The organism is Photorhabdus bodei, from assembly GCF_003287735.1.
Lineage (GTDB): Bacteria > Pseudomonadota > Gammaproteobacteria > Enterobacterales > Enterobacteriaceae > Photorhabdus > Photorhabdus kayaii.
In genome coordinates this window covers 1-57,671 of sequence record NZ_NSCM01000021.1, presented here as the reverse complement: position 1 = coordinate 57,671, position 57,671 = coordinate 1, and the positions used below count along the sequence as shown (strand labels likewise).

Below are 57,671 nucleotides of genomic sequence, written 5' to 3'. Positions count from 1 at the left end.
GTGTTACCAGTGGCAGTAATAAATTCTTTAATGCATGTTGATAAACCGGATAGTTCGCACTGTTCAGTTGAGGACCTCGATACAGCCCCATACCATAAGCAAGTGGAAGGGAGTCCGAATCAATTTGATGGTTTGTGGTCAATGACTGTAGTTGCGTCAGATATTGGAGCAAGTGTGGCAGATCACGAGTTGGTGATTGGCTGAGCGCTTGGCTCTGCTGTTGCAGTCGGGTTGTAATTTGTGCCAGATAGTTGTGGTTATTGTGGTAACTGGTTAATAGTAGTACGCAGATCCCCGCCATGAAAGAGAGTAATAAGCTACATCCTATCAACAGGAAAAAGCGTCGGCGCAGTTCATACAGTCGATTGATCCCCGCCAGTCCGCTTTCTGCCAAGATAACTTTTTGAAATAACTGTCTTAGGAAGTAGCTATGGGCAGTTGTTCTGTTATCGCTGCTGTTTGCTGAGGGGAACGAACGGTAATCAAACAGATTATGCTGTGTCGCCTCTCTGTGCCATGATTCCGCTGGTTTTTGATTGGCGCTGGTGAAATAGAGACCGTGTGGTAACCACGGGCGATCAAAGCCAGAAGAGGTGAAAATAATATTGAGATAACGTATCAGTACCGGACGAAGGTTCGCAAATGCCTGCGGGAAGGCGAAGCTCTGTTCCCGCTGCACGATATCTTGTTGGGCCAGTAAGGTATCTGTCAGTGCAGCATCCAGACGCTGTTGCAGGTGATTATATTGTTCATCCAGCATCTGTTGTAAATCCGTATGGGAGTGCCGTTCTTGTTGCCAAGGGAATGTAAAGCCCCAGACCTGATCCAATTCTTCGCCATTAAAGCGACTGAAATAACTACTGAATCCCGGTAGTAGATCGGTTTTGGTAATCATCACGTAGACAGGAAAGTCAATTTTCAACCGTAAACGCAAATCCATCAATCGTTTACGTAGCAGTAAAGCCTGATGATATTGGGCATCATTATCCTGTTGTAGTAGATCTTGGATGCTGATCGCCAAAATAACCGCGTTGATGGGTTGGCGTGGACGATAACGTTTTAGTAGTTTCAGTAAGGTCTGCCACAGAGGATTACCCTCTTTTAGGTATTCTCCGGCAGGGCTAAGGATGACGCCCTGAAAAGTGAAATACCATGAGCAGTATGATTCGGCACTGGTTTCAGGGAGAGCAAATTGGCTTGGATAAGTTGTATGGTAGAAATCTAGCCCTGAGTTCAGCAAAGCTTTGTCTTTGCCGCATCCTTGGGTACCTAAAACCAGATACCAAGGCAGATGATAGAGGTAGAACTTGCCTAGGCGTATGGTAAGAGGGGCACCGTTTAAACGCAGACCGTGTTTAATCAAGGATGACGCCTGTTTAAAGTTATCCGCGAGGGATTGAGCAGAACTTCGGGGTGTTGGTGTGACATTGCTGACATGGTGTAAGCGGCGGCGTAAACGGCCATTAGCCCAAAGCTGGTAGAAGAAAGGTAACAGCCGTAGTAACAACCACAGCGAAATTAGTACAGTAATTGCTATTTGGCGTTGAGTTTCAGTGACTAATGGATGTAGATCACCGATGGCGATAAATGGCCCCATGATCCAAATGAGCAGGCACAACCCGGCAACAATGAGTGCCCCCCAAAACAGGCGACTGGTGATGATGGCGATAAATGCTTTCAACATTTTCTTTCTCTCTTGCCTACTGATCTGAATTATCTGGCGTGGTGTTGAAAATAATTTCAATACGACGGTTCAATGCTCGGTTCTTGGCGTTGGTATTGGGGACTAAAGGGGCTTGTGCACCGGCGCTTTCAACCTGTAGCCGTTGTGGTTGCCGCAGACCAGTGCGGAGCTGTTGTGCCACGGTTTCTGCTCGTGCCAGTGACAGGGCATAGTTAGAAGAGTAGGTATGTGTATGAATTGGCAGGTTATCACTGTGCCCGCGGACGATAATTTTTCCGGTAGTCAGATTCAGTTGTTTGGCAAGATCCTGGAGAGGTGCCAGATAACGCGGGTTCAGCGTTGCTGATGCAGAAGCAAACAGGTTGCCTCCCTGTAGGGTAACAGTGACATTATTTGCGTTCTGGCTGACGGTTATCGCCTGTTGTTCTAGCATGGGGTGCAGCATCTGTTGTAGATGAGCAACGGAAAAACGTTCAACCGGTAGTGTGGCTTCGGGTAGGGGCAGATTATATATGGCTGTCAACACCGGTTCTGTCTGTTGATTAAGCCGGGTATCCAGCCCAATGTAGAGTAGACCCGTCAACAGGATTCCAGACAGTGAGCAAAACAGCAGAAAGTGGGATAGCCGTGATGGTTGATGTGTGTTAACTGGGAGGGAAGGCGGTGTGCTTAAGGTAGCGGAATATTCCCCTTTCACCTGACGCAGGCGTATTGCCAGGCGCTGAATTAAGGTTTCCAGTTGAGCGAGACCGTTTTCCACCAGACGATAGCGTCCACCAAATCCTAGCAGTAAACAGAAGTAGAATAGTTCGAGCAGATCGATATGTTTACTCGGTTGTTGCAGCAACATATCCAGTAACTTGAAAAATTTTTCACCACCGCTGCTCTCTTTGTGGAATGTGACTAACAGGCCATTACCTGACCAGATGCTATTGTCTCCCCAGGGAGTCAATGCTATCGCTTCATCCAGAGAAGTACACAGGCAGTAACGGGCACCGAGAATGGTTTCATAGCTGAATCCCGCTTGTTGGCACTGTTTTTCAAAGTGATAGATTTCTCCGATCAGTTGTTGACGTAACTGACCTGAATCTTCCGGTTTAGCGGTGTGACGGATGTGTGGCATGGCATTTAACAGTGGATAAGCAGCCTGCACTAATGGGTTATAGTCGTTGCGATTCATCGGTTCATCTCCTCATCATCAGACAGGCGTTTAAGTGCCCAAAATGCCATTTTTAGATCAGGAAACTCGCCAGCAACATAGAAGGCGAACACACCGGATTTTCTTAACGACTGCTCAACCTCTCCATTGAGCGCCAATTTGAAGTAGCAGTACCCATTCTGATAGGGAAGTTGTCTGGGGATTTGTACTAGGTGGTGCAGAGCGATACCGGGCAATTGCAAACGAACGAGATCGCGTATGCGGTCAGCGGGCGCGATTTTGATTTGGGCCGGAAAGTGAGCCATAAAAGCGTTATGTTCCATCTCTGACTTCACGATCAGGATGAAGTGATAATCACTTAGATTCATCTGTTCCGGTAGTGATGCTACGCTCAATCCTGGCAGACGTTTAGTTAAGGGCAGTGACACAACATGCTCTTCCAGCACGATGGATAGGTTGCGTTGCAGTAACGTCAGGAGATGAGTGAAGCAACCACCAATATCCCGATGGTTGTAGCGGGGTAACTCGCCTTCCAGCGTATAGGGTACCTGAAATGAGCTCATCTCCAGCGCGTAGCTGATCCAAATGAGAAAAAGCGTTTCTGGTGCTTGTTGAGGCAAATGCATGATGTGTTGAAGTTGAGCTCTGAAACGGTTTAACAGTGCTTGCCGTAACAAATCGCGGGCACTGGAGCCGTTGCATTGCAGATGACGGCTAAGTTGTTGGCAGCGTTGCAGCAACAGGCCATAAAGATCATTTGCCATGCGTTGTAATAACGAGTTTGCCCAACAGTTAAGCAATGGCGGGATGTATCCGGTATCCAGAATGACGACGCCATCCTGATTTTTTTCTAAAACCCGCAGCACGCCCATAGCAATCCATTCACCATTGAGTTCATTTTCTGGCAGCAGACGCAGGCGTAATCTGCCGCAATGTAAGGTAGTACTGCCGAGAGCCAAGGCGTTGACGTCGTTGACCTCTTTTTCGAAAGCTTGATAACGTGCCAGAGAGTCGGGAGCATCATCGAAGCTAACGGATTCGCGTCCGGTCAGATATGCCGGTATAGCTAGGGTGATAATTTGCGAACGCAATGAAGGGCTGATTGCTAACGTGGGTGGTGCTTCATCAGTTTCAGTAAATTCAAAGGTGGTACCGTCAGGCATAATACCACTGGCTGCTAGCAGTGAGATTTTTCCCAACGCAAGTTGGCTCTCATCGAATTTTAGTGATGAAAACCCCCAATTGTAGGCTCGTTGCAGAGCGCCCCATTGACGCAGGCGTGCATCCACATATTCATCTGCTTGCTGAAAGTGGTGAGGTCGTAAAAACATACCTTCCATCCAGAGAACTTTGTGTGCATTTTTCATGGGCGATCTCCCGAGCATGTGTGATTCATTTATCGGATGGAATCTGTAATCCGTGTGAAGTAACGGTAATCAACTGATAAGGCTCAGAGGATGAAAAAGGATTCAAAACCGATAAATAAGAAGCCGTTGGAAACGATGATAAGGGAATAATCAGCCGCCATTGTTTGTCGGTAATATTTTGATATTCTGCCCAGATAGCAATATATTTTTCTGTTGATGATGCATTAACTGTAATACTGATATCATTTTCTTCTTTTCGTGGCAGCAAGAAGATTGATCTTTGATAAATTACCGAGTTAGCCAAGACTGAACGGGTATTGGTTTGTAAAGAGCCGATATCTGCCTGATTAAATTTATCTGGATCATTTAATAACAATATATTTAATTTTAGTGGCGCACTATTGTTAATATCGCCTTGCGTCTGAAATTTAATGGTGTACAGAATACTTTTTTCCACTTTATTTGTAGAGCAACTCACCGTCAGCAATATGCTCAACAGGGTAAAAAAGGAAAAAGAGTGACGTTTATGGCGAGGTAAAAATAGCATAGAAATTCCTCCATTACAGGCCCAACAGCAGAACCTTAAGCTGGCTAGGAATTAAACGCATGCCGATCATATTGGTGCTATTTTGTAAACTCAGGCTGGTAACGCGGGTAGCAGGGAATCCTTTAATTAAAGTGGTAAAGGAGCCGATTAAATGGCGTGAAGGTCCCATGACGGTACCGGAAATAATACCGAGATTGACGCCAAGGTTATCGCCAAAGCTAGTATTTGTCACTGTTGCCATATTATGTGCCGGCATTCCCATAAACAGTACTTTATAAGTGTGAGGCGTCGCCATCAGACCTAGAGTCATATTAGGGTATGGAACAGGTACGGGTATAGGCAAAGGTGTCATACAGACATCTGGAAATGCCAAATCCATACCAAAAAGTTGACAGTTTGCAAACATATCATTACCTACCAAATTAATGTGTTGCTATTTATGTTAAATAGATTAGCAAATAAGAAAATAGAACCAATAGGGTGTTAACCTTATTTTTGGCAATAGGTTATGGAATAAATATATTAATGTTGTTGTTTTCTTTAATTCGGAAAAAATAAGGGTTTTGGCTGATTTTAATGAGAATTGTATTTCGGAAGAATCTTCGCTGTAGTAGGAGATAAAGTGATTAATTAATGTGAAGAATGGCATTGCCTTTTTTATTTGGTGGCATGGCAGTGTTTGAATCTATTTTTAATATAATGATATTTAAATAAAAGCGCTCATGAAGAAAAGAATAGGGTATATGTCGGCCATTACCGTGGCATTGCTATTAGCAAGTTGCTATAAGCCCAATAAGAGAAAAGAGTCAGTGGTGGATGAAACTCAAAAGGAGAGTCTTAATGCTATTGGCAGCGAACAGAAACGAAAAAAGAGGTGGTTACAGCATCAAACTGATGATGATGTAACTCAGGGTGGTGGTATTCCGAAATTGGCTATGGCAGATATGGGTTTTGCCGCGTTACAGCCGGAGGCAGAAAAAGTTTCTGCTGGGGAAGTACGCGCTAATTTACCTTTATCTGATGGAAAGTTAACTAGCGGTTCAATCGATTTTTTTTATCCATTATATGACAGAGATGATCGTCTGTTTTTTGGTCAGGTAGGTGTTCGCCGTTCCGATGGGCGCAATATAGTTAATTTGGGTATTGGTCAACGTTATTTTCAGGGAGATTGGGCTTTAGGTTACAACACCTTTTACGATACCCAAATATCTGGCAATGCCCACCAGCGGCTGGGATTCGGACTGGAATACTGGCGCGATTATCTGTATCTGTCTGCTAATGGATATTTTGGTTTGACGGACTGGTACTCGTCTTCGGCATTGGATGGTGATGCGGAACGTGTAGCGAATGGCTATGATATCCGCGCTCAGGGCTGGCTGGCTGCTTATCCGCAACTGAGTGGTAAATTGAAATTTGAGCAATATTTCGGTGATGATATTGCGCTGTTTAATCTCCAAAATCATTATAAGGACCCGTATGCGCTGACAGTGGGTCTGGAATATACGCCTATCCAATTGATTTCATTAGGAGTAGATAGAACTTTTAGTCACAGAGGCAAGGATGACACAAAAGTTAATCTGTCTTTCAACTACCAGCTTGGAGTGCCTTTATCCCAACAGATTGATCCGACGATAGCACCGGTAAGACGCACTTTGGCTGACAATCGTTACCATCTGGTTGAACGTAATAATAATATTGTGTTGAAGCATCGAGAAAGAGCGCAACTGAGCCTGCATTTACCAACGGGGCTTAGTGGCTTTGGTGGAGAAAGGAAACTGATTAATTTCTCTTTCAACGGGAAATATCGTTTAAAACATATCCAGTGGGATGATGGCGCATTACGTGCACGTGGAGGCCAGATCGTTGCGTTATCAAATAATAGCTATGCTGTGCAGTTCCCTAATTATAGTAGTCAGCAAAGTAACCATCTTACGATCTCAGCTGTAGCGCATGATGAACAGGGAAATGTTTCAAATAGCAGTGAGATGGGCGTACTGATTAATGTACCGGTTACGTTATCTGCCCCTGTAATAGAACCGGTAGAAGAGGATGAAGCTGAATTAGTGCTGCTTACCGAGGAAGGTGATGAAGAGCCTCTTTTTGGGGATGGTAGAGAAGAAGAATTACAGCGTCAGCAGGAAGAAGCGTTACGACATCAGCAGCAAGAAGAATTACGGCGTCAACAGGAAGAAGAGTTGAGGCATCAGCAGGAAGAAGAGTTGAGGCATCAGCAGGACGAAGAGTTGAGGCATCAGCAGGACGAAGAGTTACGGCGTCAGCAGGAAGAAGAGTTGCGACGTCAACAGGGAGAAGAATTACGGTGCCAGCAAGGTGCGGAAGGCCCACCACCACCGCCGCCGCCACCACCACCGCCGTTGCCGGTAGCGGGAGATCCATTACCGGGAGCAAGCGGACCTCCGCCAGCAAGGTCTCAAGGAGGAACAGAAGGACTTCGTATGACAGAGCTCGAAGAAAAATTAAAATCGAGAAAACCGGATATAGGCATAGATGAAGAATTAAAAATAAGAAAAGAGGAACAGCCCCTCGACGAAAGGGGGGCACTCATGGACGCAATCAGAAACGGAGTAAAATTGCGTAAAGTGGAAAAAGAGTCTGATGCGGAAACCCAGCAGCAGCCACCGATTATTCAGGATAATGATGTGGCATCTATCCTAGCAAGAAGGGTTGCTGTTGAGCCTAGTGATACTGAGAGTGAGGACGAGGGTAGTGATTCAAAAGATGAAGATTGGGCCGATGATTAAGGACAGCAAAAAATTTTCATACCAACACCTACCAAGTAGCTTAGCTTGGTAACCTGAGTCAAAAGCACTCACCCTTTCCCACATTAAGTATTGTTTGTGGGAAAGGAAAAACTCAGTTTCTGAATAATGGACCGCCAGTGATAAGAAAAATGTTTCGCGGACAAATATTGATTTTCGTTTGGGTTCTGTTGATGTTAAAGAGGTGTAAAATTGATTTTAGTCACAATTTGATGACGAGATTTTGATAAATTTTATCTGATTGTTATCTGCCATAAAGTATTTATTATCTGCTAGTGTATTTTTCTTGAATATAGAGTACCGGAAAGATATAACCCAATAAGATAATGTTTAAACCTGTGGTTAATTTGACGTTATAAGCACAGAGTAATTTGGGTTTTTCACAAGGAAATGTCTCTGAATAATAAGGAGATTATAAAATGAGAACAGGTTCATCATTAGTGATTAAACTCACTCTGTTTCTATCACTTACGCTGTTTATTATATGGTTGATTTCTGTCGTAGCAACAGCATTTTTTTCTTTCAAACACGCACACCAGCATGTGATGGATGAATTATCACATCTTGCGACCTTACGGGCAGATTTAAGTAATCATCGTTTTGAGGGGGCAGAGAAAGATGCTCAGGAGTTGGCAAGACGTTATGACACTTATTATGAAAAGTATGAAAATAATAAAAATATTACGTCGAATACTGATAGCAAATATCTTCCCATCAATGGCAGTATCTGCCAGCCTGATCACGAAATAAATCAGGATAATTGGTTTATTCAAGCATATGGTGCTGCCGGACAGGCTTATTATCTGGACAGTTTTATCTTTAAGCGATCTCAGGGGATCTCCATTTATCCCCCGGAAAAAATCTCAGATGACTATTTTGTCAAACGATGTTTGGAGTTAGCGAATTTTCCTATGAGCCCCAACCACGATAATATTTACTGGGGACAGCCGGAGCATATTCCTGGCAGTGGCTGGAGTATCTCGGTTGCCGCGAGTGATAAAATGGGCCGGCTGACCGGATATGCGATTAAGTTCAATGATCTATTGTCATACGGGCAAACGGTGACTAATTATGACATTGATCTCTGGTTGGACAGCAATCAACAATTATTGCCGTTTTTCAAAGGGAAATTACCGCAGGATCAAGAACAACATATTTTAGCATTGTTGAAGAAAGTTAAATTATATGATGGCTGGCAATATATTCCCGGTTATCAGGTATTACGCATTCAGCTAAAAGGTCCCGGTTGGCAGCAATTGGTACTTTATCCCACCAGAAGTCTATTTGAGGAAGTCGTTGATCAGGCGATTATTCAGCTTCCATTTGCGTTAATTATTCTATTAATGATAACGCTGACAATATTCTGGATGTTGCATCATTATCTGGCTAAACCGTTGTGGCAATTTGTAGACATTATCGATAAGACTGGACCACACGCGCTAGATGTGCGTTTGCCAGAGAGTCGGCGTGATGAATTGGGGCAGATAGCCAGGGCCTACAATACGTTACTTGATACCCTGAATCAGCAATATTCCACGCTGGAAAATAAGGTCGCGGAACGTACCAAAGCATTAACAGAGGCAAAACAACAGGCAGAATTGGCTAATAAGCGTAAAAGTAGCCATCTGACGACCATTAGTCATGAACTAAGAACGCCACTGAGTGGGACATTAGGTGCATTGGAGTTACTGAAAACCAGTGAGATGAGCAGCGAGCAGCTGCAATTGGCGGAGACAGCCCACCAATGTACGCTATCTTTATTATTTATTATCAATAAATTACTTGATTTTTCGCGCATTGAAGCTGGACAGGTTGAGCTACAGTACGCGACCAGCCAGTTGTTACCATTGCTGGATCAGTCAATGGCGACGATACAGGGAATGGCACACAATAAAAAGTTGACGCTAGAAACCTTTGTTGCTGCTGATGTGCCACAGGTATTAATGCTTGATGCAAGCCGGGTAAGACAGATTTTGGTAAATTTGTTAGGAAATGCCTGCAAATTTACCGATGATGGCGGCATTTCTCTGACTGTCACCCGTTCAGATAATATGTTGATTTTTGATGTTACTGACAGCGGATGTGGTGTCGCTCCAGAAAATATCGCCTCGATATTTAATCCCTTTTATCAGGTGCAGGAACATGCGCAGGGAACGGGCCTTGGGCTGACGATTGCGGTTACGCTGGCCAGAATGATGGGAGGAAATCTGGAATTTAACAGCACCTTTGGTTTAGGCACTAGCGTGGTGTTTCAACTGCCATTGATGGATTTTACTGAACCCGTGTTGTTACAGGGAGAGATAGGCGCGCCGTTTGTCTTACATCGTCAACTGATGGCATGGGGCCTTATTTGTTTGACTGAAGAGCATTCCGGCGAATTATCCGCCAATGATTTGCTTTTTTTGCCCGGTCGTTTGCGGGATATTGTCGAACGTCAGTTATCTGGTGCGTTGCCGCCGGTACAAGATAACGTACCGCTACAACCTTGGCGTATGCAGGTATTGCTGGTTGATGACGCAGTGACCAATCGGGACATCATTGGCATGATGTTGACGCGATTGGGGCAGGGAGTGCGGCATGCTCAGGATGGTACAGAAGCCTTATTGTTGGGACAGCGTTACCGTTTTGATTTGGTACTGATGGATATATTGATGCCGGGGCAGTGTGATGGTCTGGAAACTACCCGGCGTTGGCGTATTGATTCTGACAATCAGGACCCAGAGTGCATGATTGTTGCTCTGACGGCAAATACAGTTGCCGAAGAGAAGGAACGCGCGGCTCAGGCCGGGATGAATGATTACATCTCCAAACCGGTGACGATTAACCAATTGGCCCAAATATTAGAGATGACTGCGGAATATCAGTTGCGGCGTGATATTGATCTAATGGTGCAGCAAGAAACAGATAAACCATTACTGCCCATGAACTTATTGCGTATGCAGGTAAAAGTCCGCAGGGAATTATTAACTTTACTTGATGAAGCTGAACAACATATTACTCAACAGGAGGTATTAGAAAAGCTCTTACATTCCATGAAGGGAGTGAGTGGGCAGGCAGGGCTTAATTCATTGTTATGTGTCATTGTTGAAATGGAAAACCAGATACATAACGGCTCTCTGCCGCAAAAAAATGAGCTGATGAAACTACGCAAATTGATTAATGCAACGCTGTGCTCTGCTGAGGAACACGAGCAGAATGCACCTTTTTCCGCGAGGTCCTAATATGATTTGCTATAAAGTTTTGCTGGTGGATGATCATGAGCTGATTATAGATGGAATCAAGAATCTTCTTGCCGCATACCCGCGTTATCAGGTAATCGCGCAAGTTGATGATGGACTCTCTGTTTATGCTTCCTGTCGGGATCTTGCACCAGATATTGTGATTCTTGATCTTGGTCTTCCGGGGCTGAATGGATTGGATATCATTCCACAACTTTGCCAACGCTGGCCGGATTTGCGCATACTCGCTCTTACGGCTCATGATGATGAGCTGACTGCCAGCCGTGTACTGCGTGCGGGAGCATTAGCTTATGTCTTGAAAACCAGTTCGCAGCAGATATTACTTGCTGCGATTACCAGTGTTGCCGCCAGAAAAAGTTACGTTGATCCTCATCTTAATCAGGAGGCAATCCGCTTGCTGGGAGAAGGAATAAATGATGACAGTACATTACTTACCCGGCGTGAGCGCCAAATATTACAGCTAATTAGCGAAGGTAATGGTAATCGTAATATTGCTGAGATTTTAAGTATTAGTATTAAAACAGTAGAAACTCACCGCCTTAATATGATGCGAAAACTTAAAGTTCATAAGGTGACTGAATTACTTAATTACTCAAGAAAATTGGGATTGATAACTTGATCATGCGGATAGTGTTAATGCTACCGGATGGTAATTGACTATTAGCAATAGCATGCAAAAACAGCTCGATTATGGGGCTGTTTTTGTATTTGTCAGTAATATATAAATGAAGCTTGAGATATTATTTAATATATTAAACTGAATAAATGAATAAATGAATAAATGAATAAATGAATAAATGAATAAATGAATAAATGAATAAATGAATAAATGAATAAAGTGATTTTATTAATCTATATGAGGTGGTTTTTTATCATTTTCAATTAATTAGTGATCGGTATGATATTTAAATTTATATTTAAGAGTACATGTTAATATCTCTAAATTTACCATTTGTGCCATTGTTTAATTATACATACTGGTTTTGTTGAAATATTTTTATTTACTGTAATCAAAAATTAAATTATGAGAAATTATTGCAATAATATCGATAATAATCCGAATTAAATAATTTAAGTTTTTCTTCTACGTTAATAAAGGAAATTCGCTGAAATCTGTTCATTAGATGAGTTTGATAAAAATATCATTGTTGAATAATTGCTGTCTGATTAGGGGGCGTTATGTATTCGATACAATTAAGGTTACCTAATTAACCTGAATTCTGGATAAAAAATTGAGTTAAGCGTCTGTTCCAAGATCATAACTGTCGACCAGAAAAAAATGATCTAAATAAGGAACAGGCATGGACAAATTAGTTGAACTTTTTTGTGATACGACGATTTTTGCCGTATTTTTATTCAACAATGGAAACAATTTTTTCTCGAAAATGGATATCGTCAGCGCAGCCACCAGGGCCGTATGAATATCAGCGAGATAATGGCTATTTTGATATTCTTTCATAGATCCTGTATGAGCTGCTCAGCCAATAAGAGTATCGCGATGATAATCATCACGGTGCCGGATACCCGGCTGACAATGTAAGCTGAGCTTACCTTAAAGTTTTTGGGATAAAAATTATTTTTTCCTGAATCAGGTGTTAACTCACCTAATGTATACTCGTTGGGTTAGTTTTGAATAATTTTCCTGAAATGTTGGACGATCTCTTCGGGGGCACCGTTTAACCCATCTATATCCAGTAAAGTGCCTTTCTCAAATTTAACGATGGCCTTACCACTATTCTCAACGACCCCATTACCATGTTCCAGATTTACATTAAGCTTGAGAGCATAATTATTCGCCGGACTGATATTTTCCCACATGATAACTTGACCATTAGAGTTTGTATAGATAATGATTCCTGAGATAAATCTCATAGTTGCTGTGACCTGATTGGCCGTAATTTTGGAATCCTCAAATGAAATGAGTGGTATGCCTAACACGATATCCTAGAATTTTATTCCATACGTCTCATTTTCAAAACTTATGGGAGGATATTGTTCCCCCGTAGCTCTCTTTTCTATATTTGCTGAAGACATAATTGATTGACCTTTTTTCGATCATATGCCACCACAGCATTCCATCCTAAAGTAACACTTTTACCATTTAACTGGTTAATTATATCATTTTTTGTATACATGTATGTTCCTAATAATTAAAAGGTAAGTGATATAAACACCAGCAACTATATCAATTTAATAGTTTGATCATATTTTATTTATACCTTATGGATTTCAAGATGCATCGCGGCGGCAAGGGAGCGAATCCCCGGGAGCATAGATAACTATGTGACCGGGGTGAGTGAGTGCAGCCAACAAAGAGGCAACTTGAAGGATGACAGGTATAAACTAAAACAATAAACGGATATTGATAATACTTGTAATATATAACATGCTGAAATTTAATGGTAAATGTGTTTATCGTCTGAATGTTATGCAATCGAGCTGTTTTTATTAATGATGTGTTTCGATAAAATTTACTCTCTAGTTTCTTGATAATATATTTAGTGTTGTTTTTAATCTAAATATATCAAAAAATGATATGCTATTGTTATTGTTGATTTATGTTGTGTAAAGCTACTATTTTAATATAGTATCAGTTTTTGATAATACATTAATTTATTATATTTAAAGATGTGAACTATTAGATTATGGTTCAGATTTATTGATAGTGATATAGTAGTTAATAGTTAGGTTATTGGAACAGGTTTTCTATTTTTATAGTATATAAGGTAGTGTCAATGTTAATATTTAATCGTTAATTAAATTTGTCGAAAGTGTTGAGTAGATCATCAATAGAATTAAACTGAGGGGGTTTTTTATCACCTAATATTGCTATTACTGAGTATTCTCCAGATGAACTATTAATTTACTATGAATGACTTATTCATAAAATAATGTTGTATGGAGTAATGACTTAGATTCTCTGTATCTGGGGTTGTCAATTTCTTGATAATTGGTGGCATAGGTAGTCTCTATTTAAATTGACTAGCCACTATTTTTACTATGTCAAAACTATATTTGTTATTTAAATATATGGAGGATGTAATGAGTAACGCAAATGATATAATTAATAGTTTAAGAATGCGCAGTGTTGCGTTGGGTTGGGATGCCGTTGTTGCTTATGATCGAAATAAAGTTAATCAATTATTGCTTCAGCAATATATAGGAAAGAGAGCTACGGGGGAACAATATCCTCCCATAAGTTTTGAAAATGAGACGTATGGAATAAAATTACAGGATATCGTTTTAGGTGTGCCACTTATTTCATTTGAAAATGCCATTATTACAACTAATCAAGCTTTAGTGACCATGAAGTTTATTTCTGGTTCGATTGTCTATACAAACTCTAATGGTCAAGTTATCAAGTGGGAAAATATCAGTCCGGCGAATAATTATGCTCTTAAGCTTAATGTAAATCTGGAACATGGTAATGGGGTCGTTGAGGATGATGGTAGGGTTGTCATCAAATTTGAGAAAGGCACTTTACTGGATATAAAAGGGTTAAATGATGCTCCAGCAGAGATTGTGCAGTATTTTAGGCAATATATTCAGTCTAATCCTAATGAATACATTCTAGGTGTATTAAAGCCTGATAATGGTAAAAATAAACTTTATCCTAAAAAATTTATTGTTCGCACACAACCAGCCCCTGGCGGAACATTACGAGATTCGAAAAACTATGGTGATGGAGCTGTACTGCTTTTTATTGCTACTAATTATAATGCAGATGGGGGTAACCTGCCAGGACCTAACTATCCTTACATTATTCCCGAAGGAAGATCGGCAGCTCTCATTATTGGGAACGCAACCCTATTCGGTAATATATTTGCTGAACATTTTAAAAAATATATTGATGATGCTGATTTGAAATCCATCACTTCAGGGCAGAATAGTCCTACAATTTTGCAGTTTATTGGAGGATATACACCGACAAATGAAATTATAGATGGTTATGTAACTTTATTAGATTCAAAGACTAGCTATAAGAGCTGTGATGAGAAAAGAGAAGTGCGGGTTGCTCATCTGCCATTTAATAAATTTACTATAGCTGTTGATTCTGAAGATAATGAAAGTAAGCATGTTGTTTTACAATTCCCTGAGAACCATACTTATAATCATCCATTCTCAGTATCTTGGGATTATTACGGCCCGGCAGGGTGGATACATCAAGATTATTTAAATTATTACACTTTTAGTTGTGATGGGAAATGCAAGGCTGAAGTTTCTCTGAAGGAAAATAATATTATTTCATTTTCAACGGTTGGCAAGATAACCGTTAAATGTATTAAGTCAGAACATAGTGGATTAATTCTTATTGAAAGTGATGGAACAGAGAAGATGGCAAACCAGCTCACAGATAAAATTAATGAGACTGGTTTTTTCGAATTACCTGATATCAATACATTTTATATTCAGCATATTCTGTTTCCGAACTCGGAAGTTTTGGAGTTTGATCAGATTGCTATTCCTGGAGATTTGGTCTTATTCGGTGATATTAGCCCTACCTTGACAGGTCTGAAAGTTGAACCCGCAGAGACACTTCTGTCTGCCAATAAAACCCAACAATTTACTGCGACCCCAGCTCAGAATGTTAAATGGTCAATCAGCCCTGTAGATCTAGGTAGTATCAGTACCTCAGGACTTTATACAGCCCCTTCAGTGGCCTCTATTGGTGAGTCTAAACCGTGAAAGTGACAGCATCAAACAGCGATGGCTCAATCTCTTCAGCACTCAACAAATTGCAGTAAAATTAACAAATCCACCAGCAAGGTATAAGGAATATTCTACAGGTATTAATAGTACGCCCGGTATGGAAAGTTGTTGTTAGTGTACTGGGACCTATTGACTATTCATCAATTATTCAAACTAGTTAGCTACAAGTTTATTTTACCTCAGGTACGAGGTGAAGCTTTAGGATGGAAATCTGTCAGCGATAGTTTGAATGTAAAGGTGACTGATATATAGGGGAACAGTGGGATTATTAAATTAACCTAGGATGATGAAGAACATTATTATATTCCCATGATTGGCTAATTGTAGTTTAGTAGGTGGCAAGAATAGTCTTGCCACTCTACTTAAAAGAGACGATTCGAAAAAATACAAAGTGGAATCTGTGTCTAATGAATTCAATACTCAATCGTCAAATTTTAATAATTCTATACCCGTTATCTTTCAAGTTGCCTCTTTGTTGGCTGCACTCACTCACCCCGGCCACATCGTTGCCTTGGATATCACAAGATATACCCGTTATCCTTCAAGTTGCCTCTTTGTTGGCGGCACTCGCTCACCCCGGTCACATAGTTACCTATGCTCCCGGGGATTCACTCCCTTGCCGTCGCGATGCATCTTGAAATCCATAGGGTATATAAGGTTAGTTAAATATTAAGCGTTTTTATCAATTCAACTATGGCAACGGTGATACCCTGTAAAATAATAGTAGGTTGGGTAGGTTATATTAGTCATATCGCTCGTGTAGGCTGAATCATTAAGTCATTAGGTGTCATGTCGACGGTTTACCTGAAAGCGGATAATTGTTATTGGATAAAAAGTTGAGGAAACTCTTCGGTAGGTTGGAGTGAAATGGGGAATATGATGGGCAGTGTCTGGATAATATCTGGGATGTTTTTGCTGTCAGCAATTTGGTCACGAAATGTAGAACATGCCAGTTGGTGATGTTCAGATGTTCACAATACTGTTTTCTGGCCAGGTCACTGCGACATCAGTTGATAATATGCTGTTGTTTTTGTTCGGCCATGTATTGGATACGGTTCATGATGTTAGGCTCCAAATAAAGAAAGGAAGCTGTAGCATGCATGAACCGGATGGCTGGGATAAGGTAAGGCCACCGGGCATTTATCTTATATCTGAAAGCGCCGGTTGTTTTTTTATACAGATTTTTTAGTGTTAACTGTTTTAAAATCGTTGCTTCTCATACTATAAAACTGAAAACCTAATGAAATAACCATAGAGAGAACCGCAAAATAAATTAGAGCTATAGTACCCATTCCTAGAGATATAACTATTCCACCTAATGTAGCTCCTACCGAGCTTCCTAGATAGTTAATCGAACTATTGAGCGCGACGGCTGCGCTTCCGTGTTTAGGCTGATAAGATAATAAAATATGTTGCTGAGGTGCTCCTGATGCCCATCCCATAGCTCCCCATATGAAAAACGGTAAATATTTTATAAGCGATAGGTTAATCATTATTGGAATACATACGACGGAACATGTTAAAATGATTAGAATAAGTGCCATTAGAGTTTTGGGTTTTTTAAAGTAGTCAATTAAATACCCAATTGATATACTACCAAATAATCCACCTAATCCCCAAGCCCATAAATATATTGTTAAATCATTTGAGTTATTAAGGTCTTTTAGTAATGGAGATAAATAGGTATATAAACCCAAGCTTGCAATACTTGCAAAGAATGTTATTAAGACAGTGATGGTTACTCTTTTATCTAAAAACATTGCAATTCTTTCTTTTATAGCTGGAGGAGCTGTGACTGGAACATGTGGTAGAAATTTAAGAATGCTTAAAGCAGAAATTAAACTAAGAAGAACGACAAACCACATTGCCAATTAAATTGGTTAGCAATGTAAAGGCCTATAGGAACACCTAATACAGTTCCCATGCTCATTCCACCTATTGTTAAGCCAAGTGCTCTCCCTTTCTTTTCCACAGGTACTAACATAGTTGCTCCTGTTACAGCTAATGGTGAAAATAAACCAGCACCAACACCAGCAATTGCTCTTGATATCAAAAATATAGAGAAATTTGGAGAGACGGCTGTTAATGCATTTGCAAGTCCAAAGATTACTATAGAAGTTAATAGAACTTTTTTTATAGGTTTACCTGCTAAAAGAGAAGCAAATAATGGAGCAGATACTGCATAACATAAGGTAAATATACTTACGGCTTGTCCGACTTGAGAGGCGCTTTTTTGATAACTATCGCTAATTCCAGGTACAAGTCCGGCGATAATATAAGCATCAAATCCCAATGAAAACATACCTATAGCTAAAAAAATGACATTTTTCATGGTTTTTACACCTTTACATAGTTGAAAATATTATAAATAATGAACTTTATTATATTATACCCTATGGATTTCAAGATGCATCGCGGCGGCAAGGGAGCGAATCCCCGGGAGCATAGAGAACTATGTGACCGGGGTGAGTGAGTGCAGCCAACAAAGAGGCAACTTGAAAGATGACGGGTATATAATCACTTGGTTATTAAAGTAGAGTAATAATTATTTTATCAATATAGTGTACATTCGCATAGTAACGTTAAATAACTTTATTTATACTATAAAATAATTTATCAGGAGGGTACCTCAATGTCTTACGTGGGTGATTATTAAGCCTATTCATGATAAATCTTATTTCCTGTTCTGTCACTGATGAAAAGTTTATTCTCTTTGGAAAATACTGACGAATCAATCCATTTGTGTTTTCATTGACACCAAGTTCTCGGGAATAAGGGGGCGAAAAATAGATTTGAGTACCTAATAATTTAGCCATCCATTCATGTTCAGAAAACTCTAGGCCATGTTACCTCAGTAACAAAACAATGAGTAACTATTTCTATCAAACTATTAAGTGGTATCACTTCACATAATAGAAAGATATATACCCTATGGATTTCAAGATGGATCGCGACGGCAAGGGAGCGAATCCCCGGGAGCATAGATAACTATGTGACCGGGGTGAGTGAGCGCAGCCAACAAAGAGGCAACTTGAAAGATGACGGGTATAAATCCATAATTGGAGGCTCAATATGTATATAGAAATACTTAGTAAAAAGCTAGCAGCATTGAAAAAAAGTGGACAATATCGTGAGTTTGTTACATTAAATCGTATTCGTGGACAATATCCTTTAGCTAAACTAAATAGCTCAAACAATGGTGAGTCTGTTGTTGTTTGGTGTAGTAATGATTACTTAGGAATGTCTCAACATCCAGTTGTCGTTGAAGCTATGCATAGTGCGATTGATTTATTTGGTGCGGGTTCGGGGGGATCTCGTAATATCGGGGGTACTCACTATCATTATGGAGTTTTAGAATCTTCGCTAGCTGAATGGCATGATAAAGAATCGGCACTAGTATTTCCAACAGGATATGGCATCAAATGATGCAACGTTGCAGTGTTTATTACGTTTATTTGAAAACTGTATAGTTTTTTCTGATGAACTCAATCATGCTTCTATTATTAATGGTATATGTAGTACGAAGGTAGAACGTGCAATTTTTAGACATAACGATACAAAAAATTTAGAAAAGTTACTTGCGGAACAACCGTATGAACGACCAAGATTAATTGTTTTTGAATCGATTTACTCTATGGATGGCGATATTGCGCCAATTAAAGAAATTGTAGTCCTTGCTAAAAAGTATAATGCTTTAACATTTCTTGATGAAGTACATGCAATTGGTATGTATGGGCCTAGAGGTGCAGGAATTGCTGCTGACTTAGGTATTGCAGGTTCAATTGATATTATTCAAGGAACTATGGCTAAGGGAATTGGTATTATTGGCGGGTATATTACTGGTTCTGAACCAATAATTGATACAATTCGTTCTTTTGCTTCAGGGTTTATATTTACGACTTCATTACCACCAGCTATAGTGGCGGCATGTTATGCAAGTGTTGAGTACTTGAAAGTTTCTGATACAGAAAGAAAAAAACTACATAAAAAAACTAAAATGCTAAGAGATTCTTTCAATAAAGCAGGAATTCCGATCATGAATTCTAGTGAGATACATATATTACCTGTGTTAATTGGAGATGCAATAAAATGTAAAGCAGTAGCACATCAGTTACTTGAAAAACATAATGTTTATTTACAACCAATTAATTCACCAACTGTACCAGTTGGAACTGAGAGACTTAGGGTAAATATTACTCCTAATCATTCGGAAGAACAAATTATACAATTAACTAATGCGTTGACTGAAGTATTTCTTTCATTTGATATGCCCAATAGATTTCAAATTACTTCGCAGCGGCAGGTAAGTAAATCCTCAGCCACACAACTAATTATGTGACTGGGAAGAGTAAGCGTAGCCAACAAAGATATAACTTGAAAGATGAAGAGAATATACCCGTTATCTTTCAAGTTGCCTTTTTGTTGGCTGCACTCGCTCACCCCGGTCACATAGTTAGCTGATTCTCTCCCTTGCCGTCGCGATGCATCTTGAAATCCATAGGGTATATTAATTGGGGTCGCTTGACAGTTGCAGTAGAACTTTTAAATATCGCGCTCTAACTCAAAAATCAGATACAACAATTCACTAATAAATAACCTTCCTAAGATTCGTTATTATTTATTCAACGTCTTATAAAAAACGTAACAATATTATTAAAAAATATTTTCAAATATAAATAATTTTATGAATAAATAATTAAAATTATAAATAATATATATTTAAATATATAAAAAGTTAATTATATTGAAATTTTATCATTCATGTGATCTGAAATATAAACGAAATAATTATGACTACAACTATAGAGCAAATAAATGTTGACTATCTAATATTCACTAATATAAATAACAATAATATGTAACTATCACCTAAATAAAGGAATGCAAAATGACATCTGCCTTTGACTCGACCGTATGTGTGGGAACCCCCGCGGTAACTGAATACGTTCGTACCTACAGTTATGGTCTTTAGGTCGGGGAGAATGTCAAATCTGTATCGACAAACGACAAACAGCTTTTCGCAGCGCGAAGGGTTTCGCTTAAAAACAGGCAAGGATCATTGCAATGGCTTATATATCCAAAGACTTCACGAACCTGCTCAATACCCTGATCGATGGACAGATTGAAGCAGCAAGTCGTCAGACCGAATGGTTTAACATGAGTCCTGATGAGCGTGCCGACTACATCAGGCAGGTAGACGAGCGGTTACAGGAAATGCAGCAGAGTACGCTGAGTGTGCTGGCTGCCCAGCATTTTCAGATGCAGGACAACCCCGTTTCTGTTGGCGACCAGTTGCAGACATTGCAGCAAAGACGGCAGCAGATGAACGATGTGCCCGGCACACCGGCGATCAACGCCTATAAGCAGCAACTGGACCGCGACATCCTGCTATACAGCCGACAGCAGACCGCCATAACGCACTTTGACAGCACTTGGCGTAAAGCTTTGACCATGCTCAATCCTGGCGGCTCTAAGACCTTGAAGACGACGACCCTGAGGGAGGACGCGGCGGGCAAGCAGGCTAAGCTGGATACCGAGATCAAACGTCTGGAACAACAACTGACTATACAGGTGGCTGCCTCCACGTTCAGCCCAAAATACGTGACGCTGTTTTCCAAACTACAGGCCTACAAGGAGGTCAATGCCCGCTACAACGCCTTACTCAAAGCATCCTCTACGGAAGAGGCTGCAGTTTTCGGCGGGCTGACCACGGTGCCTCCGGCCTCCGATGATCTGCCGGTAAATATTTCGTTGCTGATGATGGAGGAGCGCCCTGGCTACATCCGCATGAACGTCGCACTAGTTAATGCCAGCACCGATGGCCGCTTCAAAGATTTCTTCCTGGAGAACGGTAGATTAGTTGTGTCGGCGGACAGGGTATTCAACTTCTCCTTCGGTACTGCAGCCCGCTCCCTAGCCTGGCAACAACAATACCGGCTCAAGAGTGAGCCGCCATCCTTTCGCTCGCCGACCTATACACCAATTCGCTCGGTGCTGGTCAAAACCGAATTCGTCGAGAAGTACTTCGCCAACTACCTAGTTTCGGAAAGCACCTTGCGTGAAGGCTTCAAGGCGCAGTTGCTGGGTAATGGTCGCAAAATGCTGCTGACCAGCGTTGACCGCAAGGTGCCGAACCAGGTCGGGATTCAGGTGTCCGGCCAGGTTTCGAATACCACCATCACCCGTGAGGTACCATTGGCAAGCGCCTTGAGTGACCTGATCAACCAGAATGCTGATATCGCTAGCTTCCAGACTATCGGCCTGGAGGGGTTTCGCCAGAACGGTTACCACCCGGACCGTGACGGGCTTTTCGTTAATATCCATGAGCTGGAACGTTCGGTCGGTTTTGCCAGTCGTCAGTACTTGTTGGAAATGCCCCAGGGCAACGGTTACCTACCCGCGACGCCCTTTGGGGTGATGAGCGTTGACGACAACAAGGTCAGCAGCAGTCACTTGAGCAAGGCGCAGACCGACATACTGTATCAATACAACGCCGCATTTTTCGAGAAGCTGGAGCAACTGCGTGAAGGCGGTACGAAGGCCAGTCGTCTGTTTAAAGGCAGCGAAGATCGCAAGGTGTTCGAGCAGCAGCTGGTACGTTTGCTCGAGCGTAACCACATCACCCCCGCAGGGGTGTTGGCGCCGGAGTACTTCCATAACAACATGCGCGATATCAAGGGTAATAACCTAAACAAAGTGCTGTGGGAACAGGCGTTCGCCGCTTCGGTCTGGCGAAGCGGCGATAATGACCCGCTGTTGTTCGGGCTGGCGACGAGACTGGTGAAGAACCCGGCTATGGTTAAGGTCTTGCAAAATGGCTATGTGCAAAGTGATATTGCCCAGGCCAAGGGGCTATTGGCACCGTTGTACGAACAATGGCGCATTCGGGCCATCGAAGCGGAAACCCAGCGAGTCGATAGCGCCAATGCGGCACAGCATCCAAGCAATCCGAAAGCACATGTTTTCGATCAAACTGCGGTTGAGCACTCGCTGGACGACAAACTGCTCACCCTGCTACTGACTGGTCCCCAGGGCCTTGAGAACGCTGATGCGCAACTGCGCCCGGCGGTTGAGGCGGCGCTGTTGAGCAATGAGGGCAGGAGCTTGCGCAAACAGGTCTTGTTCCATGCTTTGCGTCCGGTAGCCGATAGCTTTTCCAAGGCTGCGGTCCCGATCAATCCTCACGCTGCGCTGGGTGACGGCAAGGTCATGATCAATAACCGGTTGAATCAGCCCGATCCGTATCTGATCCTCAATACCAGCCCTGAGGAGCAGACGTATCACGAGGATTCGTACCTGATCAAGGACGATAAGTACCGCAGCTACAACCAGTTCCGTCCGGACCAGAAGAATGACGCCACACGCTACATGAATGACCTGGACACCCCGTTCGTGGGGGGGATTTCCGGGACCACCCAGACCGTCAGTAATGTCTTGCCGGAATTGTTCGGTGGTGCGTTGAGCGTCAAGCAGTATTGGCAATTCCAGATGGCCAATGCGGCATTCATGATCCGTAACGGCTATCACTCGTTCTTTGAAACCCTCTATGTCGCTGCGCGTTACGAACCGGAGGGTGCGGACAGTATCGGCAAGGATATGTTGCAGATGTTCGACAAGTACCGCGCCGAAGGCAGCAAGAGAGAGTTGGAGGGTAAACTGTATGATGGAGTGATGGCGCGGGTCTTGCCGATCATTAATCAGGGCTTGCCAGCGGCTGACGAATTCCATCCACCGCGTTTTACCCGCATAGGTCCAAGCTCGGCGCTGCTGGGGCCGGCGGTGAAGGATCTCAAACTCAAGGCTGGGCTGGTGTCTGTAGGTGATGGATTTGAGCCCCGACAAGGTAGTGCCGATATCCATCAGTTTGCCACTGATCCTGTACTGTTTGCCAAAACCCACACCATCAGTGCTGAGGTGCTGGTCAGGTTGGGGCGCCTCCCGGCAGAGGGGAGAGCCCAGTTGGTGAAGGTCGGGTCAGGCTTATACGAGCTCGAATACACTGAACAAAACGCCAATAGCATATCCTCAATCAGCGTGCCGGCGTACTTCCTCGGCTACAATGGCCCGAACCAGGCCAATGCGGTACCCGCCTATGTGGACATTCCCAAGCATGCGGTCGCAGGGAGTTTTCTGTTCACCGGGACACTATCGGGCGGCTCGTTGGTGGTGACCAGCCTCGATGCCAATACCTACCGGGTTTACCACGATGGCCGATTCAACAGCTCGCTGCTGTATGACAATGTGGTGATGGCGGTCGACTACAAGGATTACCAGGTATCCGGTACCACTGAGGGCCTTGCTGCGGCGTACATGCAGTACGTCAATGGCGAGTGGCAACTGGTGCTCCAGCGCCAGGAATATCAACGAGATGGACAGATGGTCTGGCCGAAGCTGCGTGGTGGTGTGGAGCCACTCTCGATTCAGGTCGCCGGCAGCCAAGTGGTAGAGCGCAACCAGGCCGAATTCGACACTTACCGCGAGCAGGTTCACCAACAACTGAAGACGGTGGCGACGCAGTTTGGGGTGTCGGTCGAAGGAGTTACCGACGGCGTCTACACAGAGGGGGCGTTTTCTCCTGAGCATCCGGCGATTGCTGCATGGACCCGGTTGCGCGAAGCGGTTCAGGCCAAGGTCAAAGCCAACATTGACCAAGTGGCGGACAAACGCTACCAGCTCCAGGAAGCACGACGTACCTCAAGTGATACGGCCTTGATCGACCAGCAGATCAAGCAACTCAATCTTACACAGGACTACTACAGAGCGCAGTACGATCCAGTATTGCGTGAAGCCAGTTCTGTCGAAAAGACTTGGCTCTGGCAGCAGATCAAAGCTAAGGACGGCAGCGTTGCGGTGGTACGGATTGACGATACGGCCATTCAAGGCGAGGAGCGCACTAGCAGCGTGGGAGAACGTTACGCGGCCTCCGAGGCCTATCAGCGCGGGGCACAGGATAGCGGGTTCAATGATGGTTTGCGTAACTTCCGGGAGATCAAGATCCCCGGAGTGGATGACAAAATGTCGGTTCTGGAGATGAAACGCCTGTTTCTTGAAGGAAAACTTACCCATGAGCAACGGGGGGCCTTGAGCGGTCGCATCACCGAAATCAGCCAAGCCGAGTACATCGACAAGGTACTGCGACAGACCGCAATGTTCAGTGAGGACTTCCATGACGCCGGCAGTGTCTTCGACCGCTTAGTACCACAGGACTTTTATCTGTCGCTGGTCGGTGACCGAACCGGTGGCCGTTGCTACCCTTTGGTCAGGACCATGGCTGTGGCATTGGCGGGTGATGGAGAGGCTGGCATCAATAGCCTGGTACAAAAGCTGTTCTTCGCCTCCGCTGACCCGCAGGCGGGCAGCTCCACGCTGCTCAAGAATAGCCTGATCAGTCTGCACTACAATGTTGAGGCCGTTCAGGCTTCCACGGAGCTGGGCCAGTTCAATTTGTCCGAGGTGGTGTCGCGACTGGCCGCAGCAACCAGCACCTCGATGTTTGCACTCAATACCCAGAATCACTCGATGATGGTAGGGAGCACTGTCACGGCCGAAGGCCGTCGCTACTACTTCTATGACCCGAATGTTGGGATCTTTGCCTTCAACAACACCAAGAGTCTGTCCAGGGCTATGGAGCAGCATTTGGTGGTGCGCGGGCTGGCCGCGCACTATGGCTCGTTCGGCAGCAAATCGGCACCAGCCTTCAACCTGATTGAGATCGATACCGGTAAGATGGCTGAGGTACCAGTGGGTAATGGCCTAAACGTGTCTGACCTGACCCGATTCGAGGAACTGTCCAGTGTCATCGGGCAACGGCGCCAGGTCGAGCAGGTGGTGAGTGTACAAGAGCGGGTCACGGAAGACTTGCGACTGAGCCCTGCACTGAAGACCTTTGATGCCGAGCAATGGGGCGCACGGTTCGAAGTCGCCAGCACCCGGCTGGCGCGAGAGCACCAACTGGACAGCCGCTGGCTACCGATTATCGCTACGACGGAAGACCAGGGGGAAGGTCGCTACCGGGTCCAGTTCATTAACCGTGACCAACCCGAGCAGACCCGCTGGTTGAGCACCAACGATAGCACCTTTGTCGAATTCCGGCGTTTCGTCGATGAGCACATGGGTGTATTGAACGATCACTTTACCCTGGAGCACGGCCGGATACGGCCTCGCGGCGGAGTTGGCGAGGCCGCTCCGGTGGATGGGCTGAACGCCGGGTTTGCGGTTCAGACACTGATCCAGTGGTTTGCCGACAAGAACCGCCACGATGCGGCAAGCGGGGTGACTTCGCCTGATCTGGCCACCGCGCTCAAGGTCCACAGCTACCTCAACTTGGTCCAGATGGCTCACGGTGGTGTACAGGATATAGTCAAGGTCACCGAGTTGGTGCGTACGGCGCTGCGCGGTGAAGTGGTGGCCGCCGAAACCTCGTTAAAGGACTTTGCTTCGAACCTGGGCCACACCGTCAACGAAGGTGTCGGCGTGTTGTTTGGCGGAGCTATGGTCGGTCTGGATGCTTATGAATTGGCCTACGCTGAGAACGATGTGCAGAAGGCGGTGTTCGGTACCCAGTTAGCGTTCGACTCGGCGAGCTTCGTCACTGGTACCGCCGGGATGGGGGCTGGTTTGGTCGGTGCTTCGACGGCCGGGGCTGTACTCGGTGGAGCCAGCGTGATCCTTGGCGGACTCGCAGTGGGCTTTACGGCATTGGCTCAAGCCTTTGGTGCGGTCGCCGAGGATGCCAAGGCGGTAGGTCGTTACTTTGATACGGTCAACAAGGCGTACAAAGGTAACGGCTATCGATATGACAACGAGAAAAAGGTGCTGGTGCCTCTTGCCGGGGCGGTGGTCAAGAGCCTTGATTTGCGCAGGAACCAGATTAGCTTCGACAGCCAGTACATCTACCGTACCCATTCGGGCTCTACCGGTTCGGGGAAAATCAATTACTTCTTCTGGGCCGGTGACTTTCCGCGAATGGTCCATGATCGTGGTCAGGCTATCGAAGTGCGTAGCGGTATTGGTTACAAGGATATCTCCCGGCCTCTTGAACACGGCGACAGCAATGTCGTGATCCTGCCGGGCACACCTAAGTCTTACATCAGCTACGAATACATGCTGCTCCCTGGTGCCACCACACGCCATGATGCTGGTTTCGACGTGATACGCAGGCTAGAGGAAGACAAGCGGTTTGACTACGACTTTTATATCTTTCCGGGTGAGGAGACAATCCGCAGGATTCATCATGAGTACGTCGACACCCCAATCGAGGTGATACTCGATCAGCGCAACCGGCAACTGGTGGTGCCCGAGCTACCCAAAGAGCTACACGGCTTTTTGCGCTACGAGATCAAAGGAGCGGGTGGCGAGTACCTGATCGGCCTCAACGAAGGCACCCAAGTTAAGCTCACGAGCGATAGTGCGAGTGCATTGTCGCGCTGGATCATCGATAGCAGTCAGCTCGCCAGTGACAGTATCAGCGTGTCGAAGAACCAACTGGTGGTCGGCGGGGTGGTAGTCGAACGCGATCCGACCCAGAACGGGCAGGTATTGGTGGTCAACGGCAAGGGAGAGGTGCGCGAAGTTGACTTTGCCGGCCTGACAACTCAGGTGGTAAGCGAAGATGCGAGTAAGTGGCAGGTGCCCGGCCAGCAAATTGAGCAGCACCTGAGTGATCTGGCCAAAGCGCATCAGTTGCACGGGCAGTACGTAGTGGTGGAGAACTACAGCCACAATGGGCGAGATGTTGGTCGAGCGTTTTACGATGTAGGCAAGGAGCGGATGTTGTTCACCAACGCCACCCACGAACAGACCAGACATGCCCAATTGGGTGCGGTGATGGGTGACCATGCCTATTTTTACGATGCCGACAACGCGGCGGCGTGGCGGGTAGACATCGCCACTGGACAGGTCGACGCGCAGTTTGAGCCTTGGTTCAACCAGAGTGCGGGCCAGATCAGTCGGCTATGGCAAGAGGGGGATGCGGTCTACCTGGCACGCCGTTATCGACTGAAAGAGAAGGAGGCTGAACTAGAGAAGGAAGCTGAGCTGTGCTATCGGATCCTCGATGATCGAATGGAGTTGGTCAGTGCGGTGGGTGATGATGCGCTGCTCCAGCTTTTAGCACGTACCAGCCAGCATAGTGATGAGCTCAAGACTATACTCAAGGGCTACTACGAGAGCAAAAGCATACAGCGTGAGACTCCGACGTATATATTGGGCGCACGGTTGATCCAGCCGACCAGTGCGGCGCTAGTCACGGTGTTCGGCATGGATGCGGCTGGCGTGGCGCACCGCTACTGGATACGTCCCGGCGACGGGACACTGATCAAGCCGAATCTGGCGCCACTGGCAGATCAGACCCCGCACTTTAAAGAGTACGAGCAAACCCGCAGTGCCTGGCCGATCCCGGCCGACCTGGTGTTAGCGGGGAGCATGTCGCAGCCCGGCGACAAGGAAGTGTTTTTCTTCTACAGTAAAGAGCAAAAGGCCCTGTTCCGACAGGAAGGTCCCGGGCAGGCTGTTCTCGACGCCAGCCATCCCACAGCATTACGCATCAGTACTCCAGCGTTAGCCAACCTGGTCAATCTGAACGGCAGCCTGCTTGTTATCACTGAGGATGGGCGTGTGGCCCGGCTCGATGCACTGGGGCAGTTTAGCTACGAAGCGGTCAATGAGCATTGGCTCAAGGGACGTACCCACTGGTGGCAGGACCTGGCTAGCGTCGCTGACGGCAGAGCTACTCTGGCAGTGTTCGGGGTCAAGGGTACCGACGGCAAGAGCCTGCTGCCAGTGTGGTACCACAACGGTCAGGTAGTCGTGGCTTCGGCCCCCCTGCAAGATAAGCGTTTGCAGTTCTTGGGTTTTGAAGCGGATGGCTCCGGTGCGCGACTGTTCGACCCCGCCAGCGGCAAGTTGTATCGTCAGCCGCCTATGACTGCCGATGCACTGGCTGCCGCGTTCGGTACCGACGAGGTGCTTGAAGTTTCGCCACAGCTTCCTGCCGCCAGTGAGCTGGCGTCTGGACTGCACTTCAAGGCGGCGGAGCAAGTCGATGTCGGGCTACGCCTGACCACCGTCGAAGGCGAGATCCTATTGCGAACCAATGACGGTAAATTGCAGTTGGTCGCCGTCGACAAAGGCTGGCAACAGGACAACTTCGCTCGTCTGCCACAGGCACTTGCTAAGATCGCTGGTCAGTGGCGAGCCAAAGGCGTGCTGACCTTGCAAGGCGATGACACACAAGGCTGGTTCGATGTCGGCAGCGGTCAAGTGTTCTCCTGCGGTAGCATCCAGGCTAAAGACAATCTGCGTTTCATCGGAATTGCTACCGGGAAGAAGGGCGCATATGTGTATAGCCCAACGAACCAGGCGTTATACCGGGTCAAGGACGATGGTGTGCAGAAGCTGAGTCATTACACTAGTGTCGAGCGTATTGGTTCGTCGTTGTTGATTCGGAGCGGGGGCGCGGATGGTCGCTGGGACGACTTGACCCCACCGCTGATCGCTGGTGTTGACAGTGTGGTGTTGCATGGCGGTGCCGATAACGATACCTACCGCCTCAGCCAAGAGATGTGGTCGCATTACCGCACGGTTATCATTGACAACGATGACCCGGGCCAGGCCCTGGACCGCTTGATCATGCCGGTGGTTGATGCGGAAAAAATCCTCGTGAGCCGCCATGAGGATAACTTGATGCTGACTGACTCGACCAATGGCACGACCTTGGTGATGCGCAAGGTGTTCGGTAGCCAGGCGGTGACGCACCAGCATTTGCAAATCGAACTGGAAGGTTCTTCGCTGGTGATGGGAGTGGACCATCTGGTCAAGAACTTTACTCAGAGGAGTTACACCAAAGGGGGGCTGGTAGAGCTGTCTTGGGCCAGTAGACAACCCGTCATCATGCCTCATGCGATTCATTCCGTTGCTGCTGTCCCGGACACGGAGGGGCCGAGCCTAGCGAAGCTGAGCGGGGCTATGGCCTCGTTCCCTGATATCGGCGGTGCCCGCGAGCACCTGCCGCAAAACCGTCAGGCTACGCAGGAGGCGCTGGTGCCACCGTTGTCTTGAGTTAGCAGGAGAAACCACAGGAGGGGCGCAAAGCCCTTCCTGTCCCCGGGCTCCGGTCGAATCATTCCTCCTGTAGTAGAAGCAGATCATGATCAAACCCATCGAAGGCTTACGGTCAAGTTATTGCAAGGTGGTGAATACATTCCTGATGTTTTCAGGTGTGAACAATCGGCCTGCTTAAGTGATCCGCCAGCAGGTACTAGCATTGCGTGGATATGTGTTGCATCAGGTCGGGCTGAAAGGTGTTACTTGGAATAGTAAGATTGCGCATTTGCTGGAGTGTGAGTTGATGCTGTATATCGATGTTGAGCCACAGAGAGAAGAATGTTAATAGGATAAAACAGAATATTCTCGCTGCTGGCTGAACCTGTCTTTTCTACATAAATTCCTTGTTACAAGATGGGGAATCTTTTTGAACTGAGGCAATCTTTTATAACTAACCCTATTCTGATTAATAATAAGAAAGCTGAGCAACCAATAATAAACAATATCGTGTTAATGAATTCATTGATTTTAGTTTGGATGGATTGACAGGTGCAATAGAACTTGTAAGTATTTCGCCAAAGCAAAAAAGTGACACCTAAATTTCTAGGTATCCCAGCTTGGTAACCCTTATGTTCAATTCAATATCGAAGTACTGAAAAGCTAAACCAACCACAGTTATACATTCGGGTTCTTGCATTGGTGGGCCGTTGAGTTCTTATCTCCTAACCAACGTACCTTGAATTGGTGCCCGGAGGCGGAATCGAACCACCGACACGAGGATTTTCAATCCTCTGCTCTACCGACTGAGCTATCCGGGCAACGGGGCGCATTAAACCGTATTCAGCCTAAGTCGTCAATGCCTTTCTGATAAAAAATGATAAAAGCGGATTGATTGCTTTCTTTTTGCTCGGAATTTGTGTGGTTGTTCATCTTAGGCTGATTTTTGTTAACTTAACGCACCATTTTTGCGGCATAAGGCAATAGCTAAAACATCTTCTGCCAGCAGTTTTGCCGTAGTGATATCACCAATATCTCGTTTGAGTAGTAGCTTACTCAGGCAACCTTCCAAAATCAGTTCCATCTGTTTAGCAACGAGTTCGCAATCTTCAATATCCAGTTGATGTAATAGCTCGGTGGTGTAACGGGAAGAACTCTGTTTTTGTAATTCAGCTAATTGATGGATAGGGTGGTCAGATTCAGGGAATGCGCTACAGGCTGCGATAAATAGGCAGCCTGGGTAGCGTTTCTCCTTTACTTTTTCATCAAGGGCTGTGTAACGAGCCAGTAGCTTCTGCTCTGGTGCCAGAGTTTCATCCAGTAATATCTGTCGCTGCCAGACTTCAATCTGTTGGCCGTGATAACGTAGACAGTCATAAAGTAGAGCTTCCCGATCGGGCCAGAATTGCTTGAGATATTCGATATCCATGTTAAGCGAGCCAAAAAGTACCTCAGTTGTGATGGATAAGCCATGTTGCTCCAGTAAGTTTAAGGCATGACTAAGAACTTGTTCTCGTTGCATGGTGTTCTCCTTCTGAATCATTTTGGCAGATGTTGCAAATGCTCATTAAAGCGGGTTGCATCCATAAAACCATTTACCCGTGAATCGGGGATCTCTTTCCCCTGAGAATCAAAAAACAAAATAGTCGGCAATCCCCGAACGCTAAGTTTTTCTAAAAGCTGCTTCTGTTGCGGGCTGTTGTTCGTGACATTGGCCTGTAACAGTAAGGTATCACCTAGTTGTGACTGAACTTGTGGATCGCTGAAAGTATATTTTTCAAATTCTTTACAAGCGGTACACCAGTCAGCATAGAAATCAAGCATAACGGTTTTATGGCTGTTTTGTGTCATTATCTGTTCTAATTCCTGCCAGTTATTTATCTGGCGGAAATTTAGGCTGTGTTGCGGCTGTTGTGTAACCGTTGTACCCCAAAACCAATCCTGTAATGGGCGGGTAGCTATCAGCATCAGAATTAACAATATCAGTTGTATGACTCGTACCCAACCGTTTTGGCTTCTAATCGTCAGAACAAATCCCCATCCTAGGAAACTGACTGCTAGCAGGCTCCATAATCGTATTCCCCATGCATCACCGATAACCCTTTCTAGCAGGAAAATGGGTAGCGCAAGAATAATGAAGCCAAAAGCTTCTTTAACATACTGCATCCAAGGCCCACTGCGTGGCAGGAGTTTGTGACCAAATAGGGTGACAGCAATGAGCGGTAATCCCATTCCCAAAGCGTAAAGATAAAGGGTTAGGCCACCTGCCACGGTATTACCACTTTGAGCAATGTAGAGCAGAATCGCACTTAAAGGCGCGGTAGTACAAGGAGAGCAAATTAATCCCGCTAACGCACCCATAGCGAATACACCGAAAAGTGAACCGTTTTTTTGCTGGTTACTCCAGTTGACTAAGCGCGTCTGAACAGCGGAAGGCAGTTGCAGAGAATAGAGGCCGAACATCGACAGTGCCAGCAGAATAAACAATACTGATAAGCCGATAAGTACATACGGATGTTGCAGTGCGGCCTGAAATTGTAGACCGGCAGCCGCTACAATCAATCCAAGTAGCGTATAGGTGACTGCCATGCCTTGAACATAGCTTAGCGCTAACCAAAATATCTGTCTCAGGCTTTTAGGGCGTTGGCTGCCAAGAATAATGCTGGAAATCAATGGATACATCGGTAGTACACAAGGTGTAAAGGCGATACCGATGCCAATCAAAATTGCCCAGAGTGGTGAGAAAGGTAAATGTTGTTGGTCATTCGATGCACTTTCTGGCGTTTTGTGAACAGGTTCAGCAGGTATGGTGTCAGTTGTTTTTGATGGAATAACTGCATTCAATGGAACAAGGCGGGTTTCTGGTGGATAGCAATATCCTGCGGCGGCACAGCCTTGATAAGTGACAACGATATTAGAATTGTTGTTCGCCTTTGTAACAGGAACATTGACGATGAGTTGTTGGAAATAAACTTCAGTTTCACCAAAGAATTCATCTCGATGAGCTGTACCTTGTGGCAACGTGATTTTACCTAGTGTGGCCTGTTGCGGCTTAATATGAAGTTGTTTGCGATAAAGGTAATAACCCGGTTTGATCTGCCAGTCTAACGTCAATTTGTCGTTTTTTTGCTGAAAATCAAACATGAATGCCTGATCTACTGGCAAATATGGGTTTTGCCCCGGCTGTTCAAACAGCGCGTTTGCTGCCGTTGGGGTAAGGAGGGGGCTGCAAAGCAGCAAAAATAGCATCAGAGTACGTTTAATCATAAAGATAATGATCGCTAATCGAATGAAACAGATTCAGCACTATAACCGAAGGCGGCCAGACCAGAAAGTGTTCTGGTTAAGATTAAGACAGTTATTGAAGGTTTTCAGAGAAAATATATCGCTTGGCAGAAGAGAGTATGTGAAGAGAGTGTGTAGGGGCGGTATACGCCCCTATATTAAGCGGTTATTGGCAGGCAGAATTAAAGGATCATACTGCCGAATAGGAAACCGAAGGCAACAGCTAGAGCAACCCCAATGGTGCCAGGGATAAAGAATGGATGATTAAATACAAAACGGCCGATACGGGTCGTGCCGGTGTCATCCATTTGAACTGCGGCAACTAAGGTTGGATAAGTAGGTAGAATAAACAATCCAGAAACCGCGGAGAAAGAGGCAATGGCAGTCAATGGAGTGACGTTCAGAGCCAAAGCCATCGGCATCAACGCTTTTGCGGTAGCTGCCTGAGAATAGAGTAGGGCGGAACAGAAGAAGAAAATAATCGCTAGCAACCAAGGTTGAGAGTGGATTAAGTCTCCAGCGGTGCCTTTAATCCAATCCATGTTCGCCTGTACAAAAGTATCTCCTAGCCATGCAACACCTAGAATACAGATACATGCGCTCATACCCGCTTTAAAGGTACTGGAGTTCAGAATAGCGTCAGTATCAACTGAACAGAACATCGTCGTGATAGTTGCGACACTCAACATAATGATCAGGATGGCGTGAGTGGTGTTCATCAGGGGTTCTTCAACCAGACCGATGCTTGGGCTATTGAAGATAGCATAAATAACAACACTAATAACACCGGACAGGAATAACAGAACGGAAGTTTTAGCCCTTGGTTTAATCTCAATTTGTTTGCTACCACGCAGAGTTATCAGGTTGTCTTCCAAGCGCTTTAAGTAAACAGGGTCATCAGACAACTTGGAATTAAACGCCCAGGAGATGATGAAAGACATCAGAACAATAGCGGCGAAAGTGGATGGTAATAGCACCATTAACAGATGGATATAGCTAACGCCGTGGCCTTCCATCAGAGAAGACATATAAACGACCGCCGCGGAAATTGGTGAGGCGGTGATGCCAATTTGGGCCGCTACAACCGCAGTGGAAAGTGGACGGCATGGCTTAATGCCTTGCTCTTTCGCAACTTCAGTAATAACAGGTAGTGCTGACAGAGAGATGTTACCTGTACCTGCAAACAGTGTCAGGAAATAGGTAACGATAGGTGCGAGTATCGTGATGTATTTTGGATTTTTACGCAGCAGTTTTTCAGTCTGCTGAACCAGATAATCCAGACCACCGGCAACCTGCATTGCAGAGATAGCGGCGATAACGGCCATAATGATGGAAATAACATCAAATGGGATATGCCCTGGTTTAACGCCAATTATAGCCAGCACCAGAACGCCAAGACCACCGGCAAATCCAATGCCAATTCCCCCTAATCTTGCACCCAGGAAGATGGCCAGCAGAACGATAATCAATTCTACGGCTAACATAATAGTGACTCCTTGAAATAATTAAAAATTTGAAAATTTTAGGTTAATACTTTGTGCATGTAGGGAAGTAAAAAGGCACGCTATCCAGTTGGAGTCGCGTGCCTTGTTGCTAAGAGCTATTTTTTATTATATTCAACAACTTAATCGTCAAAACGTTTTGCCTTGTAAGATGGGCATTTTAGGTTCTCTACAGAGAAGATGTCATCCAATTGAGTTTCGGTCAGTAGACCTCGTTCCAGCACGACTTCACGAACACTTTTACCGGTTTCAGCACAAATTTTACCAACAATATCACCATTGTGGTGACCGATGAATGGGTTCAGATATGTCACGATACCGATCGAGTTGAATACGAAATTTTCGCAAACTTCTTTGTTAGCCGTGATGCCATTAACGCATTTTTCTACCAGGTTGCGGCAAGCGTTGCTTAGCAGGGAGATAGATTCAAACATGGCCTGACCGATAGCAGGTTCCATTACATTGAGCTGTAACTGGCCTGCTTCGGATGCCATAGTAACACAAATATCGTTACCAATAACTTTGAAGCAAACCTGATTCACAACTTCTGGAATAACCGGGTTCACTTTTGCCGGCATAATAGAAGAGCCTGCCTGTAATTCTGGTAGGTTGATTTCATTCAGGCCAGCACGAGGGCCAGAAGAAAGCAAACGCAGGTCATTGCAGATTTTAGACAGTTTGACAGCCAGGCGCTTCAGAGCACCGTGGACCATAACATAAGCCCCACAGTCAGAGGTGGCTTCAATCAGGTCTTCGGCTGGTACGCAAGGTAAACCTGAAACTTCCGCCAATTTTTCAACCGCCAATTTCTGATAACCTGGTGCTGTATTCAAGCCGGTACCGATAGCAGTAGCACCAAGGTTAACTTCCAGCAATAATTCAGAGGTTCGGTTGAGGTTTTTAACTTCTTCTTTCAACAGAATAGAGAATGCGTTGAATTCCTGCCCTAGCGTCATGGGAACAGCATCCTGTAATTGGGTACGACCCATTTTTAGGATCTCATTAAATTCTTTGGCTTTTTTATCGAAACCTACAATTAACAGTTCAATAGATTCGATCAGTTTCAGGATGGAGTTATAAACTGAGATGCGGAAGCCAGTTGGGTAGGCGTCGTTAGTTGACTGGCTTTTATTCAGATGGTCATTGGGATTCAGGTACTCATATTCGCCTTTTTTATGGCCTAACAGTTCCAGACCAATGTTTGCCAGAACCTCATTGGTATTCATGTTGAGTGAAGTACCGGCACCGCCTTGAAACACATCGACCGGAAATTGATCCATGCATCTGCCGGTATAGAGCACTTCGTCACATGCTTTGATGATGATGTCTGCAATTTTTTTAGGAATAGTTTGTAGCTCTTTGTTAGCTAAGGCTGCGGCTTTTTTTACCATCACCATGCCACGGATGAATTCGGGTACATCATTAATGGTGTTGTTACTGATATGGAAGTTTTCAATCGCACGTAAGGTGTGAATACCATAATAGGCTTCAGCAGGGACTTCTCGTTTACCTAACAGGTCTTCTTCGATACGAATGTTGTTTGACATGAGAACCTTCTTATTAGATGACGTTTTTACTGTCTAATTATGCGTTCATTAAATCATTATGTTGCCAACTGCAATAGTTATGATATGAACTTTTTATCACCGGATGGCCGGCGTGATCATATGCTGGTTAGCAATAAATGCATTGAATCTGGATCACTTTATAGTGGTATTTGTTTAGTCTGATTTAATATATGTGATATTTATCACAATTTCGTATCTAATTAGAAAGATTTTCAGCGGATTGAAAACGATAGCTGTGACCCCAATTATATCTTTAATAAACTGAAAAAATATTAATTTGGTTGTCCCTTGGATTTTGTTGATATGATTTATTCAGGATACAACCTATTCATCCAAATCAATTGAAGGAGCACCAAGTGCGTTGGTTGCCATTTATCCTGATATTTTTGCTTGTCTATATCGAGTCAGCCTTATTTGTGCGTGTTGCCTCTGAACTAGGTGTACTGTTGACTCTGTTACTGGTGTTGTTTACTTCTTGTATCGGTATCTCTTTGGTACGCAGTCAGGGCATAAAGAATTTTATCCAGATCCAGCAGAAGCTGATTAATGGGGAGAGTCCGGCTGCGGAAATGATAAAAAGCGTCTCTCTTTTACTGGCGGGTTTCCTGTTGCTCCTCCCCGGTTTTTTTACGGATTTTCTTGGATTGTTGTTGTTATTGCCACCGGTTCAAAAAACATTAGTGATGAAACTGATGCCACATATCAATATCTATCGTCCTCATAATAGTGGTGGGTTTAGACGGGATAGTAATACTTTTGAGGGGGAATACGAGCGTAAGCAGGATGACCCCTCCCGAACGTTGAAAGACCATAAACCCGATGACGACGAGCATAAGCCTCATTGATCATCGGTCATTTTCTGAATGTTTGGTTTAATCATCGGTTTTTTTCTGTGGGCAAGAAAAAAGTAAAATATTTTTTTACCTGCCCTTGAAGTATCATAAATAGGTCCCCATTTAATTTATTATGATACTGGTTTAATGAAAGCGTACTGGTATCAATCCTCTTACCTGATATGGACTTTCTTATAGGAGAGCTATCAATGAATATTCGTCCATTGCATGATCGTGTAATCGTCAAGCGTAAAGAAGTTGAATCAAAATCTGCTGGCGGTATTGTGCTGACTGGCACTGCCGCGGGTAAATCCACTCGTGGCGAAGTTTTGGCTGTGGGCAATGGCCGCATCCTTGAAAACGGTGATGTAAAAGCACTGTGTGTGAAAGTTGGAGATATCGTTATTTTTAACGATGGTTACGGTGTTAAATCAGAGAAGATCGACAACGAAGAAGTGTTGATCATGTCTGAAAGCGACATTCTGGCAATTGTTGAAGCGTAATTGTTGCGCTTAGATCTTCTTAACTGAACGAATTTAAAGGAAAGAAACAATGGCAGCTAAAGACGTAAAATTTGGTAGCGACGCTCGCGTTAAGATGCTACGTGGTGTGAATATTCTTGCTGATGCAGTAAAAGTAACCCTTGGCCCTAAAGGCCGTAACGTTGTGCTGGATAAATCTTTCGGTGCTCCTACAATCACCAAAGACGGTGTTACCGTCGCTCGTGAAATTGAACTGGAAGACAAGTTCGAAAACATGGGTGCTCAGATGGTGAAAGAAGTTGCCTCTAAAGCGAATGATGCTGCGGGCGACGGTACAACGACCGCAACTGTATTGGCTCAGTCTATTGTTACTGAAGGTCTGAAAGCCGTAGCCGCTGGCATGAACCCAATGGATCTGAAACGTGGCATCGATAAAGCTGTAGTTGCAGCAGTTGCAGAGCTGAAAAAGCTGTCCGTACCTTGCTCAGATTCCACCTCTATTGCTCAGGTAGGTACTATCTCCGCGAATTCCGACGAAACTGTGGGTAAATTGATCGCAGAAGCGATGGATAGAGTTGGTAAAGAAGGTGTAATCACCGTTGAAGAAGGTACTGGCCTGGAAGACGAGCTGGATGTCGTTGAAGGTATGCAGTTCGACCGTGGTTACCTCTCTCCTTATTTTATCAACAAACCAGAAAACGGTTCTGTTGAATTAGAAAACCCATATATTCTTCTGGTAGATAAAAAAATCTCCAACATCCGTGAACTGTTACCCGTTCTGGAAGGTGTAGCTAAGGCAAGCAAGCCTTTGCTGATTGTTGCTGAAGATGTTGAAGGTGAAGCACTGGCAACTCTGGTTGTTAATACCATGCGTGGCATCGTCAAAGTTGCTGCGGTTAAAGCGCCTGGCTTCGGTGATCGCCGTAAAGCCATGCTGCAAGATATCGCTGTCTTGACTAACGGTAATGTTATTTCTGAAGAGATTGGCTTGGAGTTGGAAAAAGCAACTCTGGAAGATCTGGGTCAGGCAAAACGTATCGTTATCAACAAAGATACCACCACCATCATTGATGGCGTTGGTGAAGACGTTGCAATTGCAGGCCGTGTTAAGCAGATCAAGCAGCAGATCGAAGAGTCCACTTCTGATTATGACCGTGAAAAACTGCAAGAGCGCGTAGCTAAACTGGCTGATGGTGTTGCTGTTATCAAAGTTGGTGCTGCAACAGAAGTTGAAATGAAAGAAAAACGCGCTCGCGTTGACGATGCTCTGCATGCAACTCGCGCAGCAGTAGAAGAAGGCGTAGTAGCTGGTGGTGGTGTTGCACTGGTTCGCGTTGCAGCGGCTATTGCTGGTCTGAAAGGCGATAACGAAGATCAAAACGTAGGTATCCGTGTTGCAATGCGTGCGATGGAAGCTCCTTTACGTCAGATCGTTGATAACTCAGGTGAAGAGCCATCTGTTATCGCAAACAGCGTGAAAGCAGGTGAAGGCAACTACGGTTATAATGCAACGACTGAACAGTATGGCGATATGATCGCAATGGGTATTTTGGATCCAACCAAAGTGACCCGTTCTGCACTGCAATTTGCAGCATCTATCGCTGGTCTGATGATCACCACTGAATGTATGATCACTGATCTGCCTAAAGATGATAAAGCTGATTTAGGTGCAGCAGGCGGTATGGGTGGCATGGGCGGCATGGGCGGCATGATGTAATAGCCGCGTAGGTCGCTAGCCGAGCGGGTTACGTCCATAGTGGTCACCGATTAATAGTGGTCACCGATTAATAGTGGTCACCGATTAATATCGTGGTGAATATTCCCACCCCGCTAAAATAGCATTTAAAAAAATCCGATATCCGGGCTGAGGTTCAAGTCTGGATATCGGTCTCCGGGTCTGATCTCAGATAGGGGTGAAAGCCTGTATTTCCGTAATATTCATGAAAAATGTACGTTGAAGTGATGTTGCTTCCAATATTGTGATGAAACGGCATCGTGTTTACCAAGTGATAAGTCTACTAGGATAGCTGAAGTGCTTTCCCGTCAACTTTATTTTTGCTGATGTTCCAATGAACGATACAAGAGACTGCTCTTGCTAAACGTTCTCTTCTCCTGTTTCCTTTCTGTAGTGCTGCTATACTCGTGATTAAAGTTTGTGCAACACTGCTCCTGCTCCTGCTCCTGCTCCTGCTCCTGCTCCATGTGAAACTACGGCTTTACAAAGTGATTGCTCTCTTCGTTAGCTTAAAAAGCGTAAGTAATAAAGATGATTTGGCATAGGGGAAATTCTTAAGGAAAAAAATATTTCCTTAAACTTAGAAAAAATGAGTTTATTAGACTAAAATTCATTTATTCATAGGACTTTGGAAAATAATTCAAATATCTATGCACAAATTTAATCGATCTACAGAAATGGCGGTATTCGTTCAGGTCATTGAATCGGAGAGTCTCTCCGCCGCTGCTCGCAAGCTCGACATGACGCCATCAGCAGTCAGTAAGCTTATTAATCGACTGGAGATACGACTTGGTGTACGGCTGTTGAATAGAACGACACGTAAACTTCAGTTAACGGCTGAGGGTTCTGTTTTCTATGAACGTAGTGTCAGAATTTTGGAGGACATCATAGCCGCAGAACAAGAAGCAAATCAGGGAACCGCGCTACGTGGACGGATACGTGTGAATTGTCATGTTGCGTTTGGAAAACATTGCTTGATGCCTTTACTACCGGATTTCCTGCAACGCTACCCAGAGATCACACTCGACATCTCATTATGTGACTTGATAGTGGATTTACTTGATGATCGTAGCGATGTGGCGATTCGCACCGGTCCTCTGGACGATTCATGCTTCATGGTACGCAAGTTGGGGGCAAGTCGAATGGTTGTGGTAGGATCTCCTTCGTACCTTGAAAGGATGGGGATACCCTCTATGCCTAGCGATCTGGGGCGCTACAATCGACTTGGTTTTGGCTTTACCCGTCATATGAAAGCTTGGCCTTTCATCGATTCGGAAGAGTGGGGGCAACAATTGCCTTCAGGGAACTTGCTACTTGGTGATGGAGAAACCATGCGTAAAGCTGCAATAGCAGGACTTGGCTTAGCACGATTAGCTCGTTTCCATGTGGATGCTGATATTCGGAACGGTTTGTTGTTACCTGTACTTGAGAACTATAATCCTGGCGATAAGGAAGAAATATATGCAGTTTTTGTCGGTCAAGGTAGGCAACTCCCATCACGGATACGGGTATTTCTGGACTATCTGACAGAGCGTATCCACATTGGTGATGGATGGTGATATTCGGAAAGTATGATGCCACGAAAATGTTTGATGGCCCATTATCGTGGTATCAATGGAGGTATTTCTATCCAAATGGGGCACAGTTTCTTGCATCCATGTTAAGAAAGTATCATTATTTACACACAATAAAATCCACATGAAATTCATATATACCTTATGGATTTCAAGATGCATCGCGGCGGCAAGGGAGCGAATCCCCGGGAGCATAGATAACTATGTGACCGGGGTGAGTGAGTGCAGCCAACAAAGAGGCAACTTGAAGGATGATAGGTATAAGTATAATTTCTTAATCCTATTAATATGTGAAGTTTTTAGGGGATATAACGTCAGATAATTGCTCAATAAAAAATTGTCGTGAGATATTATCAAATCAAAACTGTCGATAGATGTTTTAATAGTGTTTTGAGTGAGATGGTTTAAGTTTAATATCATTCGTAACATGGGAATTGAATTTATCAGATGGAAAAATAAACATAAATATGCCAACAGGAAATATATGTCAGATGATTATTATAAGTTTATTCAAGATCTTGCTGTAAGAGGGTTAATGAATTAAATATTTACATTATGGCTTTTAGTATTGCATATACCTTATGGATTTCAAGATGCATCGCGGCGGCAAGGGAGCGAATCCCCGGGAGCATAGATAACTATGTGACCGGGGTGAGTGAGTGCAGCCAACAAAGAGGCAACTTGAAGGATGATAGGTATATAATAATATTTTTAGTGTTCTATCTGGTAGTCAATATCATGGATAAAAGGCTTTTTTGATAGATAATTTATGTATTGATTAATGAGTGATGTTTTTTGAAGATAAAGCATTTATCAAACTTATTCATGTTATTTATTCGATTATTTTTCTCTATTTTCTTACTGCATTCACCTTGGCATAAAATATTTTTGACCTAAACATTTTACTGAAGGATGACTTTATAAATTATTTTTTGCGATACTGGTGTACAACAAGGTATATTGATGACTAATTGTCGAATTTCCAACAATGGGTGAGGAAAAACATGCGAATTAAAATTTTGCTCAGTGCTTCAGTATTGTTACTATTGGCAGGGTGTACAACTACTAACCAATTAACTTCTGGTGGTTCACAGGTTCGATTTGTTGATACTAAGCCAGGCAGCGAGTGCCAGTTATTAGGTGAAGTAACAGGTACTCAAAGCAATTGGATGACTGGTGTAAGTAATGAAAGCAGCTCAATGCGTGGGGCAGCCAATGATTTACGTAATAAAGCCGCAGTCATGGGGGGAAATGTGATTTATGGCGTCACCAGCCCGAGTGAAAGTCTGTTATCGAGCTTTGCGCCACTGGACAGTAAAATGATTGGTCAAGTTTATAAATGCTAGTAATGGTATTCGGAATTTGAATGATATGCCCGGCTGAAAGTATCCGGGCATGAATTTTTTGTTAGTTTTGTTTTAATCCCAAATCAAGAGGTGTCTTACTCGGTTCTCCGCCGATTTCCCTTGCGAGACGTGGTACTAAATAACCTGAAATTTTTGTCAGCAATTCCCGGATAAGCGCCTTGGCTTCTTCATCACTGACCATAAAATGAGCGGCTCCTTGTACTTTATCCAGCACGTGAATGTAGTAAGGTAGGATACCTACATCGAACAGAGCATTGCTCAGGTCAGCCAGAGTATCAGAATGATTATTGATACCGCGTAACAGCACACTTTGATTTAGTAACGTAATACCTGCTTGTTTCAGCAACATCATGCTGTTCCGTAAGGATTGGTCGATCTCATTAGCATGATTGATATGTGTCACCATGATCACCTGTAATCTCGATTGTGCCAGTCGATCGCAAAGCGTTGTTGTGATCCGGGCAGGAATAACCACAGGCAGACGAGTATGAATACGCAGTCGTTTAATATGAGAAATCTTTTCCAGATTGCTGATTAACCAGTCAAGTTCGTGATCTTTTGCCATTAAAGGATCGCCGCCGGAGAAGATAATCTCATCAAGTTCAGGATGTTGCTGAATATAATCCAACGCTTGTTGCCAATTGCGTTTATTACCTTTGTTATCTTCGTATGGGAAATGACGTCGGAAGCAATAACGACAGTTAACCGCACATCCTCCTTTAACTAGCAACAGTGCGCGATTACGGTATTTATGTAATAGACCGGGGACAGCACTGCGCTGTTCATCCAGAGGGTCGGTAGAAAAACCCGGCGTGAGCGTGAATTCTTCGGGTGTCGTTATGACCTGAAGTAACAGCGGATCATTAGGATCGCTTACTTGCATACGCGCAACAAAAGCCTTGGGTACCCGTAGTGGAAACAGGCGACGTGCGCCGCTCCCCTTGGTCAAGGTCGGGTGCTTATCTAAAGATAATAATTGTAATAATTCATCAGGATCGGTAATAACATCTGTAAGTTGTTTCAACCAGTCTTCTCTGATGATGATCTTTGGGGTTATAATGTGCGCCATTTTTTGGCTAAGCCATTTTGTTTAAAAGAGGATCTCCATGGCTACTTATAGTACCAATGAATTCCGTTCAGGTCTTAAAATCATGTTAGATGGTGAGCCGTGCGCTATTCTTGAAAGTGAATTCGTGAAGCCGGGTAAAGGTCAGGCGTTTGCCCGTGTTCGTATTCGTAAGCTGATTTCCGGTAAACTGCTGGAAAAGACCTTCAAATCTACTGACTCTGTAGAATCTGCTGACGTGATGGATATGAACCTGACTTACCTATATAACGATGGTGAGTTTTGGCACTTTATGAATAACGAAACCTTCGAACAGTTAGCGGCTGATGAAAAAGCAGTTGGCGATAATGCGAAATGGTTAGTAGAACAAGCTGAGTGTATCCTGACGCTGTGGAATGGTCAGCCTATCTCTGTGACTCCACCAAACTTTGTTGAATTAGAAATTACTGATACTGATCCAGGTCTAAAAGGTGATACCGCAGGTACGGGTGGTAAACCAGCAACCTTGAGCACAGGTGCTGTAGTTAAAGTACCTCTGTTCGTTCAAATTGGTGAAGTGATTAAAGTGGATACCCGTTCTGGTGAATACGTTTCTCGCGTAAAATAATTACCGACGGTATTTGATAAAAGCCGCAGTTCTGGAAGCAGGCTGTGGTTTTCTTTATTGGTGATTATACAGAGGGCATGGCTATTTATGTCTTTTGAGCTCACAATATTGCGTTATTGATATTGCCATTTTACACAACTATAATTTATCACTGTTTCTAATGGTTATCCGGGACGACCTGGATATACTGCCGTTTTCTGGAGACGACTCCACAACACTATTATGGGGCGTTGATATGTCCTGGTTTGTTCTTGTTATTGCTGGTTTATTTGAAGTCGTCTGGGCGGTTGGCCTGAAATATACTCATGGTTTCACCCGGTTGATACCGAGCCTTATTACAGCCGGTGCTGTGGCGCTCAGTATGGGATTGCTTGCTTATGCAATGAAAGGCTTACCAATAGGTACAGCTTATGCGGTATGGACTGGAATTGGTGCAGTGGGTACCGCTATTTTTGGTATTATAGTGTTTGGTGAATCTGCAAGTTTTGCCAGGATTTTAAGTTTTGCTCTGATTATCGCCGGTATTATCGGTCTGAAATTGTCTAGTTAATAGTGAACTGCACTCCAAAGGTTTCATATTTTGGCAGTGCAGCTTCTATTTTCACTCGTGTAGTTTTTCCCTTTCGTGAATCAAAAGCAGGAGAGTTTCGGAGAAATACATATATCTCAGATGATAGCTTGAATAAGTTAAAGGCCGGATAAACCAGCCTTTAAAGATATTTTCCAGCATAAAAACGAGTGAGGGTAGGTTTTCGACAACATCGATTAGGGTAAAGAGTATTTATAACCTCAGCTCGTTGCTATTCGACTACAGAGTAAAAACCCCGATAATTGCGACAACACTCAGGATCGCGGCCAAGCCGTAGAAAAGCCATTTACTTGCAGGGATATGAATTTTCAGGTCATGCATACCGTGGTGGATACGGTGTGATCCGCACCATAGTGGTAGAACGATCATAAATAATAGGAAAGCACGACCAATAAAACTCTGACAGAAAGCCAGAATTCGTGTGTAGCTTAACGCTTCCGGTGCTACTCCCAATGGTAAAAGGATGGCTACTAGTAAAATAATGGCTGGAGCCACAATTGCGCCCCACATACCACCGGCACCAAATAATCCCCAAAAAATCGGTTCATCGGAACGTTTAGGTATTTGATTCATTAGATCCTCCTTGAGGTTAAAGTAAGGCTATACCTAAGGTAATCGTGGTGACGATAATAGTGATGGACCATAGTAGTTTGATTACTGGCCCTGCTCCCATCTTTTCACCTTTTATCACGACGTTAGCTGCCTTCGGCGCTAGCTCAAACCAGGTTTTAGTATGCAGCAGAGCACCTAGCAGAGTGATGATATTAATCAGCAGGATGACGGGGTTTTTCAGGAATGTGACAAATGCATCCCAGTTTTGTGCGCCGCCTTTTAGAGCGAATAGACCGTATATCAGCAAGATACTGAACCACATAGTCGTCACTGCGGTACTTTCACGCAGGATATAGAAGCGGTAAAAGCCCAGTTTCTGCCACCAGTTGGGAGCCATGCTGCGGATATAAGGTTTACGTTTAGTCGTCATTACTTTCTTCCTCCCCTTATTGTGGTTTTAGCATGGCGATCATGAAATCTTTCGCGCTTTCGATCTTGCCTTGTTGGATAGCCGCGGCTGGATCGACATGTTTCGGACAAACCTCAGAACAGTAACCAACGAATGTACAGCTCCATACCCCATTCTGGCTGTTAAGTTGAGGCATACGCTTTTTCTTACCGTGGTCGCGGTTGTCGAGGTTGTAACGGTGAGCTAGCGTGATCGCCGCCGGGCCGATAAATTCAGGGTTCAGACCAAACTGAGGGCAAGCGGCATAACATAAGCCACAGTTGATACAGCCGGAAAATTGATGATATTTTGCCATCTGTGCTGGAGTTTGAATATTTGGGCCTTCAGAAGGTCTACGGTCATTCCCAATGATGTATGGTTTGATGGCTTCCAGGCTTTCAATGAAGTGGGTCATATCAACTACCAGGTCACGTTCAATAGGAAAGTTAGCCAGCGCTTCAACTTTCATTCCTTGAGGATAATCACGCAGGAAGGTTTTACAGGCCAGTTTCGGCACACGGTTAACCATCATGCCGCAAGAGCCACAGATAGCCATACGGCAAGACCAGCGGTAAGAGAGATCGGGAGCGAGATTGTCTTTAATGTAACCTAGGGCATCAAGTAGAGAAGTCTGCTCATCATAAGGAATTTCATAGGTTATAAAATGGGGTTTATGGTCACTTTCTGGATTATAGCGCATGACCTCCATTCTCAGGGTGTTCATATCAACCATTCTCCTGCTCCTTATACTTTTTCTCTTGTGCCGCGGCTTCACCGCCATATACACGTTTTGCGGGTATGGATTTGGTGATTTTCACATCACTGTATTCTAGGTGAGGAACACTCTTAGGGTTATAGAAAGCGAGCGTATGTTTTAGGAAGTTTTCATCATCACGTTCGGTACAACCTTCATCCAAACGTTGATGAGCGCCACGGGATTCTTTACGGTTTATCGCAGAGTGAATCATACATTCAGCCACATCCAAGCCAAAGCCAAGCTCAATGGTGTACAGTAGATCCGTGTTGAACACATTGGTGTTATCGGTGATTTTCACCCGTTTGAAGCGATCTTTTAGTTCAGCAATCTTATCGATCGTTTTTAACATGAGTTCAGGGGTGCGATAGATACCGCAGCCTTCTTCCATTGAGATCCCCATTTCATCACGGATCTTCGACCAACTTTCCGTCCCTTTCTGTTTTAGTAAGTTGCTCAAACGTGCGACTACATCACGTGCCTGGGCATCCAATGTGCGGTCATTAACGGGTTTGGTTTGTTGAACATGTTTTACTGCTTCTTCACCAGCCAGACGGCCAAAGACCACCAATTCAGCCAGAGAATTGGAACCAAGGCGGTTTGCACCATGCAGGCCAACGGAAGAACATTCACCGACAGCGAATAGCCCTTTAATGCGGGTTTCACATTTCTGGTCAGTTTCGATACCGCCCATCGTGTAATGTGCCGTAGGTCGGACTGGAATGGGCTCTTTAACTGGATCAACGCCGACATACGCTTTTGCCAGTTCACAGATGAAGGGGAGGCGTTCAAGTAATTTTTTCTCCCCCAAATGGCGTAGATCCAGATAAACCACATTGCCACGTGGAGTTGAAATAGTACGACCGGCCCGCCATTCATGCCAAAAAGCCTGAGAAACTTTGTCACGGGGACCCAGTTCCATATATTTGTTTTCAGGTTTGCCTAATGGCGTTTCGGGGCCGAGGCCATAATCTTGTAAATAGCGGTAGCCATCTTTGTTGACCAGAATTCCGCCTTCACCACGACAACCTTCTGTCATTAGGATACCGGAACCCGGCAGGCCGGTTGGATGATACTGAACAAATTCCATATCACGCAGTGGTACGCCGTGACGGAATGCTATACCCATGCCATCACCGGTCACGATACCGCCGTTGGTATTGTAACGGTATACACGGCCTGCGCCACCGGTTGCCATAATAACGGCATTAGCCCTGATCTGAATTTTGGTACCTTCCATCATATTCAGCGCAATTAGGCCACGCACTTGCCCTTCATCTACCAGAATATCGAGGACAAAATGCTCATCAAAGCGTTGAATTTGAGGATACTTAAGGGAGGTTTGGAATAGCGTATGCAGCATGTGGAAGCCAGTTTTATCCGCAGCGAACCAGGTGCGCTCTATCTTCATACCACCAAAACGACGCACGTTGACGGAACCATCTTCTTTACGGCTCCACGGACAACCCCACTGTTCTAGTTGGATCATTTCTGTCGGGCAATGTTCGACGAAATATTCAACAACATCTTGCTCGCATAACCAGTCACCACCGGATACGGTATCGTTGAAATGGAAGTCGTAGGAGTCGTGAGCTTGGGTGACTGCTGCTGATCCACCTTCCGCTGCCACAGTGTGGCTACGCATTGGGTAAACTTTTGAGATCAGAGCAATCTTCATCTGAGGATTAGCCTCAGCGGCGGCAATTGCGGCTCGTAGGCCTGCGCCTCCGGCTCCGATAATCGCGAGATCGGCATTAAAGATTTGCACTGTGCTTCTCCATTGTTTAAGTGAAATTAATTAGTAAGCAAAATCGTCGTAACTTTCCTAAATGTTGTTATTTTTCATATGCAACATTCTGTAGGTAAAATCCGGTGTTTTAACGATCAAGGGAAGCTGTTTATTACTGTTTGTATTGAATTAAGTATAACGGGTTCTAAGTGAGATAAATTTGATATGAAAGGGTATTTTGTCGGATTTGAACACTAAAACTTGATCTAAGACAGGAATTAGTGACTTTAATTTATCATTGACCGACAGAGCTATTACCTAGAGGGGAATCACTTGTGGAGCTGATTATCAAGGCCATGCAATAGAATTTGGCTTGCCTGGTATTTTTTTGTCGATATTAGAAATTATTTAAATGCAACGAGATTTAAAAGTTTTATTTTACTTTGATAATGTTGCAGTTAATAATTTTAAATGAATTTTTATTTTATTTTATTTTATTTTATTTTATTTTATTTTATTTTATTTTATTTTATTTTATTTTATTTTATTTTATTTATAGTTTATGGTTTTATAATTTAAATGTGAAAGTTATTCGTGTTTAATTAATATTATAATTAAGTCTTAAATAATTATATTACTTAAAATAAATACCAAAATATATTTTGGTATTTAATAATCGTATTAGTTGTATATATTCATTGAAAAGATTTTATGTTTACAAAAATAGTAAAATTAGGTGGTTAAATTAATGCGCTATAAATAATATATTTAAACAGGAGAATATTATGGGATTATCAAGTGGCCCTATTGCATTACAGGCAGATAATGGGTTCTATTTAAGTCGAATTGATCGAGGTGGAGGATTTGATTTTATTGAAGCTAATAAACCTATTGTTGACATTTACACCAAATATTCTGCAACACAACTTAGTTCCAATAAGATATCACTTCGTGCAAGTAATGGGCTTTATTTAAGCCGGATCTCTCTGGCGGGTAGCGATTATATTGTAGCGACAAAATCAGATATTGATATTTATTCTACTTTTACTTTAGAGTATATCGACGATAATGTAATAGCTTTGTGTGCAGATAATGGAAGGTATCTGAGTCGGAGCAATGCCGGTGGTATTTTCAACTATATTAAACCGGATAAATACGACTTAGATATATATTGCCAGTTTAAAGTTATAAAACTGTAATTAGACAATTGTGATCTTTGCTGACATCTTATTATGGTGGTCAATTTTACCTGACCACTATTTTTTACTATTAAAATAGGATTAGTCACTTAATACACCAGATAAAATATTAATTATATTTCATAATAATTTTATTAATATACCCAATGGATTTCAAGATGCATCGCGACGGCAAGGGAGCGAATCCCCGGGAGCATAGATAACGATGTGACCGGGGTGAGCAGCCAACAAAGAGGCAACTTGAAAGATGACGGGTATAATCTATTCTTTGTATTACTGGTCATATTATAATTATCATCTTAAATTATTTTTCAGTTTCTTTATAATATCTTACTTTTAATCTAAATATGATAATTGCTTCTGGTCATTTAATAATTATAAGTGATAATTGGTAATGTCATCCATAATAAAGTGATAATATGTTTTATTGTTTAACGGTAGTAGTATATATTCAACAAGGGAGTTTTATTTCTACGGGCATAGAGAGTCGATATGAGGATTAAATGGTATTCTATAATTAATTATATTTAAACGGAGGGTATGATGGCATTATCAGAGCATACTATCGCATTGATGGCAGATAATGGACTTTATTTGAGTCGATTCAGTCAAGGAAAGATTAATTACATTCAGGCTGGAAGATATACACTTGGTACTTCTTCCCGATATGTAATGACGCTATTTGATGCTTATACGATAGCACTTCGGGCAGACAATGGGCTCTATTTGAGTCGGGTTGCTCGGCCTGGTGGTAATTATATTGAAGCGGCAACATTGGAGGTTGATGCTTCTTCTACGTTTACTGTAGAAGATGTCGACGATAATGTGATAGCGCTAAAGGCAGATAATGGAAAATATCTGACTAGGCTTAGTATAAAAGGTATTAATTATATTAAGCCTGATAAAACCAATATGGACGGATTTTGCCACTTTAGATTGATAACTCTGTTAGAGTAAATAGTGATTTTGTCTGGTATTGGCTTTGTTGTGATACAAGACAAACTAAGTTGTTCCGGGATGATCAGGCGGTAATAATTTGTCTGATATGTGTGATGCAGGTAGACTGCACGTTTTGTTTTATTTTGGAGTCATTTACATGAGCGAAACAGCAAACTGGCAGCCAAGTGCACCTATCGCCAACTTGTTGAAACGAGCGACTATTTTAGCAGGAATACGGCGCTTTTTCGCAGATCGTGGGGTATTGGAAGTTGAAACACCTGCGATAGGTCAGTTTACAGTGACTGATATCCAATTGTTTTCTTTTCAGACGGAATTTGTTGGTCCAGGCGCCGCAGATGGTATGACTCTTTATCTGATGACAAGTCCGGAATATCACATGAAACGCTTACTGGCAGCAGGAAGTGGCCCTATTTATCAGCTCGGTCGCTGTTTCCGTAATGAAGAGGCGGGTCGTTATCATAATCCTGAATTTACCATGCTGGAATGGTATCGGCCTCACTATGATATGTATCGTTTGATGAATGAAGTTGATGATTTACTTCAACAAATCCTTGACTGTGAAAGTGCGGAATCACTCTCTTATCAACAAGCTTTCCTGCGTTATCTGGGTATTGATCCGCTATCAGCAGAGAAAGAAAAGCTGCGTGAAATCGCCGCCAAGCTGGATCTGAGTAATATTGCTGATATAGAAGAGGATCGGGATACTTTATTACAACTTTTGTTTGCTGTTGGTGTTGAACCGCACATTGGTACTGAAAAACCAACTTTTATCTACCATTTTCCGGCTTCTCAGGCTTCTTTGGCGGAAATCAGCAAAGAAGATCATCGAGTTGCAGAGCGTTTTGAAGTCTATTTTAAAGGCGTTGAATTGGCAAATGGCTTCCGTGAGCTGACTGATGGCAATGAGCAGTGCCAGCGTTTTGAACGGGATAACCGTAAACGTGCAGCGTTGGGTTTACCTGTTCGACCAATTGATGAAAACCTGATTGGTGCCCTGAAACAAGGAATGCCTGAGTGTGCAGGTGTGGCGATTGGTGTCGATCGTTTGGTGATGTTGGCTTTGGGGGCTGAAAAGCTCAGTGATGTTATGGCCTTTTCGATAAGTAAGGCGTAATTATTAAGTGACAGGGCGCTGGTTGAGGCGCCCTGTTTGCATCTTATTTATATTGATACTGTTTTTGCAGGAATTTCACACCTAAGTCAGGAAAATCGGTGAATACACCGTCTACACCCGCTTGGTTATACATGATATCGAAAAGTTGATCGCCGCTGGTGGCGTATTTAGGCAGTTGATCAACTCGAATCGTGTATGGATGGACTTCCAGATTGTTGGTGTGAGCCTCTTTTACCAGACTAGTTAGCTTAATATTGGTTGGTGTGGAATACTCCGCTACAATCATATGATAATCAGGGCCGATGCCATCAGCGTATTGTGCCACTTCTCTCATCGCACCTGGTTTGAACATCCAGTCATAGCTGTAATTTGTCCATTTGCCGTCTGATTGTTTTTCATAAGTTTCATTCCAATCGGTGTAGGCGATAAGTTGAATCAGTTTCAGATCCATGCCTAACTTAGGTTCCAATTCGTTTTTGATGCGTTTGAGTTCGTTGGTATCAAAACATTGCAGATAAATTTTGTCGCTTTTCTTGGTGTAACCATACGCTTTTAACACGGCTAGTACCTTAGTAGAAATATCTTTTCCCTCTTGTTGGTGGAACCACGGTGCTTTGATTTCAGGATAAATACCGATGTTTTTGCCGGTAGATTTGTTTAATCCTTGAACAAATTCAATCTCTTCCTGAAAAGTGTGGATTCGGAAATCAGATTTCCACATCGGGAAACGATTGGTGTAGCTTTGTATCTGTTGATTATTTTTAATATCGAAGCTTTCCGTGAATTTTAGTGACTTGATTTCGGACAAGGTAAAGTCAATGGCATAGTAGCGCCCATCTTGGCGAGCACGGCTAGGGAATTTATTGGCAACGTCAGTGACACGATCAAGGTAATGGTCATGTAAGACTATCAGTTCATCATCTTTAGTCATGACCAGATCTTGTTCCAGATAATCAGCACCTTCGGCATAAGCCATCGCTTTAGCCGGCAGAGTGTGTTCAGGTAAGTATCCACTTGCTCCCCGATGGGCGATAACAATCTTATCTGCTGCTTGCGTGATGCCTGACATCGATGAAGTTAAAATGATACCCATTATCATTGTTTTAATTGGAGTTTGCATGTGTGTTTCTCCGTTTTGGCGATGAGATAAAATTTATCTCATTAAACTGTGAGTTTGGTTGTGTTAATAACACTCACTGACATAATCTCTTAATTGAGAGGCTAAAAAAAGCCACAGCATATATAATGCTGCGGCTTAATTGATATTATCAGTGATATATCACAGTTTAATGACAGAGGTTAGCCATGTTGTTGGGCGATTTCTTGTTTATGCTTTTTTTCGGTAATTGTAACGATTAGCAATAGAATAACGGACAAGATACTACCACCAATCATTACCATAAAGCCGCTGTCCCAACCGAAAAAGTCAACGGTGTAGCCGATGATAGCACTTGCAGCAACAGAGCCGCCTAAGTAACCAAATAAGCCGGTGAAGCCGGCGGCTGTGCCAGCGGCTTTCTTTGGAGCCAGCTCAAGGGCATGTAAACCAGTTAGCATCACTGGGCCGTAGATAAGGAAGCCAATAATCAACATGCAAGCCATATCTACAGTGGGGTTACCTGGTGGGTTCAACCAGAATACGATAGTTGCGATAGTGACCAGTGTCATAAAGAACACACCGGTTGCACCACGGTTACCTTTAAATATTTTGTCTGACATCCAGCCACATAGTAGCGTGCCTGGGATACCAGCATATTCGTACAGGAAATAAGCCCATGAAGATTTATCCAGTGCGAAATGTTTGGCTTCACGTAGATAGGTTGGTGACCAGTCAAGAATACCGTAACGTAGCAGATAAACAAATACGTTAGCCATGGCAACCATCCACAGCAGTTTGTTCGGTAACACGTACTGCATGAAAATTTGTTTAGCTGTCAACTCATTTTCATTTTTATCTGTATAATCAGAAGGATAGTCGTTTTTATACTCTTCGATTGGTGGCAAGCCACAGGATTGCGGTGTGTCACGTATCAGGGCAAATACAATCAATGCAAGGAGAATGGCGGCGAAAGCTGGCATGTAAAGTGCTGCTTTCCAGTCATTGAACCACGCCATGCCCAACAGGAATAGCAATGGTGGTAAGCCACCACCCACATTATGTGAGCAGTTCCAGATAGAAACGATACCGCCACGTTCTTTCTGTGACCACCAGTGCACCATGGTACGTCCACAAGGAGGCCAACCCATACCCTGGAACCAACCACATAAGAACAGTAGTACGAACATGATAGTGATACTGGACGTTGCCCAGGGTACGAAACCCATAAACAGCATAACAATAGCCGCGAGGATCAGACCCGCAGGTAAGAAGACTCGTGGGTTAGAACGGTCGGATACGGAGCCCATGATGAATTTTGAGATGCCGTATGCGATAGAGATCCCTGAGAGAGCGAAACCGAGCTCACCTTTGGAAAAACCTTGCTCAACCAGATAAGGCATTGCAAGTGCAAAGTTTTTCCTTACCAGATAGTAAGCCGCGTAACCAAAGAAGATCCCCATAAAAATTTGCCAACGTAAGCGACGATAGACTGGATCTATCTGTTCTGTTGACAGTCGGGACCTATGAGGTGCCGGCTTGAAAATACTTAACATATTTTGCCTCCGATGGCATTTTTGGTTTTATAAACAGCTTGCCGGTTGACTAATGCCACCGGATGGGAAAATGAAAGGTTTTGTAAGTGGTTATTTTCCATAACGAAAATTATGATAGTCGAAATCACTCAACCTCGTCTGTGAAACAACACTCAGTTGTTAAAGTTGTTTTGCCCTAGCGGTAATTCTGAGTGATTTGTTAACTTTTTGAAATGTGCTTTACCAATGAAATTGTGACTATTGTCACAATAACGAGCTTTACTTAATTGTTGGTGAGCGTTTTTGGTTCGTTTTTGTTCTTTATCAAACAAAAACCACAGTTTTCATACATCTTCTATTTGTTATTTTATATGTATCCTTACTAGACGAAGGGATCTTCTCAATTTATGGTGAATGGGCTGCTAATCGATTTTAACGATAAACATACTGTTTTGACGGTATGCCAATAATCTGCCAGACTCATAATTTATACAGTTGTATAGCTGATATACCCAGTGGAGGAACCATGACGACCCGTTATAACAGTGATTTTTATGGTTGGACTCAGGAGCAAGCCAGTTTGCTTCGTTCCGGTGATTTGAGTCAATTGGATAGGGAAAACCTTTCGGAGGAAATAGAAAGTATGGGAAATAGCCAAAGAAGCGAGCTGGAATCTCGTCTTGAGGTACTGTTTCTTCACCTCCTAAAATGGCAATTCCAATCTGAACGGCAAGGTCGGAGCTGGAAGCTTACGATTGAAGAGCAGAGAAGAAAAATAGCCCGTCGTCTTAAAAAAAATCCCAGCTTAAAGTCAGAACTTAGCGAAATTTCCTCTGATGCTTATGGTGATGCCATTATTGCAGCAGAGAGGGAAACTAATATTAGGCGTAGTGTATTTCCTGAAACTTGTCCTTGGACATTTGAGCAAATAATGGATGAAAATTTTTGGCCTGAATAGACTCGATAAATTTACTCTTCTAAATGGAAGGGTAAACCACCGGTTTTAAGCTGCAATACTGTGTTGTACCTTTATGGTGAATGGGGTGCTAATCGATTTTGATGATAAATATACCCGTTATCTTTCAAGTTGCCTCTTTGTTGGCTGCACTCGCTCACCCCGGTCACATCGTTATCTATGCTCCCGGGGATTCTCTCCTTTGCCGCCGCGACGCATCTTGAAATCCATAGGGTATGTACTGTTTTGACGGTATGCCAATAATCTGTCAGACTCATAATTTATACAGTTGCATAGCTGATATACAAGTGGAGGAACCATGACGACCCGTTATGACAGCGACTTTTATGGTTGGATTCAGGAGCAGGCAGGTTTGCTTCGTTCCGGTGATTTGAGCCAGTTGGATACGGAAAATCTTCTTGAGGAAATTGAGGCTATGGGGCGAAGCGAGCGCAGAGAATTACGATCCCGGTTGGAAATTTTACTCGCACATTTACTGAAATGGAGATATCAGGCAGATCGCAGAGGGCGGAGTTGGGAACTGACCATTGAAGAACAGCGTGATAAGGCAATTGACTGTTTGCAAGAATCTCCCAGTTTGAAAAATAAGTTGAATGAGCATTTGGAAAAAGCTTACATCGCTGCTCGTCGATTGGCAGAAAAAGAGACGCTAATTAATCGGAATATATTTCCTGAAACTTGTCCTTGGACATTTGAGCAAATAATGGATGAAAATTTTTGGCCTGAATAGACTCGATAAATTTATTTCCTAACGCACTGACTTTGAACAGTGCGTTTTCTCGGTTGCTTAACAACGTGGTTGATTGATTTTCACTTCACAGCAAGCAGTATTAACAGAAATTATTTTTTTCGGTGGATACTCATTGGATTAGCTAAGATTATCCTTTTTCATTTTCATTTTCATTTTCATTTTCATTTTCATGACCTTTGCCGTATCAATAATTACAGAAAAATTCATTGTGATCGCTGTGGCTATACTCAAGGCAATAGTCGGAGCCAAAATAGTAACGGAAGGAAAATTCTAACAGTTTTAATTTATTATCGAAAAATATAATAATAAAGATAAAATATTAGAAAATTATTAATTTGATTTTTTTATATAAATTTATAAAATTTCCGTAGTGATGTTGATAATTATTTCTATTTGCAGTAAATTTTATTTTATTTATCAAGGATAATCATGGAAGTTTTCAATAAGGAAATAACTATGCCAAGTAAAGACTATGGGTTAGTTGATAAAGTTTTTAACGAAAATTTTAAAGGAATGCATGTAGAAACAATAACAGTAAAAATAGCATCTTCAGGTACTAAATATACTAATGCGGCAGGAGACGTTAGCAAATCTACTTTTGGACATGTATGGGTTGAATTTCAGGGTGAATCAATCGGATGGGGCTTGGGTGATAATAAGCAAGCAGGAGGAGTTGAGAACATAACTTTTAGAGATTCAATCGCATACGATAAATCAAAAATTTCCAGTGTTACATATCCAATATATTCAGAAAGTGTGGTTAATAATATGAGAAATTACATTTCTGATTTAAAAAATGGAAATTTCTATGATTTTAAGCCGAATTATAACCTCCTTACTAATAACTGTATAGATTTTGTAAACTCAATTCTTCGAGTTTCACATTATGATAATGATAAAAATGGTATAGATTTCATTCAGGAATTACGGGGAATGAGTCCAAATGCCGTATTAGATAATCTTGAAGAAATTGTTGAAGATCAGAAGAGTACAGAGACACCACTTATTATTGATTTAACTGGCGATGGTATTATTACCATAGCGGAAAATGGTTCTATATATTTTGATCATGATAATGATGGTATTGTTGAAAGTTCAGGATGGATAGAAGCCAATAATGCATTTCTGGTATGGGATAAAAATGGAGATGGAAAAATAAATAACGGAAATGAGTTGTTCGGGAATAATTCTATATTAACAAATGGAGTCAAATCAGTAAATGGGTTTGCTGCATTAGCAGACCTTGACGATAATTTTGATGGTATTTTTGATCAAAATGATTGTCTATGGAATTCATTAGAGTTATGGATTGATGCCAATAAAGATGGTATCACTGATGATGGAGAGTTGTATAAATTAAGTGAATCAGGAATCTCTGCTATAAATCTTACCTATAAAGAAAATGGATTCAAGGATATAAATGGTAATATTCATGGGTTTGAAAGCTCAGTACTCTGGAATAATGGGGATACGACTAAGATAGTGGATGTGTTTTTTGCTGTGGATAAAAACATACAGATGGAGTCACTAAATTCAAATATTGACATAATAGGGATAAATAATACTTTTAGCGAGATTATATTATGAGTCATTTTTTTGTAAAAAATAAGAAATATTTTCTCTACTCAATGTTCTTTTTTTCTTTTATTGTTCAGAGTTCAGACATGAATATACAAGATACCCCATCGATTGTCTTCAATCATTCAGATGATTTTTTATCAGAATTCTCTATTCTAATGCCTAAAAATGAAGATGAATATCATGCATTAGTAAAGAAAGCAAATAGTGGTAATGTAGATGCAAACTGGATGCTTGCTGTAATACAACAAAAAGAAGGTTATCGTCAAGAAGCCAGTGAAAAATATAAGTTATCTATATCAAGAAATGATAAATATAAGTTAAGATCTATGGTTAATTTGGGATTTATTTTAGAGGATGAAAATAAATACTCAGATGCGAGAGCACTTTTCGAATTGGCTGGAAAAAGTGGATATTTTGAGGGCTATCGCACTATTGGAATAAATTATTTAAATGGGATTGGTGTAAATCAAGATTTTAATAAGGCAAAAGAGTATTTTAATAAAGGGAGTCAAATTGGGTGTCATGAATGCACATTTCTTATTAATAATTGGAGTGATGTTATTAAATTGAAAAAATCAGAATAGTGAATTTATATTTTGGGATGCTAGGTTATGTCCCTCAATTAAATTATGGCCTTAAGAAATAAGCGGATACAACCTAATTTCACCATAGCGATATAATTTCTTGCTGTCTTTTCATAACGGGTGGCGATGCGACGATGCTCTTTGAGTCGACCAAAACATCTTTCTACAACATTTCTTCTTCGATACGTTTCATGGTCGAATTTAACCCGTCCATCTGACCGCGCTTTTTCATTTGATTTATAGGGAATTATCACTTTT

The 57,671-nt window shown here is 43.3% G+C and carries 45 protein-coding genes, 1 tRNA gene and 2 pseudogenes (1 of these 48 running past the window's edge); 27 read left to right on the top strand and 21 right to left on the bottom strand.

From position 1 onward, the window contains the following. The 5 genes in view from tssM to CKY02_RS13200 are tightly spaced (at most 25 nt apart) and all read right to left on the bottom strand, a layout consistent with a single transcriptional unit that may run on beyond the window. Positions 1 to 1,684, bottom strand: the 5' end (the start) of a protein-coding gene (tssM, locus tag CKY02_RS13220; protein WP_112895632.1) for a type VI secretion system membrane subunit TssM. The gene continues 1,844 nt to the left of window position 1, outside the view; only the first 1,684 of its 3,528 coding nucleotides appear in the window; its start codon is at positions 1,682 to 1,684; its stop codon lies off the left edge, out of view. Between the two features lie 16 nt (positions 1,685 to 1,700). Then, positions 1,701 to 2,864: a type IVB secretion system protein IcmH/DotU gene (icmH, locus tag CKY02_RS13215; protein WP_112895631.1), complete on the bottom strand. Its 1,164-nt coding sequence runs from the start codon at positions 2,862 to 2,864 to the stop codon at positions 1,701 to 1,703. Then, complete coding sequence (gene tssK, locus CKY02_RS13210; protein WP_162120384.1) at positions 2,861 to 4,210, bottom strand: type VI secretion system baseplate subunit TssK; 1,350 nt, start codon at positions 4,208 to 4,210, stop codon at positions 2,861 to 2,863. The genes icmH and tssK overlap by 4 nt, the downstream gene beginning before the upstream one ends. 25 nt (positions 4,211 to 4,235) lie before the next feature. Further along, positions 4,236 to 4,757 (bottom strand): type VI secretion system lipoprotein TssJ, encoded by a 522-nt coding sequence (gene tssJ, locus CKY02_RS13205; RefSeq protein WP_112895629.1) that lies wholly within the window; start codon positions 4,755 to 4,757, stop codon positions 4,236 to 4,238. Between the two features lie 13 nt (positions 4,758 to 4,770). Beyond that, positions 4,771 to 5,163, bottom strand: coding sequence for a DUF4150 domain-containing protein (locus tag CKY02_RS13200; protein ID WP_112895628.1), 393 nt, complete (start codon positions 5,161 to 5,163; stop codon positions 4,771 to 4,773). A gap of 337 nt (positions 5,164 to 5,500) precedes the next feature. Between CKY02_RS13200 and CKY02_RS13195 the strand changes: the two genes are divergently transcribed. The 4 genes and pseudogenes from CKY02_RS13195 to CKY02_RS25765 form a co-directional block, all read left to right on the top strand. Further along, the gene (locus CKY02_RS13195) at positions 5,501 to 7,519 is read left to right on the top strand and encodes an inverse autotransporter beta domain-containing protein (RefSeq protein ID WP_167405308.1); all 2,019 of its coding nucleotides are present in this window, start codon (positions 5,501 to 5,503) and stop codon (positions 7,517 to 7,519) included. Positions 7,520 to 7,956: 437 nt separating this feature from the next. After that, positions 7,957 to 10,758 (top strand): two component system sensor kinase, encoded by a 2,802-nt coding sequence (locus tag CKY02_RS13190; RefSeq protein ID WP_112895626.1) that lies wholly within the window; start codon positions 7,957 to 7,959, stop codon positions 10,756 to 10,758. Position 10,759: 1 nt separating this feature from the next. Continuing rightward, positions 10,760 to 11,395 (top strand): two component system response regulator, encoded by a 636-nt coding sequence (locus CKY02_RS13185; protein ID WP_112895625.1) that lies wholly within the window; start codon positions 10,760 to 10,762, stop codon positions 11,393 to 11,395. Between the two features lie 682 nt (positions 11,396 to 12,077). Next, positions 12,078 to 12,241: pseudogene (locus CKY02_RS25765) on the top strand (IS982 family transposase); the annotation flags it as partial. Between the two features lie 158 nt (positions 12,242 to 12,399). On the opposite strand, the gene CKY02_RS13170 reads toward CKY02_RS25765, so the two are convergent. Beyond that, positions 12,400 to 12,648 carry a hypothetical protein gene (locus CKY02_RS13170; protein ID WP_146747439.1) on the bottom strand — a complete coding sequence of 83 codons (249 nt, stop codon included), beginning with the start codon at positions 12,646 to 12,648 and terminating at the stop codon, positions 12,400 to 12,402. 1,170 nt (positions 12,649 to 13,818) lie between these two features. On the opposite strand from CKY02_RS13170, the gene CKY02_RS13165 reads away from it, so the two are divergent. Both CKY02_RS13165 and CKY02_RS24640 read left to right on the top strand, forming a co-directional pair. Beyond that, entirely contained in the window at positions 13,819 to 15,462 is a 1,644-nt protein-coding gene (locus CKY02_RS13165; RefSeq protein ID WP_112895623.1) for a hypothetical protein, read from the top strand. Positions 15,463 to 15,893: 431 nt separating this feature from the next. Beyond that, entirely contained in the window at positions 15,894 to 16,124 is a 231-nt protein-coding gene (locus tag CKY02_RS24640; protein WP_112895622.1) for a hypothetical protein, read from the top strand. 534 nt (positions 16,125 to 16,658) lie between these two features. On the opposite strand, the pseudogene CKY02_RS13150 reads toward CKY02_RS24640, so the two are convergent. Next, positions 16,659 to 17,788, bottom strand: a pseudogene (locus CKY02_RS13150) (MFS transporter). Between the two features lie 770 nt (positions 17,789 to 18,558). Between CKY02_RS13150 and CKY02_RS25760 the strand changes: the two are divergent. From CKY02_RS25760 to CKY02_RS25755, 5 genes are all read left to right on the top strand, one after another. Next, positions 18,559 to 18,912, top strand: coding sequence for an aminotransferase class I/II-fold pyridoxal phosphate-dependent enzyme (locus tag CKY02_RS25760; protein WP_240002052.1), 354 nt, complete (start codon positions 18,559 to 18,561; stop codon positions 18,910 to 18,912). Beyond that, positions 18,899 to 19,825, top strand: coding sequence for a 5-aminolevulinate synthase (hemA, locus tag CKY02_RS13145; protein WP_240002051.1), 927 nt, complete (start codon positions 18,899 to 18,901; stop codon positions 19,823 to 19,825). The genes CKY02_RS25760 and hemA overlap by 14 nt, the downstream gene beginning before the upstream one ends. Further along, complete coding sequence (locus CKY02_RS26305) at positions 19,822 to 19,947, top strand: hypothetical protein (protein ID WP_274382212.1); 126 nt, start codon at positions 19,822 to 19,824, stop codon at positions 19,945 to 19,947. Before hemA ends, CKY02_RS26305 begins: the two co-directional genes overlap by 4 nt. A gap of 603 nt (positions 19,948 to 20,550) precedes the next feature. Next, complete coding sequence (gene mcf / locus CKY02_RS13140) at positions 20,551 to 29,544, top strand: insecticidal toxin MCF (RefSeq protein ID WP_112895620.1); 8,994 nt, start codon at positions 20,551 to 20,553, stop codon at positions 29,542 to 29,544. A 181-nt stretch (positions 29,545 to 29,725) separates the two neighbouring features. After that, entirely contained in the window at positions 29,726 to 29,875 is a 150-nt protein-coding gene (locus tag CKY02_RS25755; protein WP_238399278.1) for a hypothetical protein, read from the top strand. A gap of 396 nt (positions 29,876 to 30,271) precedes the next feature. On the opposite strand, the gene CKY02_RS13130 is transcribed toward CKY02_RS25755, so the two are convergent. The 5 genes from CKY02_RS13130 to aspA form a co-directional block, all read right to left on the bottom strand. Next, positions 30,272 to 30,347, bottom strand: a tRNA-Phe gene (locus tag CKY02_RS13130). A 128-nt stretch (positions 30,348 to 30,475) separates the two neighbouring features. Beyond that, complete coding sequence (gene dicD, locus CKY02_RS13125) at positions 30,476 to 31,048, bottom strand: division control transcriptional repressor DicD (RefSeq protein ID WP_112895619.1); 573 nt, start codon at positions 31,046 to 31,048, stop codon at positions 30,476 to 30,478. Positions 31,049 to 31,065: 17 nt separating this feature from the next. Continuing rightward, positions 31,066 to 32,793, bottom strand: coding sequence for a protein-disulfide reductase DsbD (locus CKY02_RS13120; RefSeq protein ID WP_112895618.1), 1,728 nt, complete (start codon positions 32,791 to 32,793; stop codon positions 31,066 to 31,068). A 200-nt stretch (positions 32,794 to 32,993) separates the two neighbouring features. Continuing rightward, a complete protein-coding gene (locus CKY02_RS13115; protein ID WP_112895617.1) occupies positions 32,994 to 34,295 on the bottom strand; it encodes an anaerobic C4-dicarboxylate transporter in 1,302 nt (433 codons plus the stop codon). 140 nt (positions 34,296 to 34,435) lie between these two features. Next, positions 34,436 to 35,860, bottom strand: coding sequence for an aspartate ammonia-lyase (aspA, locus tag CKY02_RS13110; protein ID WP_112878242.1), 1,425 nt, complete (start codon positions 35,858 to 35,860; stop codon positions 34,436 to 34,438). A gap of 377 nt (positions 35,861 to 36,237) precedes the next feature. Between aspA and CKY02_RS13105 the strand changes: the two genes are divergently transcribed. The 7 genes from CKY02_RS13105 to CKY02_RS13085 all read left to right on the top strand — a co-directional run bounded on the left by CKY02_RS13105 (position 36,238) and on the right by CKY02_RS13085 (position 41,851). Next, positions 36,238 to 36,726 carry an FxsA family protein gene (locus CKY02_RS13105; RefSeq protein ID WP_112895616.1) on the top strand — a complete coding sequence of 163 codons (489 nt, stop codon included), beginning with the start codon at positions 36,238 to 36,240 and terminating at the stop codon, positions 36,724 to 36,726. 197 nt (positions 36,727 to 36,923) lie between these two features. Further along, positions 36,924 to 37,217, top strand: a complete 294-nt coding sequence (locus tag CKY02_RS13100; RefSeq protein WP_036809429.1) for a co-chaperone GroES — start codon at positions 36,924 to 36,926, stop codon at positions 37,215 to 37,217. Positions 37,218 to 37,266: 49 nt separating this feature from the next. Further along, a complete protein-coding gene (groL, locus tag CKY02_RS13095) occupies positions 37,267 to 38,913 on the top strand; it encodes a chaperonin GroEL (RefSeq protein ID WP_112895615.1) in 1,647 nt (548 codons plus the stop codon). Between the two features lie 668 nt (positions 38,914 to 39,581). Next, positions 39,582 to 40,490, top strand: coding sequence for a LysR family transcriptional regulator (locus CKY02_RS13090; RefSeq protein WP_112895614.1), 909 nt, complete (start codon positions 39,582 to 39,584; stop codon positions 40,488 to 40,490). Positions 40,491 to 40,629: 139 nt separating this feature from the next. Then, the gene (locus CKY02_RS24635) at positions 40,630 to 40,827 is read left to right on the top strand and encodes a hypothetical protein (protein WP_162120718.1); all 198 of its coding nucleotides are present in this window, start codon (positions 40,630 to 40,632) and stop codon (positions 40,825 to 40,827) included. A gap of 233 nt (positions 40,828 to 41,060) precedes the next feature. Next, on the top strand, positions 41,061 to 41,264 hold the full coding sequence (locus CKY02_RS24630; RefSeq protein WP_162120717.1) for a hypothetical protein: 204 nt from the start codon (positions 41,061 to 41,063) through the stop codon (positions 41,262 to 41,264). A gap of 245 nt (positions 41,265 to 41,509) precedes the next feature. Then, positions 41,510 to 41,851 (top strand): DUF4156 domain-containing protein, encoded by a 342-nt coding sequence (locus tag CKY02_RS13085; RefSeq protein ID WP_162120716.1) that lies wholly within the window; start codon positions 41,510 to 41,512, stop codon positions 41,849 to 41,851. A gap of 61 nt (positions 41,852 to 41,912) precedes the next feature. On the opposite strand, the gene epmB is transcribed toward CKY02_RS13085, so the two are convergent. Continuing rightward, positions 41,913 to 42,941 (bottom strand): EF-P beta-lysylation protein EpmB, encoded by a 1,029-nt coding sequence (gene epmB / locus CKY02_RS13080; protein ID WP_112895612.1) that lies wholly within the window; start codon positions 42,939 to 42,941, stop codon positions 41,913 to 41,915. 37 nt (positions 42,942 to 42,978) lie between these two features. On the opposite strand from epmB, the gene efp reads away from it, so the two are divergent. Continuing rightward, positions 42,979 to 43,545, top strand: coding sequence for an elongation factor P (efp, locus tag CKY02_RS13075; RefSeq protein ID WP_036776062.1), 567 nt, complete (start codon positions 42,979 to 42,981; stop codon positions 43,543 to 43,545). 235 nt (positions 43,546 to 43,780) lie between these two features. Continuing rightward, the gene (gene sugE / locus CKY02_RS13070) at positions 43,781 to 44,095 is read left to right on the top strand and encodes a quaternary ammonium compound efflux SMR transporter SugE (RefSeq protein ID WP_112895611.1); all 315 of its coding nucleotides are present in this window, start codon (positions 43,781 to 43,783) and stop codon (positions 44,093 to 44,095) included. A 258-nt stretch (positions 44,096 to 44,353) separates the two neighbouring features. Here the strand turns inward: sugE and frdD are convergent, their stop codons facing one another. Genes frdD through frdA form a run of 4 tightly spaced genes read right to left on the bottom strand, consistent with a single transcriptional unit; the run spans position 44,354 to position 47,656 of the window. Next, a complete protein-coding gene (frdD, locus tag CKY02_RS13065; protein WP_112895610.1) occupies positions 44,354 to 44,707 on the bottom strand; it encodes a fumarate reductase subunit FrdD in 354 nt (117 codons plus the stop codon). Between the two features lie 16 nt (positions 44,708 to 44,723). After that, positions 44,724 to 45,116 (bottom strand): fumarate reductase subunit FrdC, encoded by a 393-nt coding sequence (frdC, locus tag CKY02_RS13060; protein ID WP_112895609.1) that lies wholly within the window; start codon positions 45,114 to 45,116, stop codon positions 44,724 to 44,726. Positions 45,117 to 45,132: 16 nt separating this feature from the next. Next, positions 45,133 to 45,867 (bottom strand): succinate dehydrogenase/fumarate reductase iron-sulfur subunit, encoded by a 735-nt coding sequence (locus CKY02_RS13055; RefSeq protein WP_112878250.1) that lies wholly within the window; start codon positions 45,865 to 45,867, stop codon positions 45,133 to 45,135. After that, a complete protein-coding gene (gene frdA, locus CKY02_RS13050) occupies positions 45,860 to 47,656 on the bottom strand; it encodes a fumarate reductase (quinol) flavoprotein subunit (RefSeq protein ID WP_112895608.1) in 1,797 nt (598 codons plus the stop codon). Before frdA ends, CKY02_RS13055 begins: the two co-directional genes overlap by 8 nt. A 746-nt stretch (positions 47,657 to 48,402) precedes the next feature. Here frdA and CKY02_RS13045 point away from each other — a divergent pair. The 3 genes from CKY02_RS13045 to epmA all read left to right on the top strand — a co-directional run bounded on the left by CKY02_RS13045 (position 48,403) and on the right by epmA (position 50,890). Beyond that, positions 48,403 to 48,816 (top strand): fascin domain-containing protein, encoded by a 414-nt coding sequence (locus CKY02_RS13045; RefSeq protein WP_112895607.1) that lies wholly within the window; start codon positions 48,403 to 48,405, stop codon positions 48,814 to 48,816. 543 nt (positions 48,817 to 49,359) lie between these two features. Further along, the gene (locus CKY02_RS13040) at positions 49,360 to 49,773 is read left to right on the top strand and encodes a fascin domain-containing protein (RefSeq protein WP_112895606.1); all 414 of its coding nucleotides are present in this window, start codon (positions 49,360 to 49,362) and stop codon (positions 49,771 to 49,773) included. A gap of 139 nt (positions 49,774 to 49,912) precedes the next feature. Beyond that, complete coding sequence (gene epmA / locus CKY02_RS13035) at positions 49,913 to 50,890, top strand: elongation factor P--(R)-beta-lysine ligase (protein ID WP_112878252.1); 978 nt, start codon at positions 49,913 to 49,915, stop codon at positions 50,888 to 50,890. Between the two features lie 43 nt (positions 50,891 to 50,933). Here the strand turns inward: epmA and glpQ are convergent, their stop codons facing one another. Both glpQ and glpT read right to left on the bottom strand, forming a co-directional pair. Continuing rightward, complete coding sequence (glpQ, locus tag CKY02_RS13030; protein ID WP_112895605.1) at positions 50,934 to 52,010, bottom strand: glycerophosphodiester phosphodiesterase; 1,077 nt, start codon at positions 52,008 to 52,010, stop codon at positions 50,934 to 50,936. A gap of 179 nt (positions 52,011 to 52,189) precedes the next feature. Next, positions 52,190 to 53,542 carry a glycerol-3-phosphate transporter gene (gene glpT, locus CKY02_RS13025; protein WP_112895604.1) on the bottom strand — a complete coding sequence of 451 codons (1,353 nt, stop codon included), beginning with the start codon at positions 53,540 to 53,542 and terminating at the stop codon, positions 52,190 to 52,192. A gap of 505 nt (positions 53,543 to 54,047) precedes the next feature. Between glpT and CKY02_RS13020 the strand changes: the two genes are divergently transcribed. Further along, the gene (locus CKY02_RS13020) at positions 54,048 to 54,479 is read left to right on the top strand and encodes a DUF29 domain-containing protein (protein ID WP_112895603.1); all 432 of its coding nucleotides are present in this window, start codon (positions 54,048 to 54,050) and stop codon (positions 54,477 to 54,479) included. Positions 54,480 to 54,550: 71 nt separating this feature from the next. Here the strand turns inward: CKY02_RS13020 and CKY02_RS23865 are convergent, their stop codons facing one another. Continuing rightward, positions 54,551 to 54,754, bottom strand: a complete 204-nt coding sequence (locus CKY02_RS23865) for a hypothetical protein (protein WP_146747438.1) — start codon at positions 54,752 to 54,754, stop codon at positions 54,551 to 54,553. 41 nt (positions 54,755 to 54,795) lie between these two features. Here CKY02_RS23865 and CKY02_RS13015 point away from each other — a divergent pair, with 41 nt between their 5' ends. From CKY02_RS13015 to CKY02_RS13005, 3 genes are all read left to right on the top strand, one after another. Next, on the top strand, positions 54,796 to 55,227 hold the full coding sequence (locus CKY02_RS13015; protein ID WP_058588616.1) for a DUF29 domain-containing protein: 432 nt from the start codon (positions 54,796 to 54,798) through the stop codon (positions 55,225 to 55,227). A gap of 477 nt (positions 55,228 to 55,704) precedes the next feature. Beyond that, positions 55,705 to 56,835, top strand: a complete 1,131-nt coding sequence (locus CKY02_RS13010; protein WP_238399233.1) for a hypothetical protein — start codon at positions 55,705 to 55,707, stop codon at positions 56,833 to 56,835. Between the two features lie 77 nt (positions 56,836 to 56,912). Further along, a complete protein-coding gene (locus CKY02_RS13005; RefSeq protein WP_238399232.1) occupies positions 56,913 to 57,413 on the top strand; it encodes a tetratricopeptide repeat protein in 501 nt (166 codons plus the stop codon). Between the two features lie 38 nt (positions 57,414 to 57,451). On the opposite strand, the gene CKY02_RS13000 is transcribed toward CKY02_RS13005, so the two are convergent. Continuing rightward, the coding region (locus CKY02_RS13000; protein WP_146747437.1) for a transposase at positions 57,452 to 57,671 on the bottom strand (220 nt) is incomplete at its 5' end.

Excerpts from the sequence above, each read along its gene's own strand:
- icmH (WP_112895631.1), bottom strand. The coding sequence starts at position 2,864 with ATGAATCGCAACGACTATAACCCATTAGTGCAGGCTGCTTATCCACTG.
- tssK (WP_162120384.1), bottom strand. The coding sequence starts at position 4,210 with ATGAAAAATGCACACAAAGTTCTCTGGATGGAAGGTATGTTTTTACGA.
- tssJ (WP_112895629.1), bottom strand. The coding sequence starts at position 4,757 with ATGCTATTTTTACCTCGCCATAAACGTCACTCTTTTTCCTTTTTTACC.
- CKY02_RS13200 (WP_112895628.1), bottom strand. The coding sequence starts at position 5,163 with ATGTTTGCAAACTGTCAACTTTTTGGTATGGATTTGGCATTTCCAGAT.
- CKY02_RS13195 (WP_167405308.1), top strand. The coding sequence starts at position 5,501 with ATGTCGGCCATTACCGTGGCATTGCTATTAGCAAGTTGCTATAAGCCC.
- CKY02_RS13190 (WP_112895626.1), top strand. The coding sequence starts at position 7,957 with ATGAGAACAGGTTCATCATTAGTGATTAAACTCACTCTGTTTCTATCA.
- CKY02_RS13185 (WP_112895625.1), top strand. The coding sequence starts at position 10,760 with ATGATTTGCTATAAAGTTTTGCTGGTGGATGATCATGAGCTGATTATA.
- CKY02_RS13170 (WP_146747439.1), bottom strand. The coding sequence starts at position 12,648 with ATGAGATTTATCTCAGGAATCATTATCTATACAAACTCTAATGGTCAA.
- CKY02_RS13165 (WP_112895623.1), top strand. The coding sequence starts at position 13,819 with ATGAGTAACGCAAATGATATAATTAATAGTTTAAGAATGCGCAGTGTT.
- CKY02_RS24640 (WP_112895622.1), top strand. The coding sequence starts at position 15,894 with ATGAATTCAATACTCAATCGTCAAATTTTAATAATTCTATACCCGTTA.
- CKY02_RS25760 (WP_240002052.1), top strand. The coding sequence starts at position 18,559 with ATGTATATAGAAATACTTAGTAAAAAGCTAGCAGCATTGAAAAAAAGT.
- hemA (WP_240002051.1), top strand. The coding sequence starts at position 18,899 with ATGGCATCAAATGATGCAACGTTGCAGTGTTTATTACGTTTATTTGAA.
- mcf (WP_112895620.1), top strand. The coding sequence starts at position 20,551 with ATGGCTTATATATCCAAAGACTTCACGAACCTGCTCAATACCCTGATC.
- dicD (WP_112895619.1), bottom strand. The coding sequence starts at position 31,048 with ATGCAACGAGAACAAGTTCTTAGTCATGCCTTAAACTTACTGGAGCAA.
- CKY02_RS13120 (WP_112895618.1), bottom strand. The coding sequence starts at position 32,793 with ATGATTAAACGTACTCTGATGCTATTTTTGCTGCTTTGCAGCCCCCTC.
- CKY02_RS13115 (WP_112895617.1), bottom strand. The coding sequence starts at position 34,295 with ATGTTAGCCGTAGAATTGATTATCGTTCTGCTGGCCATCTTCCTGGGT.
- aspA (WP_112878242.1), bottom strand. The coding sequence starts at position 35,860 with ATGTCAAACAACATTCGTATCGAAGAAGACCTGTTAGGTAAACGAGAA.
- CKY02_RS13100 (WP_036809429.1), top strand. The coding sequence starts at position 36,924 with ATGAATATTCGTCCATTGCATGATCGTGTAATCGTCAAGCGTAAAGAA.
- groL (WP_112895615.1), top strand. The coding sequence starts at position 37,267 with ATGGCAGCTAAAGACGTAAAATTTGGTAGCGACGCTCGCGTTAAGATG.
- CKY02_RS13090 (WP_112895614.1), top strand. The coding sequence starts at position 39,582 with ATGCACAAATTTAATCGATCTACAGAAATGGCGGTATTCGTTCAGGTC.
- CKY02_RS24635 (WP_162120718.1), top strand. The coding sequence starts at position 40,630 with ATGAAATTCATATATACCTTATGGATTTCAAGATGCATCGCGGCGGCA.
- CKY02_RS24630 (WP_162120717.1), top strand. The coding sequence starts at position 41,061 with ATGGCTTTTAGTATTGCATATACCTTATGGATTTCAAGATGCATCGCG.
- CKY02_RS13085 (WP_162120716.1), top strand. The coding sequence starts at position 41,510 with ATGCGAATTAAAATTTTGCTCAGTGCTTCAGTATTGTTACTATTGGCA.
- epmB (WP_112895612.1), bottom strand. The coding sequence starts at position 42,941 with ATGGCGCACATTATAACCCCAAAGATCATCATCAGAGAAGACTGGTTG.
- efp (WP_036776062.1), top strand. The coding sequence starts at position 42,979 with ATGGCTACTTATAGTACCAATGAATTCCGTTCAGGTCTTAAAATCATG.
- sugE (WP_112895611.1), top strand. The coding sequence starts at position 43,781 with ATGTCCTGGTTTGTTCTTGTTATTGCTGGTTTATTTGAAGTCGTCTGG.
- frdD (WP_112895610.1), bottom strand. The coding sequence starts at position 44,707 with ATGAATCAAATACCTAAACGTTCCGATGAACCGATTTTTTGGGGATTA.
- frdC (WP_112895609.1), bottom strand. The coding sequence starts at position 45,116 with ATGACGACTAAACGTAAACCTTATATCCGCAGCATGGCTCCCAACTGG.
- CKY02_RS13055 (WP_112878250.1), bottom strand. The coding sequence starts at position 45,867 with ATGGTTGATATGAACACCCTGAGAATGGAGGTCATGCGCTATAATCCA.
- CKY02_RS13045 (WP_112895607.1), top strand. The coding sequence starts at position 48,403 with ATGGGATTATCAAGTGGCCCTATTGCATTACAGGCAGATAATGGGTTC.
- CKY02_RS13040 (WP_112895606.1), top strand. The coding sequence starts at position 49,360 with ATGGCATTATCAGAGCATACTATCGCATTGATGGCAGATAATGGACTT.
- epmA (WP_112878252.1), top strand. The coding sequence starts at position 49,913 with ATGAGCGAAACAGCAAACTGGCAGCCAAGTGCACCTATCGCCAACTTG.
- glpQ (WP_112895605.1), bottom strand. The coding sequence starts at position 52,010 with ATGCAAACTCCAATTAAAACAATGATAATGGGTATCATTTTAACTTCA.
- glpT (WP_112895604.1), bottom strand. The coding sequence starts at position 53,542 with ATGTTAAGTATTTTCAAGCCGGCACCTCATAGGTCCCGACTGTCAACA.
- CKY02_RS13020 (WP_112895603.1), top strand. The coding sequence starts at position 54,048 with ATGACGACCCGTTATAACAGTGATTTTTATGGTTGGACTCAGGAGCAA.
- CKY02_RS23865 (WP_146747438.1), bottom strand. The coding sequence starts at position 54,754 with ATGAGTCTGACAGATTATTGGCATACCGTCAAAACAGTACATACCCTA.
- CKY02_RS13015 (WP_058588616.1), top strand. The coding sequence starts at position 54,796 with ATGACGACCCGTTATGACAGCGACTTTTATGGTTGGATTCAGGAGCAG.
- CKY02_RS13010 (WP_238399233.1), top strand. The coding sequence starts at position 55,705 with ATGCCAAGTAAAGACTATGGGTTAGTTGATAAAGTTTTTAACGAAAAT.
- CKY02_RS13005 (WP_238399232.1), top strand. The coding sequence starts at position 56,913 with ATGAATATACAAGATACCCCATCGATTGTCTTCAATCATTCAGATGAT.